Origin of the sequence: Vibrio ouci (genome assembly GCF_004551525.1) — a bacterium.
GTDB classification, from domain to species: domain Bacteria; phylum Pseudomonadota; class Gammaproteobacteria; order Enterobacterales; family Vibrionaceae; genus Vibrio; species Vibrio ouci.
Window position 1 is genome coordinate 56,133 of sequence record NZ_SATR01000002.1, and the last position, 57,671, is coordinate 113,803.

Genomic DNA, 57,671 nt, shown 5'->3' on the forward strand with positions numbered 1-57,671 from the left:
AGAGAACATTAAATCGCGTCTGAATATTCGTGATTTTATGGAAACCATGCGTAGCAGCGGTATTCAAACTGGCGGCCCTGCGCCATTGAGCCAAGCTGACCGTCAGCAATTTGCTAACCATCTTGATAAGTGGTTAGTGCAATGGCAGCGTGCGCAAAAGTAGGTCCTATCGATGGCATTAGTGAATCAACTGTCTCTGTTTATCGATGTGGTGCAGCAAGGCTCATTCACTAAAGCGGCTGCATTACATGATATGGATAACTCCTCTCTCTCCAAGCAGATCAAAAAACTGGAGTCGGAGTTAGGTGTCCAGCTGCTCAATCGTTCCACGCGATCATTTTCTTTAACTCCTGCCGGGGAGGAGATCTTAGAGCAAGCGCATAATATTGTTGGTACGCTCAATCATGTCCAATCTATTGCCGACTCATACCATGCTCAGCCAAAAGGGCGGATTCGAATTACTGCGCCTTATCATGTTGGACGAAATCACCTGCGGCCTGTCATTACCCAGTTTATGGCAACGTATCCAGACGTTGAAATTGAGCTGCTGCTTGATGATAAACGCTCTGACATTATTTCTGATCATTTCGATGTCGCATTCCGTCTTGGTCGTTTAGATGATTCGAATTTGATTGCGAAAAAAATTGCCGATATTCGACCTGTCTTGCTCGCTTCGCATAGTTTTATTGAGCGCTATCGAGAGCCTAAAACGCCGGAAGAGTTGGCTAAGTTACCCGCAGTGATTTACAGCAACCGCTCAATCACAGTAGACACCATGAGACTGGGTGAAACACCGCAAGCGACCGTCGTGACCAACTACAAAATGACAGGTAACTGCCGCGTTAATGATACGGCAGTGTTATTAGAGTCGGTCTCTGATGGTTTAGGGTATGCGTGGGTGGCGACATCGAACATCAATACTAACATTGAAACCATGCAGCTGAAGCCGTTACTGACTGATCATTTATTGTGTAACCATGAGTTGGCTCTATACGCCTTATACCCCCACAGAAAACAAACGGCATTGGTGCGCGAGTTTATTGCCGCTGTACAGGCCTATATTGGTACACCACCGATTTGGGAGCAGCATATTCCAAACTTTGATAACCTATACAAAGCCAAATAATGCTGAGATTAGAACGAAAAAAACCGCTACTTGATAGCGGTTTTTTATGAGTATTACACTCTATTTTGAAATTTGAACGGCTTCGCTTTCATGCTTAGCGGCTTCTTCCTGTTGGTGTGCTTTTTCCATATTTAGCCACCAAACGAACAACTCATACCAAATCGCTAGAATAACTGCACCTAAGAATAGGCCAACGATACCGTAGAAAAGCATACCGCCGATAGCACCTAGTAGGATAACAGGCATAGGAATATCGACGCCGCGACCCATTAACATTGGCTTAAAGATATTCTCAGACAAGGCAGCAACCACCACCCAAACAGTAAATAGAGTCGCAGTTGTCGTGTCTTGAGTCATGTACATGTAGCCAACGATTGGCAGCACAACGAGTAGCGCTGGTAGTTGAGCAATACATAGAATCATTAAGATTAGAGTCAAGATACCTGCACCAGGAACGCCAAAGACGAAGAAACCTGCACCAATCATTAACGATTGAATAGCAGCAACGCCAATAACGCCGAGCAACACACTCTTGATCGTTGCCGCAATCATTGATGCCCAGCTTTGCGCATTGTCACCTGCGATACGTACAGCAATTGTGGTTAAGCCTGATGAGAGTGATTTAGAGTAAGTCATAAAGCCAGCTGCAATCGCTAAAGACAAAATCGATAGAAGCAGGCTGCTTAATACGTTACCGACCATACCGAGTAGTGAAGTGAGTGCTGTCTTAATTTGTGGCATAAAGGTTTGAATCGCTTTCTCTAAGTTAGTCGCAAACAGCGACCATACTTCATGCAACTTTTCACCTACCAATGGCCACTCTGCAACAGATGGCTTTGGCCCAGGGATTTGAATATTGCCTTCTTGCAATACGTGTAGGGCGTGAGTTGAACCCTCGACAATAGACCCTGACACCATAACTAGAGGCGTTACAAGTAGCGCGATACCTAATAAAGCAATTGTGGTCGCAGCTAAGCCACGTTTACCACCGTACAAGCTTTCAAGCTTTTGACAAATAGGCATCAGAGCAACTGCAATGATAGCGCCCCAAATGACAGGCAGAATGAAAGGTTTGATGATGTCATAAGTAAACATCAGCAAGATGACTATCAAGCCGATACGTATTGCGGATTCCACCATATTACTGATGAAAACCTTGTTTGTGACTGATTCCGATTGTTTATCCATTTTTGTTTACCTGATGTTCAATGTTGGAACTGACGAGACTTGAAACAACAATCGCCATATAAAACACACCTACGATGGCCTCTAAATAGACGATGACTTGTGCCAACGGCGTTAGAGGACTAATGTCGCCATAACCTAGAGTCGTTAAGGTGACAAAACTGAAATACGCTGCATTAGAGAAGTTCTGACCCCAAGAGATCACTTCCATGCCAGTGAAAGCATTGGGCGAAAACTCCAAAAGGATCAAATAAGCAATAGCCCACATAAGACCGAGCAGCAAGAAAAGTGCGACGGAGCCGATGACCTTGTTGGTATTCACATGGCCTGTAAAAAGGATTTGTCGCGCGATTGATTTAAACGTACCGAAGAAGAACGCGAAGGTGAGGGCAAGCATCACCACGTCCATCTCTTTAATTCCTAGTAAGGATTTGATTACCAGTACACAGACCCACGTACCAAGTAGCGAGTATAGAAAGCGTGACCAGTTTTTATCAAAGCGAAGACTGGCTAAGCAGACGATAAAAGTCACGATAGTAAATCCTTGTAAAACGTACTCTACAGCGCCTTCACTGACGACCTGAACGAAGGCACTGCCAACTAGCAGCCCAATAAGCGCTAAGGTGAGATAGAAGAAGTTATTTTCTTCATTGATGTTTTTGAGCTTTTTTCCAATGGCCATACTTAATCTGATCCTTTATTTATTCGCCGTCTGATGAAGAGTCCTTCATCACCATGATCGAAGCAGAAAGTCCGAAGCGCAGAACAACGCCTTCAGGCAGCTCATTCAATGACACTCGAACTGGAATGCGCTGTGCTAAACGAATCCACTGAAATACAGGGTTCACATTGGGTAGAAGGTTATAGCCAACCGTGCCATCTTTCGGTGCAATACCCCAACCAATGGAGTCGACGGTTGCTTCAATTGGTGTATCTGGATGAGACATTAAGGTCACACGAGCCGCATTCCCCGGCGCGATTTGTGCCAACTGGTTTTCGCGGAAGAAGCCAAATACCCAGAAGCTATGCTTATCGATAAGCGCAACTAAAGGCTGGTTCGCCACCGCTTGGGTACCATTACGGATATCTAGGTTGGAAACAAAACCATCAACAGAGGCGTAAACCTTGGTGTAGCTTAGGTTTAGGCGCGCCGATTTCAGCTGTTCTTCAGCTGATTTGATTTGTAGAAGTGACTCTTCATAAGTGATTTCACGTCGAATTAAGTCTTTGTGCGATACCGCTCCTTTATCTCGCGCGCGAATATCTTTGAGGCGGTCATACTCAATCTTTTTACCACGTGAGCTTACGGTTGCTTTCTCTAGTGCCACTTCGGCTTGCGAGAGGGCAACTTGATAGGTTGTTGGATCAATCTCAAATAACAGATCACCTTTTTTAACCTCTTGATTGTCGAGAACCGCGACATTAACGATTGGGCCTGATACTCGTGGAGCTACTTTGATCACATTGGCACGAACTTGCCCATCGCGAGTCCAAGGGTTATTAAAATATTCATCAAACTTCTGGTAGCCGAACCAAGCCGCACCACCAAGAATGACAAGATTAAGACCAATAACGAGGAGTTTTTTCATCTTGTTGGGCACCTAAAACTGTATATAAAAACTGTCGATTGCCACGACATAAAACACCATGATGGCGATGAACGTGAGCGACGGAAAAGTGATAAAACGTGACAAGCGGGTCTTGTTTAAAACGATGACGGTTATCCAAGTGGCGATGACCGCGAGGATTAGCACCAATAGAAAAGGAGAGAAGTAAACATCACCCCAAGAGAGTTCGTGTGGCATTACTGCTGCTCCTCTTGTTGTGCATCTTCTTGCTGCTCTTTTTCCGCTGGCGTCGGAATGTAAATGTCTGGCAATTGGCGGCCTTGTTCATCCAAATAGCCCCCCCAGTCGTTACGGTCGATCATTTGCTGCGCCACCGATTCCGATAAGAAGGCTTTTCCGGTTTGGGCTTCCCAGCCTCCACCTAACGCCTTGTATAGCGCAACGACTTGATTGGCTACGTTACCTTTAATACTGGCGTAGCTATCTTCAGCGCGAGTCATTTTCTCGACTGAGCTGAGTAGGCGTTGAAACGATATTTGGCCATTTTCATACTGGGTCATCGAGATGTTGTAGGCACGAATCGAAGAGTTTACAGACTGAAGGCGTAGAGATTGCTGCTTAAGATAAAGATCATAAGCATCAAGGGCATTAGTCACTTCGTTAACCGCTTGCAACACTTTCTTGTTGTAGTTGGTGAGTGTTTCTTGGAAACGCGCATCTTCAAAGCGAATGTTGTCTTTGACACGTCCGTACTGGAAGATATTCCATTTAAACGTTGGGCCGATTGCCATCGTCAGTGAATCGCTAAAACTGAAGCTGTGGCCATCTGGAACGGTGCTGTCGATGCCAATTGAACCGAACAACGAAAAGCTTGGGTAAAGGGCGGTTTCTGCGACACCAATCTTGGCGCTTTGAGCCCGTGCTTGCATTTCAGATACTAGCAAGTCAGGTCTACGCATCACCAAGTTTGCATCAACTTGCTTCTCAAGCTGTGGTGGGTGAGGGACTATCGAGCGATCATCGTTACCTGACAAAGCAGGCTTGCGGTTTGATGACTTAAATTGAGTTTCGTAATCGGCAATTTGTTGATTGAACGTTTCTGAAGAGAGTAACGCATCAACTTCATTGGGTAGAATCCCAAGTAACATAGATAACGCCATGCGCGATTGCTTCATGGCAACTTCGAGTGAAGGTAGAGCAGCCTTGGTATTAAATAATTGGTTCTTTGCTTGCTGGACATCAAGCTCCGTGACGTTACCCGAATCAAACTGAACTTGGGTAATGTTGACGACACGCTCTTGGATTTCAATGTTGCGACGAGAGAGTAACAGACGCTCTTGGAACGTGCGGTAATTAATATAATTACGCGCCACTTCCGAGGTAATGGTAACCATAATGTCGTGGTACGAGGCGACAGAGGCGTAATAGCCCGCTTCTGCAGACTCAATGCCACGTGCGTATTTGCCCCACACATCCATCTCCCAGCCTGCATCAAACGACAGTCCGGCGTTGTTAACCCCTTGGTCATTGACATAAGCACGCGTTAAGTTGCCAGACACAGCTTGGACTTGCGGGTATTGCAAACCAGTGGAGATACCTAGCAAGGAGCGAGCTTGGACAATTCTTAAGCCTGCCGCTTCAAGGTCTAGGTTTTGCTGGCTTGCCATGTCGACCAACTGATTAAGGGTCGGATCGTTAAATTGTTGCCACCATAGGTGTAGTTTTTGCTGTGACTTTTGTGCGTCACTGTTAGTGCCTTCTACTGACCAATCATTTGGCAGTGGTCTTTGCTCAGGGTGCACATAATCGGGGCCAACAACAGTACATGCACTAAGGCCGAGTATTGATAATATGGCAAAGCTTGGTTTTGAGATTTTTAGAAGCATCGTATCCCTACCTTTAAAATCGCTTCTGACGTAAGTTTACCCAATCGATATCCTCGTAGGTTTGCTTGCATTGTTGCATCGCTTCGAACACGTTCCTTTTTAGATTCAGCAAGATATAAAAGCTGGCGATCTCTGAGTAAGCGTAGTCAGATAACTCCAATTCACTAAAGAAATCTTCTAATCTGTTTTCAAAGGATTGATAATCTTGGCCATATTGCTCGAACACTGAGCTGAGTTGTTCGCTGCTTTGATGAGCGGCTAACGCGCCGGCCATTTGCGGCAATATGGAATCGGTATGCTTGCTGCGTAATTGTTTGATTAACGGGTTACTTAGCAGTTTTTTCTCTGCTGCAACCAGTATGTTGATGTGATTACTTAGCACTTCACATGATTTATTAAACGCACCAATAGATTCGGCAGTGGTGTTACTAAATAGCTTGTGATTGATTTTAGAGCCCCAAACTTTCAGTTTTTGGGTTGTCACGTTTAGCGTCACGATATGCAGTGAGCGTTTGAGCGAGTTGAAGCTAGATTCAGACTGTTTTTGATAGGTCGTGAACAGATCGCCAACATGCCTGAAATAGCGCTCTTTCATCGTCAGGAACAGGTGTTCTGGTCGTGAGCTAAATGGAAAGTAGTGGGCGAAGATGATCATAAATACCACCAAGTAGAACATCGTCATGATGCCCATCAAGATACCGAAGTGGTAATTCATGGTGTTATTGAGCCCGAGAACAAACAAGCCGACCATATAGAAAATTGTCACTGGCCCCTTGAACAGGTAAAAGCCAATAAAGGTATAGATGAAGATAAACAGACCAAGTTCTGCGCCCAGTTCCAGCCCTGGTAATATAAATACGTAGGAAGGCATGGCGAACAAGAAGCCCATGGTAAACAAGATTAACAGCATGAACGGGTGGATGGGCATAAACGACAGCAGTGACATGAAGATGGTCGAAAATGCGACGAACGAGTAGCCGCCCGGCGGATTGAAATAAATCCAAATCAGTCCTGCGACCCAGTATGTCGTAAAGGTTTTAACGGCAGTTTTAAAGTTTTCCGCATCCCACCACAGGAATTTCCCTTGCTGCTTAGGTAATTGTTGAGAAAACGAGATGTTATTGGTGACTGAATCGATGCAACTGATGCTCTCTGCTAAACGCGATAGGCTTTGATGCATGGTTTTTAGCAAATGACCAAGGGTCAGCGCTGAACCTTTGACTAGGTGGGTTGCTTCGTTAAGCGCATCTTTGTCGTAATCAATAGTCAGTTCTTGCGCGCGGTAGGCGGGACCTTGGTTATCCCACATTTGTTGGCAAGTCTCGAATAGCGATTGGATCTGCTCGATTGCGTGGTCGAAGTTATTTACACAGTTACGGTCTTGCTGGTGGCTGAAATGGCTGTGCGCCGCCACGCTCAGAGCTTGAGTCACCTCTTTATTAAGATGAACCGCAAGTTGCCACTCTTTGATATAAGCAGATACGTCACTGCACTCGGCGCTTACGGTAGAAAATCGTTGCTCAAGTGCATTTTGGGCAGTGAACACCTGATCTAATAACGCATCGATGGAGGGTTTCTCACTTTCTTCATCGTCATTACTTTGATCAAACTTGTGTATAGGTGAGGTCTTTTCTTCAAACCGTTCGACAATCGCTTTAAACAGCTCTTGTTGAGCGTGGTTTAGTTGCTCGAATAGTTGACGTAAATTTTGTTCAGTTTTGGTAGGCCATAAAAAGGTGCCGACTAAGGTAAAGACAACCACGCCAAATACGGTCATGAATGCTCGGTCAACGCCATACATAAACGCGCCTTCTGCATCACCACCATTCGACATCATTAACGTCATCACCCCTGTCAAAGCTAACAGAGTTGGGTCTTTTTTGTAGGCGTTGCGGAAATAGAAAATAAATGAAACAACGATGGACACGCTCAGCATATAAAGGATGCGGTCTTGGGCGAACATGCCTACCAGCAGCAGTCCAATCACTGCGCCGACTAAGGTACCCACGACACGTAATGTGCCTTTGGCAAGGGATTCTCTTCGACCACCGATGGAAGCAATTAGCATGACGGTAGTGGCGGCCGTTGATGCTTGCGGCCAGCCCATAGCAAAAGGAATGAGATAAGCGAGCGTCAGACTGAGAGCAACTTTGGTGGCGAATTTAAATTTCTCGTTCATTGTGGCCTATATGCTCAGGGTCGTTATTCGATAAAGAATCTCTAGTACAATCAAAACTATACATACAAGAGGTGCATCAACGATAAGAATAGCGACTAAAATGTGTGTATTTGTAAATGGTTTGTCAAAAAATGAGACGCAAAGCGCATATAGTCAGGTAAACAGTCATATTGCGGTAAATTCTTACATCGGCTGTGAAGTGAGATAGTAAGTTCTGTAGCTGTTTTCTGAAAAATATCGTTCAGAGTGAGTCATATGACTCAAATCAAATACGCTCGCTTCATCTCCAAAAGCTCTGGTTCAGAATCTGCTTGCAGTCTTACTTCCCGAATCCCTCCGTCTTACTAAGTGAGACTCAAAAAATGAATGTTAATAAAATGTTTCAAGATCAATATCTTCACGTCTAGATTGAGGTCAACGCATGGTTGCGTTGGTTAACAAGACAATCCTTGTTTGAACTATCAAAGATAAGAAGAGTTAAGATGGAACTTAAGAAGTTAGCAGTCGCCGTGGCTGGCGCGATAATCAGCCTAAGTGCTCATGCGGTTAGTGAGCCAGTCCCTCAAATCATCGACCGTTCGTCGAATCATGAACATGATCTTCACCATGGTGTTGAGGATTCCAAACCAGAGTACTCTCCAACCAAACAATTGGCGCAAAAGCCACAGCCAACCATGCGGACATTTTCAACAATGTCGGCGGAAGAAGCCATTGTGTGTGATGTTGACGCCTTTGCGACGTCAAGCAGTAGCAGCTTAATAGCGGCGATTACCAGTCAGGGGAGTGATTGTGTCAATGAATTGTTCTCTGCAGAAAGTCGAATCCAAGAGAGTGCTTTTGCATCGGGTAATATGCACGACGTTGCTAAACACACGGCATCGTTAGCTAAAACCTACCAAGGTGGTGGTAGTGATGAACTTGAAGCGCTGTTTCTCTATCTAAGGGCTGGCTATTACGCTGAGTTCTACAATGACAACATCAGTTTCGTCTCTTGGGTTCAACCCGCGGTTAAAGAGGCGATTGACGCGTTTGTTGCTAACAGTGCGTTCTATGAAAACAGTGATGCGCACGGCAAGGTACTCAGTGAAGTGATTATTTCAATGGATAGTGCGGGATTACAGCATGAGTATCTCGATGTCGTCACTCAGTGGTTAACGCGTTGGAACGGTGACTACGCTCAGCAGTGGTATATGCGAAACGCAGTCAACGGCGTGTTTACGATTCTCTTTGGTGGCCAGTGGAATGACGACTACTTCCAGCGCATTGGTTCTCAAACCGCTTTGGTTGATGCTTTAGGCAGCTTCGCGGCGAACAAAGATGCTCTTGGCCGAGGTGATGAATTTATGGCAGCCAATGCTGGCCGAGAGCTTGGCCGCCTGCTGCAATATAAAAACACCACAATCGAAGCGAACGTCAAAGCAAAGGTACAGAACGTATTCAATCAGTATGAAATGTACGGTACTGGCGACAGCGTTTGGTTGGCGACTGCCGATACGGCCTCTTATTACGGGCAGTGTTCTGAGTTTGGCATTTGTAACTTTGATCAAGAGTTGAAATCACTGGTATTGGCGCAAAGCTACACCTGTAGCCCTACCATTCGCATTCTATCGCAGAATATGACGCAGGCTCAGCATCAAGCTGCGTGTGACAAAATGGGCTACGAAGAAGGCTATTTTCATACTCGCCTAGAAACAGGTAATCAACCCGTCGCTGATGACCACAACATTCAGCTGCAAGTGAACATTTTTGATAGTAGTGATGACTATGGAAAATACGGTGGGCCTATCTTTGATATCAATACCAATAATGGTGGTATGTATCTAGAGGGGGACCCTGCTACTCCGGGCAATATTCCTAACTTTATCGCTTATGAAGCTTCCTACGCCAATGCCGACCATTTTGTATGGAACTTAGAGCATGAGTACGTTCACTATCTTGACGGTCGATTTGATATGTATGGCGGCTTTGGTCATCCAACTGAAAAAGTCGTGTGGTGGAGTGAAGGTGTCGCAGAGTATGTGGCCAATGAAGATAACAACCAGCGCGCACTTGATACCATACTCGATGGTTCCACTTATACGCTGCAAGAGATCTTTGAAACCACCTATGACGGTTTTGACGTCGACCGTATCTATCGCTGGGGCTACCTAGCGGTTCGTTTCATGTTTGAGCGACATATGGATGATGTTAACCACATGCTGGTGGAAACACGTGCAGGCAATTGGGGCGAGTATAAGCTGATCATCAGTCAGTGGGCGACTCAGTACCAAAGCGAGTTCGAACAGTGGCAGCAACAATTAGTTGGTGATCAGCCATCAGTACCGACGGCAGTAATCAACACAGTCAATCAAGGTAAAGTCAATGAATCCATTTCATTCAGCAGTGCAGGTAGCCAAGACCAAGACGGCGAAATTACCCAATACCTATGGGACTTCGGTGACGGTTCGACCAACACATCGGCCAATCCGACGCACCAATTCACAAGCGCAGGGAGCTACACGGTCCGCTTAACCGTAACGGATAATGATGGCCATACAGGGACCACCACCACATCGATTACCATCAGTGACTCTGACGCAATTATTGGTCTACCAAGTGACTGTGTTGTGCAAGGAAAAATCAGTGATGGTCGCTTGATTGCTACTGAACCAGCTTGTTTAGCTTCTCAATCGGTAATCTGGCTAAGTATTGAAGGGGTTGATCAATACTCTTCAATGGCGATCACCGCAGGTAATGGTTCTGGTGAGCTTAAGCTTCAATACAGTAACTTTGGTTGGCCGAATGACGAAGGTTCAAATCTACATGGCTGGTCTGATAATCCTGGCACAAGCGAGTGTATTACCATCGGACGTCAAGCAAATTACTGGGGTTACCTAAAAGTGTCGGGTGATTTTGAAAATGCCGCGGTTGTGGTCGACTTTGACACCCAGACTTGTCGTCAATAATTTCTAACTTTAACGGTCTCTAACACCAAAGCCAGTAACAGGTTTACATTGTAAATCGTTACTGGCTTTTCTCTCTTCTCTTCATTCTCTTTTCTTCCCCGGCAACTACCGCCCCCTTGCTTACATGAGCTTACGTCAGCTTACACACAAACAAGGAAACGGTTGATATGATCTGCGGCAACAACACGGCAAACCATGGTGGAAAGGTAGTTGTCTGCTTTTTCTGTTTTGCATAGGGCAAGGACGCCCGACCTTTATAACCGACTTACCTGATCAAGTTGTTGAGTGCATATTGACTTGAAAGTACAAAGCCAGTGCAGAAAAGGCATCAGCTTTGTCGACTAAGCTGGAAGTAACAAGTGGTCTTTAGGTGAATAAAGAGGGGCGATTGCTCCCTTTTTGTTAGCGACCAGTAGTTAACGATGAGCTTTCTCAAGGTGTAAAAAAGCCGACCCGAAGGCCGGCAAAACTTAAGTTGTAAACACAACAAAAGGAGATTTAAATCGGTTGAGTTGCTTTAGTCAGCCACTCACACTCCTGAACTGAAAGATAAGGAGAAAGTTCGCTTAGACACTGCTGATGGTAGTTGTTGAGCCATGTGGCTTCGCTTGCGTCTAGCATTGACTTATCAATCATGGCTGTAGCAATCGGCGCAAGGGTGATGGTGTCAAAACCGTAGAAAGTGCCAAATTCATTCTCTTCAATTTCAATCACTTTCATGATGTTTTCGATGCGCACACCGTGAATGCCTTCGCGATACACACCTGGCTCGTTAGTGATCACCATACCCGGTAGTAAAGCGACCTCGCGTGGGTTTTGTGAGAAGTTCTGTGGCCCTTCATGAACATTCAAGCAAATACCAACGCCATGCCCAGTGCCACATTTGTAATCAATACCATGCTGCCAAAGTACGCCACGCGCCATAATATCGAGATTGGCGCCAGTTGAGCCTTTCATAAATCGAGCTTGAGTCAGGCGAATGACCGCTTTAAGCACTAAGGTATAGTCACGTTTTTCCTGTTGGCTTGGCGTGCCAAAGTGGAAGGTGCGAGTAATGTCTGTCGTGCCCCCTGGGTATTGACCACCAGAATCGACTAAGAAGAAATGAGACTCACCGACAGGGTAGCTGCTTTCTTCGTTGGCGGCGTAGTGCATCTTGGCGCCATGTTCGGCGTAACCTGCGATAGTTCTAAAGCTATCACCAATGTAGCCATCAATCTGATTGCGATAGCCCATCAGCGTTTGTTCGGCGTTAAGCTCAGTCACATCTCCGCTTGGAACTTGTTCATCGAGCCACTTCATGAACTTAACCACAGCGGCGCCATCTTGACGAAGCGTCTCTTCCAGACTGCTAAGTTCTGCTGAGTTTTTCTGTGCTTTGATCAAAGTGACTGGGCACTGTTTATCGATAAGGGTTAACTCTGATTTCACCTGATTGATGAGAAGACTGTCGCTATTCTTTGCTGTGTAGATCAGCGAAGAGCCTTTATTTATCAGGTTTAATGCCGTGCTAAGGTGCTCGTAATCGTGAACATGAATTTGGTGTTTATCGAGTTCCTGACTCACTGAGTGAGTTAATTTCCTCTGATCAATGAACAGGCGACTGCTGGTATGATCTATCAATAAATAGCCTTCGGAAATAGGGCAGTAAGCGGTATCGCCACCTCGAATGTTGAGTGTCCACATCACATCGTCAAGAGTGCTAATAAGCAGAGCGTCTGCTGACTGCTCAGTAAGGTACTCACGGATCTGAGCTAGTTTTTCTGATGCACTTAATCCGGCAACGCTGAGCGGGTGATTGAACAAAGGCGCAGATGGTCTTGCTGGACGGTCATGCCATATTGGTGAAATTAAGTCTTGGTCGAGAACGATGTTGATAGACTTACTAGCGAACGCACTTTTGAGCTCAAGATAAAACTGCTGACTGATGCTGCGGCCATCCACACCTACTGTAGAGTTCTCTGGTAGTGTTTGCGCTAGCCACTCTGCAATGGTTGGGGTTTCTGGCAGCCTTGCTTTAAATAGCTCTAGCCCCGATCCTGCAAGCTGCTCCGCGCCTTGAATATAATAACGGCCATCGGTCCATAGACCGCCGCCATTTTTGGTCACGACGACATCGCCGGCCGAACCTGTAAACCCAGAAATCCATTGGCGCGCTAGCCAGTAATCAGCAGAATATTCGCTCGCATGAGGGTCGTTGTTAGTAACGATATACGCATCCAATTGGTGCTGGCTCATGCCTTCGCGTAAAGCGGCAAGACGTTGTGGAACCGTGGTGATTATCATAATGGTTGGCTTCCTAGCAAAGTATGGGTACAGAAAATATGGTGATCATTGTGACCACTCTTAGTTGGTTTTTGTTCGCCGCATAAATCAGTCGCGCTTGGGCAGCGAGTACGGAATACGCAGCCACTAGGTGGATTCAGTGGTGAAGGTAAATCTCCCGGTAATAGTTGAATATCTCGATTACGCGCGAGTGTTGGGTGAGCAATTGGCACCGCAGATAACAGCGCTTTGGTATACGGGTGCTGCGCATCATCGAATACTCTGTCGTAGCGGCCCACTTCCATTGGCTTGCCTAAATACATCACCATGACTCGATCACTGATATGACGAACCACGCTAAGATCGTGAGCGATCATTACCAGTGTTAATCCCATCTCTTGTTTAAGGTCATCAAGTAGGTTGATCACCTGAGCTTGAATCGAGACATCCAGCGCACTGACAGGCTCATCACACACCACTAAATCTGGCTTGAGAATCAGTGCACGGGCGATACCGACACGCTGGCACTGTCCGCCGGAAAATTCATGTGGGTAGCGGTTACGTTGACTGGCGAGTAGGCCGACTTTATCCATCATGGCGATGACTCGGCTTTCTACTTCTTTACGCGTTAATTGTGGCTCATGAGTTAAAAGTGGCTCGGCGATACACTCAGCGATCGTCAGGCGCGGGTTTAGACATGCGGATGGGTCCTGAAACACCATTTGGAATTCACGTCGGCGTTTGGCGAGTTCATGCTTACCAAAACCACGCATATCGTCGCCTTTCCAATGCAGTTGCCCGCCAGTTGGTTCAATTAAGCGCAGCAGGCCTCTCGCAAGTGTTGATTTTCCGCAGCCAGATTCGCCAACAATACCAAGGGTTTCACCGCGATAAACGTCTAGGTCAATGCCATCGACCGCTTTGACTACCTTACGCTTACTCGGCAGGATATGTTTATTGATCGCAAAGTGGACTTTAAGATCGCGCGCTGAAAGTAAAATTTCTGGTTTGGTCATACGTCCTCCTAAGCTGAGCGAGCAATATTGGCGATGGTCGTGGGTGCATTGACATGACACGCAAGACCTTGGCGATGAGAAAGTGATCGAAACGGAGGTACGGTTGCACTGCATTCCGCTCGATAGTTCCCGCAGCGCTCTTTAAATGGACAGCCCTTATTGTGGATCAGTGCACTTGGTGGATTGCCCGGAATGGTCGGCAATCGATCCATATCTTCAGTAATCGATGGAATCGCTTTGAGTAGACCTTGAGTATAAGGGTGGGCAGGAGAATCAAAGATCGAGTCGGTATCGGCTTCTTCCATTTTTCTACCGCCATACATCACTAATACTCGGTCACACATTTCTGCGACTACGCCCATGTCGTGAGTGATCAGCAAAATTGCAGTGTTGAACTCAGCCTGAAGCTCACGCAGCAAGGTTAAGATCTGTGCTTGCACCGTCACATCAAGAGCAGTGGTGGGCTCGTCAGCAATAAGCAGTTCTGGTTTACATAACAATGCCATAGCAATCATAACGCGTTGGCGCATGCCGCCCGACATTTCATGGGGATACTGAGCCATACGCGTTGCAGCAGAAGGAATGCGCACCGCATCAAGCATCGCAATCGCTTCGGTTTGTGCCTCTCGCTTCGACATACCTTTGTGAATCATCAGCACTTCCGCTAACTGCTTACCGACTTTCATAAATGGGTTAAGCGAGGTCATTGGGTCTTGGAAGATCATGCCAATCTTCTCGGTGCGAATGTGATTGAGCTGCTTTTTCGACATTGTGAGGAGGTTTTCGCCGTGGAAATTGGCTTCACCAGTCACCACGCCATTATCGGCGGTTAACCCCATCAATGCGAACACCGATTGGCTTTTTCCTGAGCCAGATTCGCCGACAATACCGAGCGTTTCACCTTGCTTGATTGAGTAAGAAAGATCGCTAACCGCCTGAACTAAACCGTCAGGCGTTTGAAAGCGTACGTTCATATTATTTATTGAAAGAATACTCATCACTACTCCTTAGCGATCTTTTGGATCAAGTGCGTCACGTAAGCCGTCACCAATAAAGTTGAAGCAAAACAGTGTGGCAACAAGAAAGATGGATGGGAATACTAACTGCCATAAAGCAACATCAATGGTTTTAGCTCCTTCAGCAATAAGAATGCCCCAACTGGTATCCGGTGGCTGAACGCCAAGACCTAAAAAGCTTAAGAAAGACTCAAACATGATGAAGCCAGGCACCATGAGTGACGAGTAAACCATCACAATACCCAGCACGTTCGGCAATACATGACGGCGAACGATGGTCAGGCGAGAGACCCCAATCGAATGGGCCGCTTCAATGAATTCACGTTTCTTGATACTGAAGGTTACGCCGCGTACTACTCGGGCGATGCCAAGCCAAGAGACCATGCCAATCACTACGAATATCAAATAGATGTTGTTGCCAAAGAGGGTGACAAACAAAATCACCAAGAACATAAAAGGGACAGAATCAAGCACTTCAATTATGCGCATCATAGTGCTATCAACCATGCCGCCAAGATAGCCAGATAATGCGCCCCAAGCGGTACCAATTACCACGGCAACTAGCGCGCCCATGAAACCAACCATGATAGACAGCCTGCCACCTTGCATGGTGCGGGCGAAGATATCTTGGCCAAGATCATCAGTGCCAAAGTAGTGACCGGAGCTGATTGATGGTTTGCCTAATTCATAAGGATCTACGACTACGTTCCAGTCAATCTCATCATGACCGAACGCGGCCAAATGAGGGCCAAAAACAATGCACAAAACAATAAAACCTAACACGTAGACAGAGGTCATTGCCGCGCGATTCTTGCGAAATCGTGCCCATGCATCTTGCCACAGGCTTCGACCTTCAACTGCTTCAATGTTGGAGCTCATTTGGTCTGCCAGCTCCTTGGCATCAATTTGTTTGGTTAACATTCGCTACCTCCTAAACACGAATGCGCGGGTCGATGACGGTGTAAAGAATGTCGACCACCAAGTTGAAGAAGATCGTCAGTGCCGCGACGATTAAGGTAATGCCCATGACCAAACCGTAGTCACGGTTGAGCGCGCCAGAGACAAAGTGTTGTCCCATTCCTCCTGTGCTAAAGAAAATGTCGATAATGACAGAGCCAGTCACGACAGCGACAAAGCTTGGCCCCAACATGGCAATGATAGGGATAAGGGATGGGCGCAGCGCGTGATGAAAGAGGATGTAGCTGGTGGAAAGGCCTTTGGCTTTAGCTGTACGAATATAAGGTTGATTGAGTGTCTCAATCATTGCGCCACGCATGACACGGGCGATACTCGCCACTGAACCGATCGCAAGGCTGAGTACGGGTAGAACTAGAAATGCCAATTCTCCGCCTTCCCAGCCACCCGCAGGAAGCCAGCCTAAATGGATAGAGAAGATGGTCACTAGCACTGGTGCCAAGACAAACGCAGGGATCACCACACCAGTCATTGAAAGTGACATCAGTAAGTAGTCGAGCTTGCCATTGCGATTAAGCGCAGCAATGGTGCCCAAAACCATACCGAGCGGGACGGAAAAACAAAATGAAATCACGCCAAGTACCGCCGAAACAGGCCATGACTGAGCGACTAGTTCGGTAACACTAAAGTCTTGATAGACAAAACTTGGCCCTAAATCACCTTGAATGAAGTTACCAATGTAGATAAAAAACTGAATGATAAAAGGTTCGTTAAGATGGAACTTAGCTTCAATATTGGCACGTACCACTTCAGGCATCGGGCGTTCCATATCGAAGGGACCACCGGGTGCGATGTGCATCAGCCAAAATGAGACTAGCGCGATAAACAACAGCGTAGGCACTGCAATCAGCAAGCGGCGAAGAATATACAGCAACATGACCTATCCTTTCCTTAGAAAAAAGCCCGCAACCTACGAGGACATCGAGGTGCGGGCAAACCGTCCCAATTAACGGGCCATTACGTAAACATTTTTGCGGTAGTACGAAGACTCAGGGTTGGTGCGCTCATAACCACCTACGTGCGCTTTAATCAGGTATTGGTCGTTACCATTGCGATACATAGGGATGATCGCCATATCTTCGATAAGCAACTTCTCTGCGGCAATGTACTCTGCTGATGGGTCACTGAGGCTTTTTGATTCTGCCATTAAGCGATCGTACTCAGGGTTATCGTATTTAGAGTCGTTGTATTCGCCTGTTGAAACGAAGATGTCTAACCAAGTTGATGCTTCATTATAATCAGCTGTCCAACCGCCACGGCTGATGTTGCCTGGATCTTTTAATGCGTAAAACACCTTAGGCTCAAGCTGCTTGATTTCGATCTGAGCACCTAGCACGCTTTTCCACATGCCAGCCATCGCCGTTGCCATTTTTACGTCTTTTGAAAACGTAGGAACCGTAAACGTCAGCTTAAGCGGATTTGAAGCGCCGTAACCCGCCTCTTTGATTAACGCTTGTGCTTGTTGGTTACGTTTCGCTTGATCCCAAGTCGCGAACTCTGGCGTATGAGTCTTAAAGCCATCGGTTTGTGGCGGTACTAGAGTGAACATTGGAATGCCGCCATTTTTGGCAATCGCTTTAGTGATGATATTACGGTCTATTGAGTAAGACAGTGCCTGACGTACACGAAGATCTTGTGTTGGCCCTTTGTCCGTATTTAGGTAGTAGAACGTTGAGCCAAGTGAGGCGCTGGTGTCAGCCACTTGTGCTGGAAACTTCTTAAGTAACTTGTTTTTTTGTGCAGAAGGAATAGAAAGCGCTTGGTCGATTTCACCAGCGAGATAGCGGTTAAGTGCCACATTTGCGTCACCAATCGGTAGCCAAGTAATTTTCTCTAAGACAACGTTATCAGCATCCCAATACTTGTCGTTTTTCACCATTACCATTTTCTCGTTCACTTTCCAGTTGGATACAGTGAAGGCACCATTGGTCACGATGTTTTCTGGTTGAGTCCAAGCGCTGCCATGTTTTTCGATGGTCGCTTGATGAACAGGCGCTAGCACAGGGTGGCTAAGCAGTTTGATGAAGAAAGGGACTGGTTTTTCAAGCGTCACTTCAAAGGTGTGGTCATCAATAGCGCGCACGCCTAATGAATCGGCGGAAGCCTCACCTTTCATGATTTTGTTAGAGTTTTTGATGCCAGGAATAGCGGCAAACCAAGCATAAGGGGAAGCGGTTTCTGGATCGATTAAGCGTTTCCAACTGTAGACGAAATCCTGCGCGGTTAGAGGGTCGCCATTCGACCATTGTGACTCGCGTAGTTTGAAGGTGTAGACAGTGTTGTTGTCATTCGCCTGCCAGCTTTCAGCAATACCAGGAATGGTTTTACCTTGTTTATCTTGAATCGTCAGTCCTTCAAATAGGTCACGGCCTAAGTTGAAGGCTGGCTCTGCAGCTTGTTTCGCTGGGTCAATTGAAGTGACCTCTGCACCGTTGTTGAGCACGATTTCTTGTTTGTCTGCCAGTTGTGTTCCAACTGGGTAAGGTTTTGCGATGGTATTGCCTGTCATAAATGCCGCAGCAATAGCACTTAATGCGATCAGTTTTTTTGCTTTCATAGCTTCCTCGTTATTTCCTTATAGGAGTGACCCTATGGTGAAATGGGAGGGGAGGCTAACGCCATGAACGGGGTGGGGTTAACCGACATTTCACCGCTAGGGATGAAATGAATGTATATTGTATAAAATGCTCAAACAAACACTATTTAACATGTTTGTAACAAGGTGGCAAAAGCAGAGACTGGCGGTCTTAGTTTTTGAGACTGGATAAAATTTAGCCGAGTGAATGTACTGAAACCGCTATGTGATCACAGCGGCTGTTAAACCATCGATTACGAGTTGCGAAAACGTGCGGAGACTTGCTTGAGCAGCTCACCATTGATTTCTGGTAAGCCATCAGAAAAGAAGATTTGTTGGCCCGGGATGTTACGAAATAGCACATTGGTTAATTCGCCGATGTTGTTTGCACAGTTAGCGGCGTGCATCTCGCCAATCTTTTGATCCACTTCTTGTTCAAGTTTCAATCTTTGCTCTGGCGTTAATCGAACGCGTGCGTGGCAGACCTGAGAAAGGGTTGGATCGGCCATGGATACTTGCTCAAATCGACGCTTAAACAGGGTATCGAGCGCAGTGCCTTCTTCCATAATGAAGCGACGCCCTGAGCGGTAGAAGACTTTATCGCCAAGGTTTTCGATGTAACCGAGCACCTCGGCAATGCTGAGGTAAAAGCGCAAACTTGTGTCTGATAGCTGATACTTTTCTGCCACTTCTTCGGGCGCGAGGTTACATGAGGTGACTAAGTAGATAAAGTCGAGCAAATAAGGATGCTCGACAAACAGGGCATTTTGCTCACCAGATAAGAATTGCTCATTATCTCTTTGAATTTGAATGGCAATTTCTGACAGTTCTTTTAAGTCCGTATTGAGATGATTGGTGTAGATGAGGATCTTATCTAGCCCAAGCGAGGGGTTATGTAGGTGGCGCTTGATGGTCGACAGCGGGATGCCAGTCTTCTCCGACAGGGCGCTGTAGCATAACCCTTCTTCTTTGATCTTAAGGCGAATCGCGGCTAATAAAAACTCAGGACCAATATGCATACGGACTACTCCATTAGGATGGATCGTTCTGGCGTTCTAACAACAAATCACGAATGGCGGCACCCGCTTCAAGAATATGTTTTTTAAGCATATATTTAGCACCGTCGATATCGCGGTTTTGACACATCTCAAGCAGCGCTTGGTGCTCTTTGTCTGCTTTGACTGTTCCTTCGGTGAACAACAACTGCATACGGATGTAACGATCACACTTGGTGTTGAGATTGTAGATAACGTCCATGGTTTCTGGCATCTCAGCAGGAGCATAGAGCGCTTTATGCAGCTCATAGTTGTAGTTACTCCACTCTTCAACTTCATCACCGCGGCTCACCACATCATCAAAGCGTTCACGAATTGCGTTGGCTTTGGCGAGGTCTTCATCGGTCATCTTTTGAATCGCGCGCTCCAAAATGTGGCACTCAACCACAGCTCTTAGCTCGAACAGTTCATCGATTTTGTCCGGAGATAGCTCGGTAACGGTCGCGCCTTTATGAGCTTCAAAGCTTACTAGTCCTTGCGCTTCTAACTGCATTAAGGCTTCGCGAACGGGGATACGGCTAACGTTAAACTCCTTAGCCAGTGCGTCTTGGCGCAAAGGCTGACCAGTTTTTAACTCCCCTTTGAGAATTTTAGTGCGAATCGCTTCTTCGACTAATTGGGTTCGAGTTTTAAAAACAGGTTGTGACATCCAAGTCTCCATTAGTACTTCTTCAATATTGTATTCAATATACTATTTTGTCGGAGAATGTGAATGACCAACGTGCTAGTGGCTTAGTTTTTGGGGGATAGGTCAATAGTTGGCAACAGTGAGAGTGAGCTTGTGTCAGGTTTTATGAAACGAAGAGAGCCTTTAGCAGAAGGCTCTCATCTTGATGGTGTGCTTTACTGCTTGATGAACTGGCGATCAAAAAGATGGCCTAGCTTGGCGGCTTTGGTTTCAAGGTAGAATTGGTTATTGGTATTGATGCCTTCTTGCAGTGGCACTCGGTCCTTGATAACAATATTCGCCTGCTCTAGCGCTTTCACCTTGCGCGGGTTATTCGTCATCAAGCGTACAGTGTCTATGCCGAGATAGCTTAGGATGCCTCGACAGAATCGGTAGTCTCGCATATCAGCGGCAAATCCTAATTGCTCATTGGCCTCGACGGTATCGGCGCCTTTATCTTGTAAGTGATAAGCTCGGATCTTGTTGAGTAGCCCAATACCGCGACCTTCCTGACGCAAGTAGAGTAAAACGCCAGCGCCTTCATCGGTGATATTTTGCAGAGCTCGATCAAGTTGGAATCCACAATCACAGCGAGTACTAAACAGTGCATCACCCGTTAAGCATTCGGAATGGAGGCGAATCAATGGCGCATCAACAGAGGAAATATCACCATAGACTAAAGCGAGATGTTCTTTACCTGTCTCTCGTTCAATAAAACCATGCATCTCAAAGGTGCCCCATTTGGTGGGTAACTTGGCTTTATCGACAAATTGGATCAAATTATACGGCTCTGTTGATTGTATCTGTTCACGTACGGCCATCAAAATTTTGCCTAGGTGATTGTCGCCTTGTCCATCTTCACCATCGCCCCAAAATGCATCTTTATGAGAATGTTCAGTCAAGGTGGCATTGCCAGTTTCGATTAATTTGAATGCCAATAATGGGTTTTGTTTGAACTTTTCAGCGACGATAAAGCGCATGATATCCAACCGTATCTCCATCCAATCGCGCCTTGCTTCACTCTCGTACTGGCGGCTTAACGCAAAAGCTGAGTCCGGCGTTCCACAGTGTTGAATTTTGGCGTAAATGTTTGGGTCAACGAACTTTTGTGCTTGGTAGTAATGCTCGCTTGTCGGCCAAATCTGACCATCGATGTTAATTGGAGATTGGTAAAAGTTGGATAGAAATCCGTAGGCGTCTTCGGGTTCGTAAAACTGAATATTGCTGTCCATAGCGCTCTCCTGACATTGCTGCAATTCATTATAAGAACTTTGTTGCTTATTAAGGATTAGCTGCTGCTGAGTATAATGTCAATTAAGGGGTGCTAATGATTTTTGACTGAGTGTCGTTCGGCGTTAATACAGGATGGAATGTACCAACCTCTTAAGTTTAGAGATCGGTACATTTGCTATGTTTTAGACCCCGTCTACGGTTCGGCGTACATTGAGCGGATTCTGCGATTTAAGCGCATTAGGCAATAAGGATTCTGGCACAGATTGATAGGCGACAGGTCTTAACCAGCGTTTAATTGCCTCTGCACCAACAGAGGTACTGGCTGGCATGGTGGAGGCTGGGTATGGGCCACCGTGAACCATGGCATAGCTCACCTCAACACCTGTTGGCCAGCCATTAAAGACGATACGACCTGCGACCTCTTCAAGTTCACCAAGCAGTCGAGAAGCAATAGGGTAGTCCGGTTCTTCGGCATGAATGGTCGCAGTTAAGCTTCCTGCCAAGTTTGTGCTTAGTTGCAACATATCTTGGTCATCTTCACATACTACGATGATCGACTGTGGGCCAAAGATCTCTTCTTGCCATTGCGGGTTATTACGCCACTCGTCGCTGGTGGTTTCAAACAGCATCGATGGCACGCCATTATCTGGTTGAGACTGAGTTCGAGTTAAGCCGTTTTGGTTGGCTCTTTCTTCACTCTGGACCAAGTAGTTACGCTTAATCCCACAGGTCAACATGGTTTGTCCCGGTTGTTGCTTAATGCCTTGACGAACCGTCGCTATAAACGCATCACTTGCTTCGCTTTTCGCGACAAATACGACCGCTGGCTTAGTGCAAAACTGCCCGCAGCCCATATTCATCGAAAGGATGTACTCTTCTGCCAGAGATTGCGCGTTTTCCGCCATGCGATGGGAAAGAATAAATACCGGGTTTGAAGCGCCTAACTCACCATAAAATGGAATAGGTTCTGAGCGACTTTGGGCTAGGTCGAACAGGGCTCGGCCGCCATGAATTGAACCTGTGAACCCAACCGCTTTGATGGCTGGATGGCTGACAACCGCTTGGCCGAGTTCGTGGCTCGTGCCTTGCAGCAGGGTAAATATTGCTTGGGGCAATTGCTGCTCTTCTAATGCTTTGGCAATGCATTTTGCGACGATTTCACTGGTGCCAGGGTGAGCTGGGTGGCCTTTGACGACGACAGGGCAACCCGCCGCGAGAGCCGAAGCGGTATCACCGCCAGCAGTAGAAAAGGCGAGAGGGAAGTTAGAAGCGCCAAATACCGCGACCGGGCCTAATCCAATGTTTTGACGGCGAAGGTCTGGCTTAGCAAGTGGCTCTCGATTGGGATTCGCGGTATCGAAAATCGCTTCTTGCCATAACCCGCCTTCAACAACGCCAGCAAACAATCTCAGCTGGGCTGTTGTACGGCTTAGCTCTCCATTAAGCCTTGCGAGAGGTAAGGCCGACTCTAGGTTAGCGCGCTCAACGATCGAGTCACGCTGCTCTTCTAGGCAATCTGCGATGGCTTGTAATAGGTCACTTTTGACTTTTGGTGATGTTTGGCGAAATAACTTCGCGACTTCATGAGCGGCAGTCGCAGCAAGATTGACATCGGCTTGATTGTGTTCAGCAAATTGGCCAGGCAGCGTTTGCTCTGTCGCTGGGTTTTGTGCATAAAAGGTGTGGCGAGTACTCATAACGTTTCCTAAATATGGGGGTAATTGGGTTTATTTCAGTTCGAATCCGTAGGCATACGGGTCTTGGTCATCGACCCAAATGGTGTTGTGGCCAGTAACTTGCGCCCAACCTTCGATACTTGGCAGGATTGCCGCGCGTCCATTGACTTCAGTAATGCCTTCAATGCGTCCAGTGAACAAACTGCCGATGATGCTTTCATGGATAAAGTCTTCACCTTGTTTGAGTTTGCCTTTGGCATACCACTGGGCCATGCGCGCGCTGGTGCCTGTACCACAAGGTGAGCGATCAAGGGCTTTCTCACCGTAAAACACGGCATTTTTGGCGCTCGATTCCGGCAGAGTCGGTGTCCCAGTCCAAAGCACGTGAGAGACGCCACAAACAGTCGGATCATTAGGGTGGATACATTCAACGGCTTGAGAGACCGCTTCGCGCACTTTAGGGCTGAGCATGAGGATTTCGTCAGATGTGTAGTGTTCTAGCCCTTGGTAATTTTCTTGTGGATCGACGATAACGTAGTAGTTACCGCCATAAGAAACATCAACGGTGATCTCGCCTAATCCTTCAACTTCAACCGTGACATCTTGGTGGGCAAGATAAGCCGGGACATTAAAGATCTTTACTGAGGTGACCTTTTCCCCATCGCGCTGATAATGCACTTCAATCTGTCCTGCTGGTACATCGAGGATCAATCGACCTTCTTTTTTCGGCGTAATCAATTTGTGCTCTAACGCAGAGGTAACGGTACCGATCGTGCCGTGACCGCACATAGGTAAACAGCCACTGGTTTCAATAAACAGAATTGAAGCGTCCGCATTGTCACTGCAAGGTGGTAGCACCACGGATCCTGACATCATGGCATGGCCGCGAGGCTCAAACATGAGCGATTGACGGATCCAATCATAGTGTTCGAGGAAAAACTGGCGCTTGTCGCTCATCGTCTTTCCTTCTAGCGGAGGCACGCCGCCTGCAACTAATCGAACTGGATTACCGCAGGTATGTGCGTCAATACAGAAGAAGGTTCCTTGTCTCATTTCTCGCTCCTTGAATAAGAAATTAGTTGAAGTAGTGAAATGGGATGTTATCGTGATGTTAAGTATATTTTATACAATTTTGTTTTTGAAACGTGATAAGGAGCAAAATAAATGGTGAACAATAAATCATCAATCTCACAAAATATCGCCGTGGTTGGCGGTGGTGTTATTGGATTGTGTATTGCACTAAAGCTGCAGTTAGCGGGTGAAAACGTCACCATTTTCGATAAGCGCGGTGCGGGAGAAGGGTGCTCTAAAGGTAACGCAGGCCACTTTGCAACGGAGCAAGTTTTTCCACTAGCAACGCCTGCTCTTTTACCTCAAATACCTAAAATGTTGCTGTCGCCAACCAGTCCGGTATCGGTTCGATTTCAAGATATCCACTGTACACTTCCTTGGATGGTTCGGTTCTTATTAAAAGCGAGAAAAAACACTTCAGAGCATGCCACTCAAGCACTGACTACGTTAAACAGTGTTGCTATGGAAAGTTGGTTTGATTTGCTTGGCGAAGTTGGTTTATCAGAGCTTATTACCATGCAAGGCTCATTGTTGACCTTTGAAAGTGAGTCACTGTTTGATAGCTATCGCTCAACGTTAAACAGGCTACGTGAGCAAGGCGTAACTTGCCAAGTTTGGGAGCAAGATAGGCTACGTGAAGAGCTTCCTTCGTTATCTGATACTGTTAAGAAAGGGGTGTTCTTTCCTGACACGGGACATACATCAAACCCTTATAGAATGTGTATTGAGATGGCTGAAGTATTTAATTCGATGCGAGGTCGGTGGATTAAAGAACAAGTCGATGATGTGTTTTTTGATGGCGACATGGGCGTCGTCGTGACGCCGTCGCTCAGCCATGAGTTCGATAAAGTCGTGATAGCGACAGGTGCAGAATCGGCTCCACTGATAAAGAAAATAACGGGGGTTAAGATCCCTCTTCAGGCCGAGCGCGGTTACCATTTAATGGTAGCAAATTTGAAAGATTGTTTACCATTTCCCGTTAGCTCAGCGGATAGAAAATTCATTATGACCCCGATGGAAGAGGGGCTAAGGTTGGCAGGAACCGTCGAGTATGCGGACATAGATTCTCCACCAAATATGCAGCGTGCCAAGATGCTCAAAGGGCTTGCAACAGGGCTATTGAAACCAGAATGTGAACTCGATTCAGCCGGTGAGAGATGGATGGGAAATCGTCCCTCTTTACCTGACTCTCTACCGGTTATCGATAAAGTTCTAGGTGGAAAAGTACTACTGGCGTTCGGTCACCAACATCTCGGTTTAACACAAGCCGCAATCACTGCATCGCTGATTTCACAGCTTCATAATGAGACCAATCCATCGGTTAATCTTTCGCCGTTTGCGCTAGATCGCTTTTGCTAAAAAATTTTAAAATTAAATATTGTATAAAATATACGGGCGCATTATGTTAATTAAAAGTTAATGAGAAATTGATTGGATAAAGAATTTGATTTGATGCCTAACAGCGGTATCTGGGCGTCCAATAATTTCGGGAACACTCCCGATGTGACAACAACAAGGAGCAAAAATCATGTCAAGAAAGACGATGACACCACTCGCACTGATGATTTCAGGCATGCTGTTAGGAACGATCAATATCGCCAACGCGAACGAAAAATTAACGGTCGTATCATGGGGAGGCGCATTTACTAAAAGCCAAGTAGAGGCGTACCACAAACCTTACATTGAGAAGACAGGTGTTGAGCTGGTGTCTGAAGACTTTAGTGGTGGCCTTGCCGAAATTAAAGCTCAAGTAGAAGCGAATAATGTTACGTGGGATTTGGTGTCGCTTGATAAGCCAGATATTGTCCGCGGCTGTGCAGAAGGACTATTGGAAACGGTTGACCCTAGCATTTTACCGGCAGGAGATGATGGCACCCCTGCGAAAGAAGATTTCATCCCTGGCGCGATCCATGAATGTGCAGTCAATACCATCGTGGTATCCACGGTGCTGACCGTTAACGAAGAAGCATTTAAAGGTAAAGCACTCCCATCCAAGCTCACGGATCTATTCGATCTTGAACAATACCCTGGACGCCGAGCACTACAGAAAATGCCACAAGGAAATCTAGAATGGGCATTGATCGCTGATGGCGTTAAACCAGAAGCGGTTTATGAAACCCTTGAAAGCCCAGAAGGTAGAGCTCGTGCGTTTGCTAAGTTAGACAGCATCAAGCCACAAGTTGTGTGGTGGACAACGGGGGCTCAGCCGCCACAAATGCTGGCTGACAAAGAAGTTGTGATGGCGTCTGCATTTAATGGTCGTATCCACAGTGCCACTCAAGAAGAGGGGCAGCCGTTCAAAATCATTTGGGATCACCAACTGGGCTACATGAATGGCTGGGCAATTCCAAAAGGCAGCCCGAACTTAGAGCAAGCGCTAGACTTCATTAAGTTCTCTTCAGGAACCAAACCACTGGCTGACCAAGCGAAATACGTGGCTTATGGCCCTACGCGTAAATCGTCTTCAGCGCAAATTAGCCCTGAGATTTTAGCCAGCTTGCCGACCGCTCCGAACAACTTTCAGACTGCATTTTTGATTGATGATGAGTGGTGGTCAGATTACGCCGATGAACTGAATGAAGAGTTCAACACATGGCTTCTTAACTAACCCTTAGTTCTAAAGTGGAGGCGAGATTGGTCGCCTCCTTAAAAGGAATATTCAATGATCAATCTAGATGCGCAGCAAATTGTCAAAAGCCTATCGATGAAAGGTTTGATTGAATCAATGCGCCAAACTTATCAGGAACAGTCAACCATTCCTCAGCGCAGAGTGATGCCGTTAGAAGAGGGCAGCTACGATGCGTTTGCATTGCTACCTGCTTGGAGTGAATCACTGATTACTGTTAAGGCGTTTACTTACTTTCCGCAGAATTATCAGGAAGGAAAAGACAGTCTTGCATCAAAAATCTTAGCGTTTGATCGCGCTAATGGTGAGCCACTTGCGTTATTGGATGGCAAAGTGCTGACGTTTTGGCGCACTGCTGCGGCATCTGCGTTGGCGGCGGACTATTTAGCGCGTAAGGATGCGAGTCGCTTACTTATTTGTGGTACAGGCAATCTTGCCCCTTATATGGCTTATGCCTATGCCGCGATTCGCCCAATTCAAAAGGTGTTGATCTGGGGGCGCGATAAGCAAAAAGCCCGCAAGACAATCGATACCATTTTATCGAGCAATGAATATCAATCACTCCCTCTAGAAAATCAGTTTGATGTTGAGGTGGTGGATGATGTGACCAGTGCATTAGCAAACATCGACATCATTACGTGCGTCACGGGTTCAAATAAGGCGCTATTTGATGGTACTCAGTTGGTACCTGGAACACACGTTGACTTGATTGGAAATCACGACAAAGACAAGCGCGAATGCGATACGTCGACCGTTGTACGCTCTAGCGTGTTCGTTGATAGCAAAATTAACGTATTAGCAGAGGCGGGTGATTTACTTATCCCGATCGAACAAGGCGTGTTTGCTGAGCAACAGATTCAAGCCGAATTGCCAGAGTTATGTTCTCAAACCCACTCTGGACGACATTCACCACAGGAAATCACGTTATATAAATCAGTCGGCAGTGCACTCGCCGATCTCGCTGCAGTTAAGTTTGTTCTAACCCAAAAAGAGATTCTTAAATTTTGAGGGAAATCCTCATTTATCGCGGTTTCGGCCGTAATTTTAAATTGCATACAATATACAAATGGAAGGTAAAAGATGAACGTAGATTGGAAAGGTGTCTACCCAGCAGTCAGCACACAGTTTCGCAAGGACCAGAGCATTGACTTAGATGCCACTCAAACGGTGATTGATAACCAGATTAACGATGGTGTTAACGGCATTATTTGTTTGGGCACGGTAGGTGAAAACTGCGCGCTCTACCCAGAAGAGAAGCGTCAAGTGCTAGCGGCGGCGCAAGAAGTGGTAGCAGGCCGAGTTCCTCTTATTGCAGGGACGGCAGAATCTATCACGACGGCTGCTGTTGATTACATGCAAGACGCGCATAAGATTGGTATTGACGGTTGTATGGTGATGCCTGCAATGGTCTACCGCACCTCAGACAGTGAAACCGTTGATTACTACCGCACGTTGGCAGAAGCGACGCCAGAGGTGCCAATCATGATTTACAACAACCCTGTTTCTTATGGCGTTGATGTTTCTCTCGACATGATGGCTCAGTTGGCTGAGTGCGAAAGCATTGTCGCGGTTAAAGAGTCAACAACTGACACCCGCCGCATTACAGAGCTATACAACCGTTTTGATGATCGCTTCACCGTATTTAGTGGCGTTGACGATATTGCCCTCGAATCATTGATGCTCGGAGCAACAGGTTGGATCTCGGGTCTAACCAATGCGTTCCCTGCTGAATCAGTAGCGATCTATAAGTTAGCAAGTCAAGGCCGTTACGCTGAAGCATTAGAGATCTACCGTTGGTTCTTACCACTACTGCGTTTAGATACGATTCCGACATTGGTGCAGTGCATCAAGCTTGCGGAGCAGGTGTGTGGGCGAGGTAGCGAGCAGGTTCGTGCACCACGTCAAAACCTTAAAGGTGAAGAGCGTGCACAAGTGATTGCTTTAGTTGAGCAGGCGATTGCGACTCGCCCTGACTTATCGAAATACAAGCTGTAACTCACAAAGAGTTGCTTAGTGAAGGGTAAGGTTCGCCTTGCCCTTAATCCATCTATGTAAACGGCTTATTAGGTCGTTAAGCCTTTTACCTATTTGGGTTGCCAGACATATTGCTATTAAAAAGGATGCGCAATGGCACTGCAGAAGGAATACGTGAGCTTTCAACACGTACAGAAAACCTATGATGGTGAAAACCTAGTGGTTAAGGACTTCAATTTGGTGATTGAACCGGGGGAGTTTGTCACTATGCTTGGTCCATCAGGCTCAGGTAAGACAACCTGTTTGATGATGTTAGCCGGGTTTGAAACCGCGACTAAGGGCGAAATATATATAAATGGCACCCCGGTGAATAACCTTGCCCCACATAAGCGTGATATTGGCATGGTGTTTCAAAACTACGCGCTCTTTCCGCATATGACGATTGCTGAGAATCTCGCGTTTCCATTGAAGGTGCGTAAGTTATCGGCAGATGATGTTGAGCGCAAAGTGACGTCAGTACTAGAGATGGTTGAGCTTTCTCATGTTGCTAACCGCTACCCTAAGCAGTTGTCTGGAGGTCAGCAGCAGCGCGTCGCATTAGCCCGTGCTTTGGTGTTTGAACCTAAGTTGGTGTTAATGGATGAGCCATTAGGGGCACTGGACAAACAGCTCCGTGAACAGATGCAGTTAGAGATCAAGCGGCTGCATGAAAAGCTTGGCATTACAGTGTTGTACGTAACCCATGATCAAGATGAAGCTCTAACCATGTCTGATCGTATCGCGGTGTTTAATAATGGAGCCGTGCAACAACTCGCTTCTCCAACGGATCTTTATGAGTCACCAAGCAATGCGTTCGTTGCGCAGTTCATTGGCGAGAATAACCAGATTAAAGGCGTCGTCTCTCAGCTTGATTCACATCGCTGCACAGTGAGTGTTAACGATCTGGCTATTATTGCCAAACCGGTAAAAGTGGCCGGCGTTGGCGAGCCTACCTTGTTATCTGTACGTCCGGAGAAGATCGTTGTTGAGCCTGAAGCGGGTAGTTGTGATAACGAACTCACCGGATTGCTAAGAGAGCTAATTTATCATGGTGATCACCACCGTTTAGTCGTCGAGATTGCTGGTGTGGGTGACATTGTGGTTAAGGTGCCTAACGACAGTCATGGTGAACGTAGCTTCGTAGCAGGTCGCCAGTATACCATCGGCTGGCTGAGCCAAGACTGCCATGCGCTTGATTGTCAGAAAGTGCAAGCTGAGCATGAGGTAGCCGCATGAGTCGTGAACTAACAGGGCTAAATTCGGTTTTGTCATTGCAGCGCAAGCTAGTGCGAACGGACAATAGCCTCAAAGCTCAACTCAAACGTGCCGAGCGAAAAAAACAGATTCGATCCATTTTGCTTATTCTTCCTTTGGTCTGTTTTATCTGTGTCACGTTTGCCTTTCCTATTGCAGAAATGCTCTATCGAAGTGTCGACAACAATGCGCTGCCGAAAGCATTCCCTCAATCATCGAGTGCGATAAAAGAGTGGGATTACCAAGGCTTACCAAGCTTATCGATTCAGCAAACCTTTATGGGGGAGCTTAAACAACGTTATCAAGATAAGACGCTGCCTAAGCTCGCGAACCGAATGAATATCGAAGTTTCTGGTATGCGCAGCTTACTCATGAAAACAGGGCGAAAGCTCGCTAAGCTAGAATCACTGCCGCAAAGCCTTGAAGAGATTAAAAAGCTCGATAAACGCTGGGCTAAGCCGCAATATTGGGCCGCGCTGAAAAACCTCAGCTCCCCCTACACTTTGAGCTATTACCTAGCTGCGCTTGATTTACGTTACGACGCCAATGGCGAAATAAGTGCACAGCCAGAAACAAGACAGGTATATGTGGACTTGTTTACTAAAACCTTAGGTATGTCGCTGGTGATCACAGTGATCTGCTTGGTGATGGCTTATCCAGTGGCGTATCTATTAGCAAACCTTCCAGATAAGCAGGCCAACTTGTTACTGATTGTGGTGCTACTGCCGTTCTGGACCTCGCTCTTGGTACGTACCACATCTTGGATTGTACTGTTACAAAATCAGGGCGTGGTGAATGACTTGTTGCTTTGGCTTGGGATCACCAGTGAACGCTTAGCCATGATGCACAACACCTTTGGCACGATAGTGGCTATGGTTCATATCTTACTGCCGTTTATGATCTTGCCGCTTTATAGTGTGATGAAAGGGATTAGTCCGAGTTACTTCCGCGCAGCTCGATCATTAGGTGCAACGCCTTCAGTGGCGTTTGTGGAAGTCTATATGCCACTGACTATGCCCGGTGTAGGAGCAGGGGCCTTACTGACATTTATTTTATCGATTGGTTTCTATATCACTCCCGCGTTGGTGGGTGGGCGTAGCGGGCAGATGATCTCCAATATGATCGCCTATCACATGCAAACCTCTTTGAACTGGGGCATGGCAGCGGCGCTTGGCGGGTTATTGCTCGCGGTGGTGACAGTGCTGTTTTATCTGTTTAACCGCATTGTCGGTATCAATAACATCAAGGTAGGAGGTTAACCATGGCACTGCCAGCTTATTGTAATATGCGCGAGCGAGTGGGTTACGCGAGCTACCTAGTTTTTTGCACTTTGGTGTTTCTGTTTCTTATTGCGCCAATCCTGATCATTGTGCCGCTTTCGTTTAATGCCACGCCGTACTTTACCTTTACAGAAGGGATGTTAAGCCTTGACCCTGAAGCCTATTCGGTGCGTTGGTATGTCGATATGTTTACCAACAGCCAATGGTTGATGGCACTTAAAAACAGTACCTTAATCGCCGTGAGTGCAACGATTGTCGCGACGATACTCGGAACCTTGGCAGCGATGGGATTAGCGGCCAATAACGTCCCGTTTCGTAATGCGATTATGGCGTTTCTTATCTCACCAATGATTGTTCCGGTGATCATCTCTGCTGCAGCGATGTACTTTTTCTACACTCGTTTAGATTTATCACAAACCTTCACAGGCATAGTGCTCGCACATGCTGCATTAGGAACTCCTTTTGTAGTGATCACTGTGACTGCAACTCTAAGCGGATTCGATCATAGCTTGGTGAGAGCCGCTTATAGTCTTGGTGCAAATCCTGTCTATGCCTTCAGACATGTGACCTTTCCATTGATTCGCCCGGGGATGATCTCCGGCGGTCTATTCGCTTTCGGTACCTCGTTTGATGAGGTGGTAGTAGCGCTGTTTATCACTGGTGTTGAGCAAAGAACCGTACCTAGACAGATGTGGTCGGGTATTCGCGAGCAAATTAGCCCAACCATTCTCGCCGTGGCGACATTGCTGATCTGTATGTCGGTCATGTTGTTGCTCACGCTGGAAATCTTGCGCCGACGTAATGTGAAGATTCGCGGAATCAAGGAATAGAGTTGTCGATTTTTGGAGTAGTGCAAGTCAACTGTTTAGGTTCTGTCCAAATGTCCTAGTAGGCAATAATCCCCGACTTGCAATTCCCATAACGCCTCAATAATTGAGGCGTTTTTTCTTTACGACAGTTTTTAACTTACTGAAATCGATTACGAAACTGGGTAGGGGTCATCTCTTTTACGGTTTTGAACTGCCTGTTGAAATTAGACAGATTCTGAAAGCCAGTTTTCTCGGCAATGAGAGCGATAGGTTGCGAGGTGCTAGCGAGCAATTCGCAGGCTTTACCAATGCGAAATTGTTTCAAGTGATCGGAAAAGCTCACGCCGTAGTGCTTTTCAAATAAACGATAGGCGGAGCTTTCACTCATATGTAAATGACGGCCAAGATCAGAAATTCGAATCGTCTCGGCGTAGTTGTTTTCGATATAACGCGTTGCCAGTTGGACCTTCTGCTGCGCTTCTCGATTGCCCGATACTTGGCTGATACGGTATGGAGAGGCTGATAAACGTAAAGACTCCTCATCATTGGCGATCAACAGCAGTACTTCAATGACACGAATGGCTTGAAATTGTCGCTCGACTTGCTCAATACCATTGAGTCGTTCAGCGACCTGCTGCGATATAGCAGAGCTAAATTTGATGCCATAGGCTGAGTTTTCAAGTAAACGTTTAATATTGCGAGCCTCAGGAATGGTGGCTTGCAGTTTCTCTATCCAATGATGTTTCAGCCATACAATCACTGAGTGGTGCGGCTTTTCTTCTGATCCGTTGATTTGACCGGTGATCATATGCGGCAGCCCCGGTCCATAAAGCAGCAGAGTATTATGGTGGACTGAACCTACTGCGTCTCCGGCAAAGTAATTGCCACTAAACACACATTCAGGATCCTGGTAAAGAACCAGTTCATACTCAGTGTGATAGTGCCAAGAACAAGCAAACTCTTCCTTTTTTACTCGGCAATGATATTCACGAACAATCCAATCATTGCTCGGCGTATCCATCACATTTTCTATGAACGGTTTCATTGAGGCTCTCCCTTAACTTCGCCGTCAAGATTAGTGCAATTGTTGCTTTTCTGTCAAAGGTGAAAGATAAGTTGATGGATTAGTATCAGAGGTGGCTCGAATACTATCAATCTAACCGCATATCTTTGCGTAGACTGTAGCCTCACACACTTACTCAAAGGAGCCCTACTATGTTTAAAGATAAAACAGCGATGTTGTTTATTATTACTGCTTTTGTCACTGGATTATGTGGGGCCTTTTTTTACCCTTTGTCGAGTCTTTTTATTGTTGAAGAGCTCGGTGCATCGCCAATGATGTTAAGCCTGTATATGGTGATGGCGGTGGTGAGTGCGGTTGTGGTATCTCAGTTGTTAGCAAGACAATCTGACCGCAACTGGAAACGAAAAACGATTCTCCTTGTGGCGATGACTTGCTACTTAATTACCATCTCTAGTTTTATCGTGGTAAGAGACTATTGGTTAGCCATCACCATTGCGACGGTTTTCGGCAGTGTCAGTGGTGCCTCTTTCGGTCAACTATTTGCATTAGGTCGTGAGTATGGTGATCGCCATATGAAAGACAGTACGACCTTTCTATCAACCATGCGTGCGGGAATAGCGATTGCTTGGGTATTTGGTCCACCAATGGCATTTATGCTCAAAGCGGCTTTTGGTTACAACGCTTCATTTTCTGTCTCTGCTGTGATTGTCAGTCTATCTATTTTGGTGATTGCTAAGTACCTGCCAAATGGCGTGGTCAAAGAGGATTCAACAGCAGAAGAAACGGTGACCACAAGCCAAACATCGAATGGATTGATTGCGCTGTATTGTTTGGTTGTTGTCTTTGCTTTTGCGGCGAACAATTTATACATCACCAGTATGCCGCTCTATCTATCGCAAGAGTTGAAAGTTGACCCAAGTTGGTTGGGCTTTCTGTTCGGCGCCGGGGCTCTGTTTGAGATTCCAGTGATGCTTGGTGCGGGTAAACTGGCAGCGCGCTTTGGCACGATTAAGTTGCTAATGCTGGGCCTTGTCAGTGGCGTTGCCTTCTATTCTGTCATGCTCAGCCATACTACGTTTGTCGCTATGTTGATGGCTCAAGTGCTCAATGGCTTTTTCATTGGTGTCTGCGCCACTCTTGGCATGGTCGTATTGCAAGATATGATGAAAGACCGCTTAGGTACGGCTTCAACGCTTTTCTCCAACATGCTTAATGTCAGTATGTTAGTGGCGAGCCTTTCTGTTGGTGTGGTTGGTGAGCTATTTAACTACTACAGCACATTGTATGTCTCTCTTGCGGGCTCATTAACCGCCATCGTATTGCTGGCGATATTTGCCTTGTCGGAATCTAAGCACCCTCAACAGCGAAACCAACCAATGAGCGCTTAAACCGAGTTCCTTACTACAGTTATCTTTGGCTAAAGGGTTAACCAGCGCTGGCTGATAGCCCTTTAGTCAAAGAGACTGAATACTTGCTACATTCCGCTACCAAATCTATGAATTATCGGTTTCATTTTCTACTTCGTGAGGAGCCTCTAATGGGAGCGTTAACGTGAAACAAGTGCCAACGTTTAGTTCACTCGTGACATTGATAGCTCCGCCTAGTAAGCCCGTCACCAAGTTATAAACGATATTCAGACCTAACCCAGAGCCGCCTTGGCCCAAACGGGTAGTAAAGAACGGGTCGAAGATCTTTTGTAGGTGTTCTTGTTCTATACCTTGACCGTTATCTGTGATGGTTAGTACCGCTTGAGCATCGATCAATTGACCGCGAATCGTAACGGTTTTGTCAGTTTGCTCCGAGAACGCATGAACGATCGCATTCGAGAGCAAGTTCATCAGGACTTGGGTGAGGGGGCCAGGATAGCTGTCCATTTGAATGTTGGCTTCACACTCTTCGTTTAAAGAAATTTGATTCTTGCTTAGGTTTGGAGACATGGTGACTGTTATCTCGTGTAAGATCTCGTCGAGAACGAACGGGCGACGTTGATAACTTGATTGATCAACGGCAACTTGTTTAAAGCTAGAAATCAATTCAGCGGCACGGCGCAGGTTACGTTCAATACTGTCTACAGAATCGGAGCTTTGCTCAATATAACTGTCGAGCACTGAACGTCTCAGTCCTTCTTGTATCGATTCGACAAAATGTTGATTGGTGTCTTTGAGGCTACTTGCGACCACCATAGCGTTACCAATCGGGGTATTGAGTTCGTGAGCGACCCCTGCGACGAGTGAGCCCAGTCCGGCGAGTTTCTCGGCCTGTACCAGTTCCTCTTGTGTCGCTTCCAGAACTTCGAGTGTATGTCTAAGTTCGATTGTTCGTTCATCGACTCTCTGTTCGAGTTCGCGAGTTTGTTGCTCAATGGTTTTTAAGTGTTCGCGACGATCGTATTCAGTTTTCGCCGCTCGTTTAAACCAATATGACCTATTTGGAAGGAATGGTTGGAATGATGAGGTTGGAATTACTTGGCAGCTCTTCGACGAATTGAGCCAACCTTAATGCGGGCTTGCTGAAGTTCCAATGCTGATAGAGCACGACCAGCAATAGTAGTAAGGTGAATGCCGTTGCCATGATCAGGTTGGGTAATAGAGTTTGGAAGGTATGCGAGCGAATATCACTGTTGGAGATTTCTAATACCAACCGCCAGGGTGTATTGGGCAGCTGGTAAGATGCCCAATATCCGAGCGGGGTTGTGTTGAGAAGCGCATGTTCTGCCTGATGCGCTTCACCAACCATGACAAATGACAATACCTCTTGTTGAGTGACTGCTTCAGTCTTACCTTTCAGGCTACCACCACTATCACCAATCACCCGACCTTGCTCATCAACAATGGCAAGTCTTGCCAATTCAAGTGGTTTGTCGGTAATGATTTTATCCAGCACTTTTAGAGTAATATCGGTGCCAACTGCGCCAACAAACTTGTCGTCCATATAGGTTGGGGCAAGTAGCGATATCATCATACCTTTGCCACCGGCGTCCATATAAGGTGTCGTCCAGACTTTCTCTTTGCTAGGGTTGGCGCTCGGATTTATGAGTTCAAGAGGAAAGGTGCCGCCTGCTTCGAAGATAACATCCAGAGCTGCGTCCATATTATCGGTTCCGGTGGCGGCTAGAATGTCTTCTGCCCCAAGCCATGGGTAGATATAGGTAAGTATTTGTTCCGCATCATAGTAGTAGCTCCATTGAAAACCGTCGTGTTGTTGGTGTGTAGAGACGACCTCGGAGGCTATTAAAAGCAGAGTCCGCGCATCGAAAGAGTAGTCTCTAACGTTGGAGCGAAGGTAGAGTTGACCAACAGTATTGCGTAACTGTTCGGGTAAGTTGTTCCAAGGTGCATTGATTGGAGCGTTAGGCGATAGTTGGTTGAGATACTCAAATGATTGTTTGCTCGGGATAATCTCTGGGTAAAGGTAAGCCGTTTCAATCGCGTTACGCATAGTGTCGATATGATTTAACGATACAGAAATGGTCTTATTCAATGACAACATACTTTCAAGCGCTTCATGGCTCTGCTCTGCAACGACTTGAGAACGAATTTGATTACTAAGATACAGTGTGTTGCCCAAAGTCAGTAGAACGATTAACGCCAAAGCACCATAGAGCATTAAACGGTGGCGAAATATAAGGGCTTTTGAGCTGATATGTTCTTGGGAGTGTTCACTATTTTGATTGCTTTCTTGGGTCGGTCTCGGATCTTTCATGAAAGTCCCCTTCCGTTTAGTCGTTTTGCATAGGCTTGGCTAAGAATGCGATGAGCTCATCAAGCTCCATTGCTTTTGCAAATAACCAGCCTTGTCCTTCTTCGCATTTAAAGGCTTTTAATTGTTCGTACTGAGCTTGGGTTTCGATCCCTTCTGCTGTGATCTCCATTCCTAGTGTCTGGCCCAAGTTGACGATCATTTTGGCGATACTGTCATCTTGTTCCATAGCGTCAACGAAAGTGCGATCAATTTTTAGTCGTGTCGCAGGTAAGGTATGAAGAATGCTGAGTGAAGAAAACCCAGTGCCGAAATCATCAATGGCCACTTTGCAGCCCAGCGCTCTAACACGGTTTAAGGCTTGCTGGATGTCATCGAGATTATTGGCGGCGATGGTCTCGGTGACCTCGACCTCAACTTGCTCAGGAGGGATGTTATTTTCTTGCATCGCGTTTTTCAGATTGGCGCAGAAGTCAGGCTCGTCTAATTGAGTCGGGGAGACATTAATCGCGATCGTGATACCAGGATAACCATTATGGAGAAGCTGGTGGAATTGCTGACAAGCCTGCTTGAGTACGAATTTACCAATGCTAATCATCATGCCGGATTGTTCGGCCAGCGGTATAAATTGATCAGGAGGGACTAAGTCTCCTTTCTTGTTACGCCAGCGAAGCAGTGCTTCAACCCCTGTTAGCCTTAATGATTCGAGGTGATATTTAGGTTGGTACATCAGGAAAAGGGCATTATTGTCCAAGGCTTCTTTGAGCTCGGTTAGCAACAGCATACGATCTCTCGCACATTGCCCCATGTCTTTAGAAAAGTGAATCACTGAGCCACGGTGGTGGAGTTTGGCTTGTTTTAAAGCGACTTGAGCATCTTTATAGCGCTCTGAAAGACATGAATTATCCTCGGTACTTAACTCGACCTCACCGACGCTCGCCATGATTTTGAACGGTTGGTCGTCGATGAAAAAACTCTCATCAAAGACATTGAGAATGCTATGCGTATCCATTTCATCGGCACTGCCAATCAAAGCGAATACGTCGCTGCCTCCGCGTGCAATAAAGCAGTTTGGAAAAGCCAAAGTGAGTCGGCGAGCAACGGCTTTGAGTAGTAAGTCTCCCACTTTATGGCCAAAGCTGTCATTGAATGCTGAGAAATCATCAATATCGACTAAAACCAGTAGTGAAGAACGGTTCAGCGTAGGGTTGGATAGTTGGTAGCGAAGCAAGCTATTGAGGTTTGGGATGCGAAGTAATGAATCGGTGAACGCTTGCTCTTCCAATTTGTTATATAGCAATACGTTATCAAACCCAACAGAGAGGTTGGCACAGAAAACCTCAAGTAAGTGGCGGTCAATATCTTCAAGGGGCCGATGAATGTCAACGTAAGCGGCTAACCCTCGGCCTTGTTCGGTGGAGAAATAGAGAGTCAGCCCTGTTTCAAGCAGGCTAGTCCGACTGTCTAGACAGCGCATGATCGACTCTCTGATCTTATGTGAATCAAGGGTGTCGAGTGGCGAGTGAACAAATTTACTATAGCGCCCGGCAGCGGCGATAATTTTCGCACGATCTTCTTCATTACCAGAAGGTTCTTGAACGCAGATTAGACCGTCAGGTTCGATTTGGATAATGGCGCTGATCTGTTTAACCGCTCCTTCAGCAAACATTTTTAGACCGTGCAAGTGAGCGAGTTCAGTACTGGCCTGGACGACTTTTTCGAGTCCTTGACGCATGATCTGTTGATTACGTATTTGCTTGTAGGCTCGAATCGCACTGGTCAGTATGGTAAAGAGACGAATACGAGTCAGCTCTGGTTTGGTTCGGTAATCATTGATGTCGTAGCGCCGAATGGTTTCCATTTCAGGGGCATAACCCGGTTGACCTGTGCGCAAGACGATTCGAATCGCTTTAAGTTCTAGCTCTTCACGGATGATTTCGACCAGATCTAAGCCTGCATGCTCTGTTTCCATAACGACATCCAGTAGTACCACGCCAATATCCTGTTCACTTGTCAGGCATTGCTGAGCTTCTTGGGCTGAATAAGCATGGAGCAGTTCAAGGGGCCGATCCTCAACAATCAAGCCTTTGAGCGCAAGCTTTGTCGCTTCATGGACACCAACATCGTCATCGACAACAAGAATACGCCAAGTATGAGAGGGTAGCGCAGGTAAATCCGTCTGGTCATCATCTTCAATGATGAGCATTAAGTCGTCAGGTGATTCGGCCTTGTTCTCCATGAGCCCTCAAATATTGGCGTAGGTCTAAGCTAAAAGTTTAGTCCGATATTGTTGGGTATGCGAAGTGAGAAGAGTAACGGGGATAATGAAAAGAATAACAATGACTAGGCGAGATGGGCTCGCCTAGTTTAAGCGCGGTTTTAAGCCAGTTTTAGATCAAAATGCTGGCGATATATCACCATATCTTCGATGGTCAATACTGGCATATTGTGCAGCTTACCAAAGGTAACGATCTCTGGCGCTTTTGCCATGCTGCCATCAGGGTTTGTCACTTCACACAGCACGCCTGCTGGCTGTAGACCTGCCATCTGCATTAAGTCAATAGTGCCTTCAGTGTGACCACGACGAGTTAAAACGCCGCCTTTACGCGCACGTAGTGGGAATACGTGACCAGGACGTGCTAGGTCTGACGCTTGCGCTGTTGGGTTCGCGGCTGTTTTAATGGTGGTAACACGGTCTTGTGCCGATACGCCTGTAGTGACACCAACTTTGGCTTCAATAGAGACCGTAAATGCGGTTTGATTGGCACTGTTGTTGTCTTGGACCATAGGCGTGAGCTCAAGACGGTCTGCTTGCTCTTCTGGCAAACAGAGACAAACGATGCCGCTACATTCACGGATCATTAGGGCCATTTGAGCGGTAGTTAAAGACTCGACCGAGTAAATGATATCGCCTTCGTTTTCACGGTCTTCATCATCAAGAAGAAGAACACCACGGCCTTCTTTTAAGGCTACGAGTGCGGTTTCAACGCGTGTAATTGGGTCGCCAAATTTGGCAAGAAGTGATGACTGATTCATGGTTAACTCCTAAATATCACCAGAATCAGGGCATGCATGAGCACCGGAGCCTCAATAAATGAACTCCAGCTAAAACGAAATGCACCACGGCATACAGAGTATGGTGATGTCTTTTCATTCTCTCTCATCCGGACTATAACCGTCGGCTCTGGGTTTTCACCAGATCTGCTGACCTCGACGAATCGAGCGCTCGCGGGCTCACCTTAAACTGAACATAGCTAAGGAATACCGCCGGTGGGGAATTTCGCCCCGCCCTGAGAATAAATTAAACGTTTGCAATTAAGCGAATGGAATTCTATCGCTTCTGAGAGGAAAATCAACAAAGGTGCTCAATATCATGAGTTTGAACAAAAACTGAGGGGCTAAATGGCAAAAAAGACAGCACTAGGCTGTCTTTTAAACGATTAATCATTATCACTAAGAGGATTATTTGTAGAACGCTTCTACTTCGCCTTTTAGTTTGATCAGCATTGGGTTACCCCAGCGATCTTTTGCTTTTGGTGAAGGGATTTTTACCCAACCTTCACTCACGCAGTACTCTTCAACATCTGTACGCTCTGTACCGTTTAGGCGGATACCGATGTGGTGCTCAAAACACTCTTTTACAAAGTGTGGGCTACGTGGGTTACCTGAAAGGTGATCTGGCAACTCTGGCTTAGCGTTGTTATCGCTCATGATTATGACCTGCAATATATTTAAGGTGACGCATTGTAGACAATACCAAGCGCGGCGACAAGATAGAGTAAGTGGTTACTAATCGTCTTCTCCGCATTCAGCGCAAGCTTGGTAGGTTCTTTCCCCTTCGCTAATGACAAAATGCTTGCCGACACATGTTTCGCATAGCGCAAGTGTCGGGTAGCTTTGCTTCGTTTTTTTCGATTGAGTGGTGACGATTTCAACCACGTAGAATTTTCTCATGTATATCAACTTCGTTTGGCAAGAGAACAGCTTGAGATGTTACCAAACACGGCGAGTTATCGCACTCGCAGTAAGCAGGTAAGTGCGAATAGAATAGAACTTACCTGCTATACAGTTACCGTTTAGCTTAATGTTATTTCGCGGATTACCCCGGATTCAGATGCAAAATCATGATCATGGCTGATCAAAATGAATCCTCCTTGATAGTGTATTAATGCGCTGGCTAAATTGATCTTCGACTCAAGATCGAGGTGGTTGTCTGGTTCATCGAGCAGCAAAAAGGGTTGGCTAGGCTGATGGCTGACGATCAACATCGCCAATTTCATTTTTTCTCCGCCACTAAGTGCCGATCCTAATCGAAATACGCTGTCACGGCGAAATCCGATCCCAGCCAGTAATGTACGCGCATGACTTTCCTTCATCCCATTACAGTGGGACATTAGATTGTCGAGCATCGAGAGCTGTGGCTGTATGACGTTAAAATGCTGGTCAAGGTAGTAGAGTGGGGTGTTGACTTGGCACTCTCCGGATTCGATTGGCCATCGACCTTGGAGCGTTTTAAGTAAGGTCGATTTACCACTGCCGTTTCCACCTTTTAGATGCAGTTTATCGTTAGCAAAAACTTGCAAGGTGAGTGATTCGGCACAGCCGTATTTTAGCTTTACGTCTAGTAGCGATAGCACTTTTTTGCTACTGGCTTGTCCATCCACTAAATAGATTTTCTGCGTTTTGAGCTGTTCTTGTCTTTCGCGGAGCGCGCTGCCTTTTTGCTGTAAATGGTTCATTCGCAATTGTTCATTTTTATTGCGACTGGCCAGGCGTCGTTCAGCGCTGTTTTTCATCCCATCCAGTAAGATTTTAGGCTGACTACCATCTTTGCGTGCCTTATTGCTTTGAGAAGCTCTTTGTTCGGCTTTCTCTTTGTTTTTCTGCGCTTGCTCAATGAGTTGTTTCTGTATCTTTTCTACATTGTTCAGTTGCCTTTCAACGGCCTGAAGTTCAACACGCTTAAGCTTTTCGTAAGTGTCGTAATTGCCACCGAAGGTTTGCAGGCCGAGTTGGGACATTTCCCATATTTCATCCACTTCTCTGAGTAGTTCTCGATCATGACTAACGAGCAGTATCGAACCGGGGAAGTTTTTCATTGCGTGAATCAGCCATTGCTTGGCTTGTCTATCAAGATGATTGGATGGTTCATCGAGGATCAGCAGCTCAACCTCGCTGTCAAATAGTTGCCAAAGCTGTAATCGCGCCAGTTGGCCGCCGCTTAGCTTTGAGCAGCAAAAATAGGGATTGGCAGGTAGCCCCAATTCGCTAAGTTGTTGTGAGAGTTTGTTCTCTAAGTCCCATTGTTCACCCACAAGATTGAACCACTTTTCATCGCAGCTCCCTGCTTCAATCTGTTTGATCGCATCAAGAATGCTCTCTTTTCCTAAGTAGCGGGCAATTGAACTCGTTTGAGCTAATAGTTCGTCATCTTGTTGTCGGTAAAGAGCATAGGAACGCGGCTTGGTAACCGTGCCATCAGACGGGGCTATTTCCCCTGATAATATCGAGGTGAAAACAGATTTTCCGATGCCATTTCGTCCGACTAATCCGACGCGACGTTTGGTCATTGAACAAGATAGCTGTGTGAAAAGTGCTTCACCGTTGTCGAAGTGAAAGCTGATGTTCTGAGCACTAAATGTTGGCATATGTTGCCTCCTGTAGTACAGGGGGCAGCCGTAGCTATGAATAGTGTTGTGAAGTTAGATCTGTGCTGTCAAAAATCATATCAAAAGCTGAGTTTGAAACTTAACGCAAAGAAATAGCTGAGAGTGAGCTACGCCTACTAACCCTGTAAATCCAAAGATAATGTGAAGTTGGATGACAGGTTTAGTTCTTCATATTGGCGTAATCTCCTACAGAAATGATGGCCCGAGTATACTTAGGGTATTGAGCAAAAAGCAAGCGACTTAGAACAGATGTTTGTCGAGCATCACACAGCAACTTGGTAGCGATTTCTGCCTGCGCTTTTGGCTTGGTATAGCGCAGCATCAGCTTGAGCGAAGTTCTCATCCCAATGACTAGAAAGTGATTGGCCACTGCAGACTTTAGCCCCCATAGAGATGGTGACGCTAAACTGCTGTGAGCCGTAAGCGTATTGATGAGACTCAATACAGCGAAGCAATCTCTCTAATATCCCTGTGACATTTTCACCGCCATCAAGCGGGATCAGCAAAATAAACTCTTCACCACCCCAACGAATCAATTGATCTTGCTTACGCAGTTGACCTTGGAGTACTTGGACCGTTTCCTTAAGCACCATGTCACCGATGTCATGGCCATGTTGATCGTTAAAAGATTTAAAATGGTCGATGTCTAATACTGAGACAAGTACGTTGGAGGTAACGATTTTCTCTTGTTTGACCCATTGCTCTAGGTAGCGTCGATTGTAGGCTCCGGTGAGCAAATCGGTGTGGTTTTGCTCTTTCAATTCGGAATTTGACTGCTTTAAACGTAACAAGACTCGCGCAGCAAAGTAGCTGACGAAAATGAATAATGCGGTATAGAGAATGTTCTTCGAGCGTTGCTCCTCCAACTTTGCTGCTTGAAGGGCATTGGTTGCTTCCAGTAGCTCGACTTCGCGCTTGTTAAGCGTGCGCTCTAACGCGCCTTTCTCACTGATGATTTCTTCATTGTAAGTTTGTCGATTGAAGTCCTGTTTCAGTAGTGCGGACTGCTTCATATAGTTGAGCGCTTGCTGATAGTCACCTAGCTTTTCATATGCGGTGACAAGATGCGCCAGAAGTTGGAGTTCCCAAGCTGTTTCTTTGCTTTCGGAAATAGCAAGAATATCCAGAGACTTGTGCGCATAGGCTATGGTTTGGTCATAGTTCTCTTGCGCTAAATAGGCGGTTGCAAACGAATCATAGCAAGTGGCTAACATCACCGGGGAGTCGGGAGATTGCTTGGACAGATCGAGGCAGCGCTGCGCCATATCCAAGGCTTCAGTCGGGCGGCCAACACTAGAGTAGAGTTGAGACATATTAGACAAGGTCGAAAACTTAATGCGATTTGAGCCCGTTTTATCGGCTTCTTGAAGTGCTAATCGCATGTAATCCGCTGCTTGTTGATGGTCGCCTGTCGCGAAATAGATAGCACTTGAGTTGGCGTAAAGAATCGCCTCAAACAGACTGTTGTCATAGTTATTCTCAACGTAGAGTGACAGCGCATTCTTAATGTATGAATTGGCTTGTTTCCACTCCTCAGATTGCATGTACACGGTGGCGATATTATTGAGTGTCATGGTCGCTTGGAAGTTGTCACCGATCTCATTGACCAAAGCATAGGCCATCTTGTAATAGTTGAGGCTGCCCTTGATGTCAGAGTGCTGCATTTTGATATTGCCTAGCCAGCGATAAATTCTTGCCAGTAAGCGCTTATAGCCAATCTCTCTTGCGATAGGAATCGTCTCGTGCAGCAAGCGTTCTCCTTCACGCAGTTGATCCGATTCGATCAGCTTAATTGCGTTATTGAGCTTGGCTTCCGCTGTTATCCAACTGATGCCATTTTGCTGTCCGATTTGGACTAAATCTGGCGGAGTGTTGATGGCTATCCCTTCATACTTTTTCAGGTTCAGCAGGCCAAAATAGTATAACGCTTTGCCTTGTACTGATGCGTTGCTCGGCAATGAAATATTACTGAGCTGGACCTGACCAGGGCGACATAGGGATTGGTAGTAGAAGTTAAGCATTGAGCGTTCATCACTTTCAACCTGTTGATAGAGAAAGTCATGCTGTGGTTCTACATTGCACGCAGCGTGCGCAGAAAAAGACGCACTCAGAGCAAAGTAGGTGATCACAAAAGAAAGGTAACGCTTCATCAATACCGCAACATTTAAAATAGAGTAATACTCTAGTTTACCATCTTATAAATAACCTGCACTTCATTGGGGGTAAAATTCCCTCTGTTTAATAAATAATTAAATTACAACTTTAGTTCATGGTGACCTTATTGAAGTCAATCCATCCGTTTGCCAGTAAATCTGGAGTGGATACGCTCTCTGAAATGCTGAGGTCTTGCTGCACGTGATAAAGTGGTTGGTATAAGCCTTTCGCTTTTAAGTCGCGTTCGATGCGTTGAAAGGCATTGAGCTTAGCTTTCTCTGTCGAAAGAGCGATCGCTTTGACGCATTGATTGTGTAACCATTGCGTTGACTTGGCATCTAAGCAGGCGAGGTTAGAGAAAGTACACAGCAACCAGCCTAGCCACGACATTGGCAAGTCCTCACCAAAGACTTCTCCGGTTACTATGATGTCGAAATCGCGCAACGTATCGAGCTGATTAAATACGGGATATTCCAATATCGTCAATTTATTGGTGACGCCAACTTTACTCAGCGCCGCGCTGATAAGCTTGGCCGTTTCAATGTGAGTACCTAGCTGATAGGTCACAATCTGTAATGGTTCACTTGGTTTATTGAGCTCACTTAATGTTGTTTCCGCTTGCGTGAGATTAGCTTTGGCAATCGGCTGTGGGGTTGAGAGCATTCCGCTAGATTGTGCGACGACTTCACACTGCGCTCCACTCGGTTCGCCCATCACCTGCATAAGAGTCTGTAGCCAAAATCGATGTTGGCGTTTTTTCATCCATGAGTGGCGCAGAGGGTTGAGCATGGCATGTACACAACCGAGCTCCCATTGTTGCTTGGAGTGAAATAGTGGCGCAGTATGTGCTCTTAGATGGCTTGCATGTACCACGTCGCAGTTGAGTTCCAAACTCTTGGCATTATTACCCACGTTCCAGATTTCGATACCATCTATCCATGGTCGGTAACCATGATAGTAAGGGTTGACGGTGAGTAGTGTGCGCCACTCGCTTTGCTCCGCTAGCTTAAATGAACCGCTGCCAATGATGTGTCCTTGCTCCATTTTAGTGATCCCTGTTGCGCCATGTGCAAGTAGCTTAGGCACCAGTTTCGGCGCTGACCGACTAACAAAGACGAGTGAAAGTAGATCTTCGATGATGATGTCGTCGATGAAATTAAACAGAGCCTTACTGGCGGTTGGTGATTGACTCAAACGCTGAAAATGCTCTTTGACATCCTTTGCCTGCAGTGGACTGCCATCGTGAAATTTTAGCCCCTTACGCAGCTTAATATGAATCCTATCGTGCTCTATTACCCACGAGTGGGCGAGGTCACCTTGTAGTGAGCCATCAACGGGATCGACGTGGAGAAGTCTTGCGTAAAGGTAAGAGGCGATATGTTGTTCAGTGCGGCGATTGATGCCAATCGGGTCTAGGTCGTGCGTTGCCCGATAAAAGGGTATTTGCAATATGTCTTGCTGCGAGTCAGTAGCTTGGTATTGGGATAAGTAATGGCTGAGGAAACTGTCCCGTTGGTTCGGTTTTACTAAGTCTAGCGCCTGTTCAATTTTACCGTTTTTGAGCAAGTTTTGAGCTTTCTCAATCAGAATCGGGTCGATACAAGTGACTAATTTGGCCTTGGGCAAGTTTCCTCTACCGACACCGGGCTGCCATAAAATGTGATGATCGCTAATCAAACGTTTAATCAGAAACTGGGTATTGCGGCGGGTACAGCCAATAAACTCACTGAATTGGTTGAGAGAAATCGACGTCCAATCGTTTGTGTTTAACGTGTCTCGACAAAATGCGAGGGATTTCCAATAGCTCATAAAGGTGAAATTCCGTTTTTTAATTTCTATTTTTCTTCATCTTTTAATCTCGATAATAGGAGATTCTCTTCAGGATGAAAGGATAAATAAATGAATACGTTAGCTCAGCCTCATTCTTCTGTTTGGCGTAATCGCTCGTTTCAGGTGCTGTTTTCTAGTGCGTTGCTGGTGGCATTTTCGGCACAAATCTACAATTTGGCGCTGCCTCTGTTGGTGTATGAGCTTACCGAGTCAGCGCAAATGATGGGCTGGATGAGGGCGGTTGAGTTTCTGCCTAACCTACTGCTGGCACTGTTTATTGGTGTGTGGGTTGATAGGGTAAACAAAAAACGTTGGTCTCAAGCGATGCTACTGGGGCAACTTTTGGTCGTGCTTTGCTCATACTTTGCGGTCGAATGGCTATCGCAGCCTCTGTGGGTATTGTTTCCTGCGGCTTTTGTCATGATGGCGATGAACTACGGCTATCACAACGCTCGAATGACGATGCTAAAGAGCGCGTTGCCAGAGCAAGTGCAAAATACCGCAGTCGCAAGGATGAGTTCGCTAAATAGCCTTATGGAAACAGTAGGGCCAGTGCTTTCCGGTACGCTACTGTTGGTTTCAGCCATCCACAACGTCTTTCTGTTGGTTGCTTTCCTATTGCTGCTCGCGTTCTGGCAACTGGAAAAACTCGAATTTACTCACCAACCTATGAATGATCAGCGCAATGTGCTCGATTCTCTAAAGGAAGGCTGGCAGGTTCTAAGAGCGGAGCGCAACATGTGGCAAATCACCCTTGCTGTGATGGTGATTAATACCACGGGCGCGGTGTTCTGGATTCAAGCCATTTATTACGGTAAGGCCGAACTGGCTTTAAGCTCAATAGAGGTCAGTTATTTAATCGCCGCATCAGGCTTTGGCGGACTGATAGGCGCATTTAGTGCCGACAAGGTACGGGCAAAAATGGGACTTGGTCGACTGCTCATCGTCTCTTTATCTTTAGAAGCAATTGGCTTTGTTCTACCCTTGCTGCTACCCAACGTTTGGGGACTTATTGTGGCGTTTCTGTGGGTCTCTGCAGTCGGTTTGTACGGCAGTATTTGCATCTGGACCTATCGACAAGAAGCGTTTGAATCGCAATATCTTGGCCGCGTGGCAGGCATTACTGGCTCACTATTTAAATTGCTTATGCCGATTGGACTCGCGGCATCGGGGTACTTGATTGCTTGGTTTGGTGTTAGTGCGGTGTTTATTTGTTGCTGTGCAGCTCAAATTGCGACGGCGTTGATATTGTGGCAAACCTCAGTACGGGAAATCGCCTAATCTCAGAGTGTCTGATGACTTTACCTGTCTATAGCTCTATAGTTTAGGCTATATACCACTAAACCGTTATTTAGGTAGCTTTTCATGTATAAAATCTCTCAGCTCGCTGAACTATTGGGCCTTTCTCGTACCACCTTGCTTTACTATGAAAAGCTTGGGCTGATTAAAGGTCAGCGTATGAGCAATGGCTATCGTTCATACGGAGATAAAGACCTCCAACGCTTAAAGTTGCTGCAAAACTTGCAAGCGGGTGGTCTAACTCTAAAAGAGTGCCAATCGTGTTTGGATGAGAAGATTGATCGAGCGCTTTTGAAACAAAGGCTGAGCGAGCTTGATCAAGAAATTGAGAAGAAGCAGAAATCGCGTGATTTGTTGGCAGCACTGCTTGGTGAGAGTCGTTTAGATGAGTGGCATAGCAACCTAAATAACATTGCTCCTGATGCGCACCTTGAATGGTTGATAAAGCAGGGCTTCGATGAAAAACAAGCGATGCATTTAAAGTGGTTGTCGAAAGATATGAATGAACATGAGCGTTACATGCAAGATTTTATGCGGGTCTTTGAAGCGTTAGAACGCTGGGGGCCGGGGAGCGAATTTGATACTGACAAAGCACTTGGTCTGCTGCCTGATAAAAGTGGAGAGTGGCTAGAGATTGGTTGTGGCCAAGGTATCGCGACCAAGCTACTGGCGAGTCATACGGATGCGCATATCACTGCGATTGATAATGACCAGCCTGCGCTTAACTTCCTTGATAACACTCTTCAGACGCTCGGCCTCAGTGATCGAGTGACTACCGTCTGCGCCGATATGGGGAAATTACCATTTCAGCATGGGACTTTTGATGTCATTTGGGCTGAGTGCAGCGCGTACATTATTGGGGTTGAGAACGCGCTAAAAAGCTGGCGTAAATTACTCAAACCTAATGGGATACTTGTTGTGAGTGATCTTGTATGGCGAGTGGATGAGCCTAGCCAAGACACTAAGGCATTTTGGCAAGGGGAATACCCAGATATGACGACAGCGACGTCACGAGTCAAACTGGCTCAGCGACTAGGGTATGAAGTGGTGAACTCCTTCCCGATTAGTGATGAGTCATGGGATAACTACTATCAACCACTTAGCCAACGCATTGATGAAGTTGAAAAAGTGCTAGAAGGCTCAAGTGCAATTGAAAGCCTGAAACGTGAAGTCGAAGCTTATCAGCAGCGAGAGCACCAGTTCGATTATCAGATGTTTATTTTAAGGGTGGCGGAGTAAAAAATCTTAAACAGTGTTTGACCTGTCTATAACTTTACAGTTTATGCTGCAGGCACAAATTTGAGAGGAATGAATAATGAATTACGGTATTTACAACACCACTGAAACAGCATCGATTATCGAGTTATTTAGCAGAACATTTTCCGATTCAGAAGGGCCAGCAGAAGGTCAAATGATCGGTGAATTGGTCAATAATCTTATCTCGCAAACCCCTGAGCAAGACATCTCAGTTGCAGTGGCGAGAGATGGTAGTGACGTTGTTGGTTGTATCTTGTTTACTCGCTTAGCGTTTGAAAATGAAAATGAAAGTGAGTGCTTTTTGATGGCGCCTGTGGCCGTACGCACAGATTACCAGGGTAAAGGCGTGGGTCAGACATTGATCGAATTCGGCTTAACTTCAATGCGAGACCAAGGGGTGAAATTGGCCTTTACCTATGGTGACCCGAAGTTTTATAGCAAAACTGGATTTGATCAGGTGACTGAGCAAGCCTTTAAAGCGCCACTGCCATTGAGCTTTCCTCACGGATGGATGGCTCAGTCATTGGGCGAAGAGAAGATTGAAGCGCTTGCTGGTCTTAGCGTTTGTGTGCCTGAATTTAACAAACCTGAATTGTGGTAATTCAGTGTGATTTAACACTCCCTGATGGGCATCTTGCTCATCGGGGAGTTTTTATATTCGCCTCAAGGTCGAGATCGACTCGATAGTTTTGTCGTCATTGATACTCTATTATCGAATAGCATGAATAAATGGATGAAATAAACAGCTATGGAACCGAGAGTCAGCATCATCACCCTAGGGGTAAAGGATCTTCAACGCTCATTTGAGTTTTACACTGGACTTGGCTTTCCAAGTTCAAGATCGCCGGAAGATGGAATTATTTTCTTTAAGACGGGCGGGGTGTGTTTAGCGCTCTATCCACTCGAAGCACTTGCTGATGATGTCTCACCGGATATGGCAGTCAAGTCGTCAGGCTTTGGTGGTATCACTTTGGCTCACAATACTCGTTCCAAGCCTGAAGTCGACGATATTCTTAACAAAGCCGTTAGTCTTGGTGCAAAGTTGGAAAAGCCCGCCCAAGATGTTTTCTGGGGAGGCTATAGCGGTTACTTTTCTGATCCTGATGGTTATTTGTGGGAGATTGCTTTTGGCGACTGCTGGGAGTTTAATCAGGATGGATCATTGGTTATCGATTAAGGGATAAAAGTGCAGTTACAACGCATTCATCATGTGGCAATTATTTGTTCAGACTACTCAGCGTCGAAGCGCTTCTACACGCAAGTGCTAGGACTTAAGGTATTGGCTGAAAACTACCGTCAAGAAAGAGACTCATACAAGTTAGATCTTGCCTTACCAGACGGCGGGCAATTGGAGTTGTTTTCTTTTCCCAACCCTCCGGCAAGACCATCTAGACCAGAAGCGCAAGGTTTACGGCATTTGGCTTTTACCGTTGAATCTGTAGAAGGTTACGCCAACTACTTGGCTGAAAAGGGGATAGAGGTAGAGCCGATTCGCATCGATGAATTTACCGGTAAGCCGTACACGTTTTTCAGCGATCCGGACGGCTTACCTTTAGAGCTTTATCAGGCCTAGCTTAGGACTTCACGCTTAATAACAGAGAATACTCCAGCTTCGCGGTTACTAGGGGCTGCGAAGCGTGCAACTTCTTTGACCTTAGGGTGAGCATTTTCCATCGCGTATGAATGGTAGCTCGCCTTAAGCATCTCCAAATCGTTTAGGTAGTCACCAAAGCTCATGGTTTGTTCATGAGAGAAGTTCAATGACTGCTGAAGAAATTCAATTGCAGCGCCTTTAGATGCCTCTGCATTCATCACATCAAGCCAGATTTTGGCACTGACAACGACTTGGTGGCTAGCCCCAAATGCTTGATTGAATGATGGGTACACAAGTTCTTCTGTACCGCCAAAGTGGCATATTGCGATTTTAATAAACTCGTCTTCGACGGTCAGTAGGTCTTCTACGTATTGGCAGTTCTTGTAATATTTAGAGAACTCAGCGATTGCCTGAGGGTCTTGCGTTTCAATATAGGCTGACTTTTTCCCGCACAACACGATTTGCGCGCCATCGATTGATCTTGCTTGGTTGATGATAGCTTGGATAGAGTCATCGTCCATTCCGCAGCTATACAGCTCTTTGCCTTGGTGCATTACCATGGTGCCGTTTTCGGCAATAAACATCATGCGATCTTTTAAAGGTGCGAATGTTTCAATCAAGCTGTAATACTGACGGCCAGAAGCTGCGGCAAAGATAATGCCTTTCTCTTCAAGTTGTGGGTATAACTCAAAGAATTCAGGGCTAAGTTGGCTGTTTTCATCAAGAAGGGTTCCGTCCATATCGGCGGCAATGAACTTTATTTGCTGGTGGCTCATTTGATAAGGGTACATAGGTTAGAAAGAAGATTTGTGCACCTTAACTTACACGACTCTTAGGGCGAGACAAGTTAAATTTTTAGCAAATAGACAAAACCCTCCAACTTGGAGGGTTTTTGTAGTTAATAAGATGGTAAGCTAGATTAGTCGCCGAAAATCCACCATTTATTGCTGTTCTCTTCGCGTTTTTCTTGACCTTGCTCAGAGCCTTTATCTAGCTCTTTGCGCTCCTTGTCAGACTTTTTACCTTCGTGTTTGTCTTTTCCTTTAGACTTATCTTTTTTCTTATCTTTGTCTTTCTTGTCATCATCTTCGTCCTCGTCGTCTTCATCACGATCTTTAGACTTGTTATTCTTGAGCTTTTCTTTCTTATCTTTCAGTTTATCTTTCGCTTCTTCTAGTTCGTCCGCTTCATCTTCAAGTTCTTCGAGCTCTTTTTTTAACTTGTCTTTGTTCTTGCCTTTGGCTTTTTTAGCTTCGTCACGTTTCTCTTTAATGAGCTTGTCGAGGTTTTCTTCATGCTCTTCGAGTTCAGCGTCGAGCTTTTTCGCGTCGGCAAAAGTTTTTACTTCGTCAAGATCCGGTTTGCCTTTACCAGCCCATTCAGGTTTTTCGGCCAGCGCTGCGCCTGATGCAATAGCAAGAGATACAAAAATGGCTAATGATGAACGTTGCATTTTATCTTCCTTAATTTATGCGGGATATCATTCGATATTAGGCGTTTTGATTTTATTATCAACCGTAATAGTCTGATTAACAGAAAGTTTACATTCCTAGAACTTAGTACGGACTTAACTTAATCATTTACTCGATGATTCCGGTTTTGGGGTATTCGAATTAACCAATGGAAATGAAGGTCGAAAGCCTTAAACGAAAAAGCCTAGCGCGAGGCTAGGCTTTTAGAGTAGAACGTCAGAGGTTAGGAAACTTTATCGAGCTTTGGGCTATCAGCTGGCTCTTCATCTGATGGCTCTGAGAAAATTTCGGCGACCGCACTACGCTCTAATTCGCCTTGCAAGTTGCCATCTTCATCAACGACAGGCAAAGAGTAGTCGTACGACATGGTATCGACCAACACCTCTTCGATAGCAGCATCAGGTGATACCGAAGGTACCTCTTCATAGATTTCTTCACTGATGGCTTCTTCAGTTGTCGCTTTCGCCGCGTCGTTTAAGCCTTCTTTGGTTAATACTCCTTGGTAACCTTCTTCAGTCACATGGTAGGCGTAATCTTGCTTGATGCCTTTCATTTGCGAGATGGCTTCTTGGATAGTATTGGCGCTGATTCGGTAAGCTTGTGGGTTCATCACGGTTTCAACCGTCAGTGCACGCGCTCGGTTTACATCTTTGACGAAGGCTTCCACATAATCATCAGCAGGGTGAAGTAAGATTTCATCCGGGGTACCTTGCTGAACCAACTCACCATCTTTCAAAATCGCAATTCGGTCACCTAAGCGTAGTGCTTCGTCTAGATCGTGAGTAATGAAAACGATGGTCTTGTGTAGCTTTTCCTGTAGCTCAATCAACTGATCTTGCATCTCACTGCGGATCAATGGGTCAAGCGCAGAGAAAGCTTCATCCATCAGCAAGATTTCTGCGTCAGTACACAGCGCACGGGCTAGACCAACACGTTGTTGCTGACCACCAGATAGTTGAGATGGGTACTGCTTTTCATAACCTTTTAAGCCAACCGTTTCTAACCACTCATAGGCTTTAGCAAGGCGCTGAGTTTTTTCGATCCCTTGAACCTCTAAGCCGTAAGCAACATTGTCGACCACGGTGCGGTGCGGTAGTAGCCCAAAACGCTGAAATACCATCGACATTTTGTGACGGCGGAACTCTTCCAGCTCTTTTTGGTCGAGCTTCATTATGTCTGTCCCTTCAACCAGAATCTGTCCTTCGGTTGGGTCGATCAGTCGATTGAAGTGACGAATTAAGGTCGATTTTCCAGAGCCAGATAGCCCCATAATAACGAAGATTTCACCTTGCTTGATGCTGAGGTTAATCTCTTTCAAACCGACGGTGTGACCTGTTTCCGCTAGAACTTTATCTTTGCTTTCACCTTGTTTAACACGCGGCATTACCTTGTGAGGCTTTTCGCCGAAGACCTTATACAGTCCACTGATTTCGATAAGTGGTTTAGTCATGTTTTAGATCTCCAAGGTGGGCTTGCGTTCTTTTTGCGTAAGCTTGTGAAGCACGATCGAACAAGATCGCAAGGACAACAATTGCAAAACCATTCAGTAGCCCAAGAGTGAAATATTGGTTTGTGATGGCCTTGAGTACAGGTTGTCCCAGTCCTTTAACGCCGATCATTGAGGCGATAACTACCATCGATAGCGACATCATAATCGTTTGGTTGATGCCCGCCATGATGGTTGGCATTGCAAGGGGTAACTGTACGCCGAACAGACGCTGCTTAGCGCTGGCACCAAAGGCCGTTGATGCTTCTAACACCTCTTTGTCGACCAAGCGAATCCCAAGGTTCGTTAAACGGATTACTGGTGGAATAGCGTAAATGACTACGGCAATTAAGCCTGGGATCTTACCGATACCGAGTAGCATTACTACAGGGATCAGATAGACGAAAGCTGGCATGGTTTGCATGATATCAAGCATTGGAGTGACAATGGATTGGACTCGATTCGAGCGGGCCATCGCAATGCCGATAGGAATACCTAGCACAATGGAAAGTAAGGTACAGACAGTAATGATACTTAACGTGCGCATCGTATCTTCCCACATCCCAAAATAACCAATCAGAATAAGGGAAACAAAACAGCCAAGAGAAAGTTTCCACGAACGGCTGGCGGCATAGACAAGACCAGTACAAATCGCTAAGACGAGCATCCAAGGCGTTGAGAGAAGAAGCTTTTCAAACCAGATAAGAAAAGAGAGAAGAGGGTCGAAGAATGATTCGATCATATCTCCGTATTCACGAGAAAAATCTCGGTATGCGCCATCAAGCGTCTTGCGAATCGCTCTAAGATCAGAACGCTCCATTTCAGGAAAGCTGTTGAACCAGCTATCATTTGACATCAATAAGTTCCTTTTATTCTCATTCACCGCGTGTTGCTATGCGGTGAATGAGTACATCTATAGGATAGCGCCAAAGCGCTAAGAGAGTTCTAGTGTTGTTTCTATAGAGCTTGTTTTACTTTATCAGCCACATCTTGTGGTACCCATGCAGTCCAGATTTGCGGGTACTCTTCTAAGAAGTGGAACATTGCTTCTTCACCGTCTGCTTGGTTATCTTCCATCCAAGCTAGCAGTTGGTTCATATCCGCATTGGTGAAGCCACGTTTAGCAAAGTAGTCGTAAGCTTGTGGTGCACGAGAAGCAAACTCTTCTGTAGTAATCGTATGCACTGGTGAAGGTGGGTACATAGTTGGTTTAGGTTCTGCACACTCAGGCTGTGTCGTACAGCCAACAAACTCGGCTTCATCTACGCCACTACCAAAGTCAACTTTGACCATTTCGTATTTACCCAAAACGGCCGTCGGTGCCCAGTAGTAACCAAACCATGCTTCTTCACGTTCGTAAGCTTTCGCAATTGCGCCAGAAAGACCTGCACTTGAACCTGGGTCAACAATGGTAAAGCCTGATTCACCCAGTGCTAACGCATTGAATAGGTGACCAGCACTGATTTGGCAGTTCCAGCCAGCTGGACAGCTATAGAATGCTGATTGATCAGGATCTTCAGGGTGCTCGAATAGTTTCGCGTGTTTCTTAACACCTTCGATAGTGGCCAGCTCAGGGTATTGTTTTACCAAGTATTTAGGTACCCAGAAGCCTTCTTCGCCGCCATCAACTAAAGACTTACCTGCGTAACGTAAGCGTTTTTCCGCCACACCTTTGTCTAGTGCATCTTTTAGGCTGTTACTCCAAAGCTCTGGAGCGACATCAGGTTGACCTTTTTCAATCATCGATGTGCCGGTTGGCATGGTATCGCCCGGAATTAATTCGGCCTCACAGCCATATCCGTGCTCAAGGATGAAGCGGTCAACGTTGGCCATCACAGTGGCAGAGTTCCAGTTCATATCTGCGATGGTGACTTTGCCACATTCATCAGCTTGGGCCTGAAAAGCGGTCGCGGTTAGCGTGAGTAATGCAGCTGTTTTTAGTTTCATTCTAATTTCCTTTTTAATGAATACGTTATAAAAATAGCGAATTGATATTTAGAGTTCAAATTATTATGAAAGAGTTATGAGCTGGATTTACTATGAATTGACTTAATATCGAGCGTAAATGGCATGAAAAATAGACATTATTTATGTTGATATCTAAGGTTTTTCATAAAAAATGTAACGATTTGTTTTGAGTTCAAATTAATTTTTAGGGTTTGTATCGTTAGTTAATCAGTTGACCAGACGTTTTTAATATCTGGCCATCCCCAGTTGGTCAGTGCCACATCGTTAAGAACCCCTTGGAAACGCAGAGTTTGCCTATGGTGAAAGAGTGGTGAAAGCCAGAACTGGTTAATCAATGCTGATGCAATAGGTTCTAACGCATCCAAATAGTTATTTAATGGCGTTTGTGAACGAAGTTCATCTAAACGTTGCACGAGCCACTGCTTAGACTCGTCGCCGATACAACGCTGAATAATTGGGTTGTGATAAAGGCTGTTGAAAGCGGACGCATGGCGATTATCATCAAGGTTGATGTTGGTGATTATCAGTGATTCGGACAGTTCTCCTTGGCTAGAACGAGTGGTTAATTCGCGATAGGAGTAAGTATTGATAGTGACGTCGACCCCTTGTCGTTCAAGTAGGTACTTCAATGCTGCGGCACAGTTCCACAAAGAGCTATAGTCGTAGACAGCAATACTGAGTTGTTTAGGCAGTGTCACCGACGGCATTTCTGGGCGAGTGATCTTATGCCACATAGGCAGAAGGTTCTCAGCGATTTCGCAGCCAAATAGACGATTGGTTTCATCAAGGTAGCGATAGACTTTATCTGCGGTTAGGTAAGTTGAGAGAAATCGTCTCTGAGCATCATCAAGAGCTTGGTCGGCGCTTTGATTAAATAGGATGAACATGCAGCCATCTTCAATTCGGCTTTTTTGGACATCCTTTTCTTTGTGCAGGCTCACCGCATGAGATACATAGTAATTACACTGCTTGTCTGATTGTGCTCCAGGTTGATTAGTGTGAATCTGCTGTTTTTCCAGTCCCAGTTCGTCGAGGTGCCAAATGGTCACTTGATCGGTGAGTGCTCGGCAGGCGTAGTAGCGTTCAAATGCCTGTAAACAGAGTTTTGTTTGCGTATGCTCTGTCACCTCAAATGGCCCAGAACCGACCACTTGGCGAGCGGTTGATTGGCTGATCTGGCTTGGTGGCTGGATAGAGTACTTAACCCCCGAAATAAGTCCGCCGAACCCTTGGTCAGGCTTCGACAGTTTAAAGACCACCTTGTTACGTGTTGGCGAATGAACTGCTGTTAAGTGGTGGAGTTCACTTTGGTAATCTTCGAGTTGCATCAGTTTACTGAAAAGTTCGCTAATGCATGGGCCATCGATAGCGGTGCCATTATGAAAACTCAAACTTGGGCGCAGATAGAAAGTCCACTCAAGGCTCTCTTCATCATAGTACCAGTGGTGGGCGAGTTGCGGCTGCAATTCTCCACTATGAGAGCTACCGACTAAGCAGCAATATACTTGGCGAAGCAAATAACGCTCACTCGATCTTTGTAGCTGATGGGGGACGAGACGTTCAAAGGGGCGTTTGTAGGTCAGCTGAATATGCAGCATACCCTCTCGGAGGGAAGCGCCTGAAGTACTTTGTAGCAGCCTGCCAAAAGCAATTTCGTCGTCATCGAGTATAGATAGCGCCTTTTCGTACTTACCTTGCAAAATTCGTTTGGCGGCCAGCCTATTTTTAAGCTCATCCAACTCTAGGTTCAGTACCAAGCTGGAACGTTGGTTACGTCCCGGTTTTGGTGCCCAAGTTAA

At 46.1% G+C, this 57,671-nt stretch carries 49 protein-coding genes and 1 riboswitch (2 of these 50 cut by a window edge); of the genes, 16 read left to right on the forward strand and 33 right to left on the reverse strand.

The window, feature by feature from the left end; translation table 11 throughout:
* Positions 1 to 163 carry the end of a YaiI/YqxD family protein gene (locus ELS82_RS01935; protein WP_053439592.1) on the forward strand. 296 nt of this gene lie to the left of the window's left edge, so only the last 163 of its 459 coding nucleotides appear in the window; its start codon lies beyond the left edge, outside the window; it ends in the stop codon at positions 161 to 163.
* A gap of 9 nt (positions 164 to 172) precedes the next feature.
* Positions 173 to 1,126: a LysR family transcriptional regulator gene (locus ELS82_RS01940; protein WP_134833977.1), complete on the forward strand. Its 954-nt coding sequence runs from the start codon at positions 173 to 175 to the stop codon at positions 1,124 to 1,126.
* Between the two features lie 60 nt (positions 1,127 to 1,186).
* Here the strand turns inward: ELS82_RS01940 and ELS82_RS01945 are convergent, their stop codons facing one another.
* The 6 genes from ELS82_RS01945 to ELS82_RS01970 are packed head-to-tail and all read right to left on the reverse strand — an operon-like array spanning position 1,187 to position 7,944.
* Positions 1,187 to 2,314 (reverse strand): AI-2E family transporter, encoded by a 1,128-nt coding sequence (locus ELS82_RS01945; RefSeq protein WP_134833978.1) that lies wholly within the window; start codon positions 2,312 to 2,314, stop codon positions 1,187 to 1,189.
* A complete protein-coding gene (locus tag ELS82_RS01950; RefSeq protein ID WP_167489199.1) occupies positions 2,307 to 2,993 on the reverse strand; it encodes a potassium channel family protein in 687 nt (228 codons plus the stop codon). The genes ELS82_RS01945 and ELS82_RS01950 overlap by 8 nt, the downstream gene beginning before the upstream one ends.
* Positions 2,994 to 3,012: 19 nt before the next feature.
* Positions 3,013 to 3,900, reverse strand: a complete 888-nt coding sequence (locus ELS82_RS01955; RefSeq protein ID WP_134833980.1) for an HlyD family secretion protein — start codon at positions 3,898 to 3,900, stop codon at positions 3,013 to 3,015.
* 12 nt (positions 3,901 to 3,912) lie between these two features.
* Positions 3,913 to 4,116, reverse strand: a complete 204-nt coding sequence (locus ELS82_RS01960; RefSeq protein WP_134833981.1) for a DUF1656 domain-containing protein — start codon at positions 4,114 to 4,116, stop codon at positions 3,913 to 3,915.
* A complete protein-coding gene (locus ELS82_RS01965) occupies positions 4,116 to 5,765 on the reverse strand; it encodes a TolC family protein (protein WP_134833982.1) in 1,650 nt (549 codons plus the stop codon). The genes ELS82_RS01960 and ELS82_RS01965 overlap by 1 nt, the downstream gene beginning before the upstream one ends.
* A gap of 13 nt (positions 5,766 to 5,778) precedes the next feature.
* On the reverse strand, positions 5,779 to 7,944 hold the full coding sequence (locus tag ELS82_RS01970; protein WP_134833983.1) for an FUSC family protein: 2,166 nt from the start codon (positions 7,942 to 7,944) through the stop codon (positions 5,779 to 5,781).
* A gap of 482 nt (positions 7,945 to 8,426) precedes the next feature.
* Here ELS82_RS01970 and ELS82_RS01975 point away from each other — a divergent pair, with 482 nt between their 5' ends.
* Positions 8,427 to 10,889: a collagenase gene (locus tag ELS82_RS01975; RefSeq protein ID WP_134833984.1), complete on the forward strand. Its 2,463-nt coding sequence runs from the start codon at positions 8,427 to 8,429 to the stop codon at positions 10,887 to 10,889.
* Positions 10,890 to 11,387: 498 nt separating this feature from the next.
* Here ELS82_RS01975 and ELS82_RS01980 read toward each other — a convergent pair whose 3' ends face one another.
* The 11 genes from ELS82_RS01980 to ELS82_RS02030 form a co-directional block, all read right to left on the reverse strand.
* Entirely contained in the window at positions 11,388 to 13,175 is a 1,788-nt protein-coding gene (locus ELS82_RS01980; RefSeq protein ID WP_134833985.1) for an aminopeptidase P family protein, read from the reverse strand.
* The gene (locus ELS82_RS01985; RefSeq protein WP_134833986.1) at positions 13,172 to 14,170 is read right to left on the reverse strand and encodes an ABC transporter ATP-binding protein; all 999 of its coding nucleotides are present in this window, start codon (positions 14,168 to 14,170) and stop codon (positions 13,172 to 13,174) included. The genes ELS82_RS01980 and ELS82_RS01985 overlap by 4 nt, the downstream gene beginning before the upstream one ends.
* 8 nt (positions 14,171 to 14,178) lie before the next feature.
* On the reverse strand, positions 14,179 to 15,168 hold the full coding sequence (locus tag ELS82_RS01990) for an ABC transporter ATP-binding protein (protein ID WP_134833987.1): 990 nt from the start codon (positions 15,166 to 15,168) through the stop codon (positions 14,179 to 14,181).
* Positions 15,169 to 15,177: 9 nt separating this feature from the next.
* Positions 15,178 to 16,107, reverse strand: a complete 930-nt coding sequence (locus ELS82_RS01995; RefSeq protein ID WP_134833988.1) for an ABC transporter permease subunit — start codon at positions 16,105 to 16,107, stop codon at positions 15,178 to 15,180.
* A gap of 10 nt (positions 16,108 to 16,117) precedes the next feature.
* A complete protein-coding gene (gene oppB, locus ELS82_RS02000; RefSeq protein ID WP_134833989.1) occupies positions 16,118 to 17,038 on the reverse strand; it encodes an oligopeptide ABC transporter permease OppB in 921 nt (306 codons plus the stop codon).
* Positions 17,039 to 17,107: 69 nt separating this feature from the next.
* On the reverse strand, positions 17,108 to 18,718 hold the full coding sequence (locus tag ELS82_RS02005; RefSeq protein ID WP_134833990.1) for a peptide ABC transporter substrate-binding protein: 1,611 nt from the start codon (positions 18,716 to 18,718) through the stop codon (positions 17,108 to 17,110).
* 272 nt (positions 18,719 to 18,990) lie between these two features.
* Positions 18,991 to 19,755, reverse strand: a complete 765-nt coding sequence (locus tag ELS82_RS02010; RefSeq protein WP_134833991.1) for a transcriptional regulator — start codon at positions 19,753 to 19,755, stop codon at positions 18,991 to 18,993.
* Between the two features lie 13 nt (positions 19,756 to 19,768).
* Positions 19,769 to 20,440 carry a GntR family transcriptional regulator gene (locus ELS82_RS02015; RefSeq protein WP_053439608.1) on the reverse strand — a complete coding sequence of 224 codons (672 nt, stop codon included), beginning with the start codon at positions 20,438 to 20,440 and terminating at the stop codon, positions 19,769 to 19,771.
* A gap of 194 nt (positions 20,441 to 20,634) precedes the next feature.
* The gene (gene ribA / locus ELS82_RS02020; RefSeq protein WP_134833992.1) at positions 20,635 to 21,690 is read right to left on the reverse strand and encodes a GTP cyclohydrolase II; all 1,056 of its coding nucleotides are present in this window, start codon (positions 21,688 to 21,690) and stop codon (positions 20,635 to 20,637) included.
* A gap of 183 nt (positions 21,691 to 21,873) precedes the next feature.
* Complete coding sequence (locus tag ELS82_RS02025) at positions 21,874 to 23,388, reverse strand: aldehyde dehydrogenase (NADP(+)) (protein WP_134833993.1); 1,515 nt, start codon at positions 23,386 to 23,388, stop codon at positions 21,874 to 21,876.
* A 30-nt stretch (positions 23,389 to 23,418) separates the two neighbouring features.
* The gene (locus ELS82_RS02030) at positions 23,419 to 24,420 is read right to left on the reverse strand and encodes a 4-hydroxyproline epimerase (RefSeq protein WP_134833994.1); all 1,002 of its coding nucleotides are present in this window, start codon (positions 24,418 to 24,420) and stop codon (positions 23,419 to 23,421) included.
* A 111-nt stretch (positions 24,421 to 24,531) separates the two neighbouring features.
* Between ELS82_RS02030 and ELS82_RS02035 the strand changes: the two genes are divergently transcribed.
* The 7 genes from ELS82_RS02035 to ELS82_RS02065 all read left to right on the forward strand — a co-directional run bounded on the left by ELS82_RS02035 (position 24,532) and on the right by ELS82_RS02065 (position 32,441).
* A complete protein-coding gene (locus tag ELS82_RS02035; RefSeq protein ID WP_134833995.1) occupies positions 24,532 to 25,797 on the forward strand; it encodes an NAD(P)/FAD-dependent oxidoreductase in 1,266 nt (421 codons plus the stop codon).
* Positions 25,798 to 25,966: 169 nt separating this feature from the next.
* Positions 25,967 to 27,046: a polyamine ABC transporter substrate-binding protein gene (locus ELS82_RS02040; protein ID WP_134833996.1), complete on the forward strand. Its 1,080-nt coding sequence runs from the start codon at positions 25,967 to 25,969 to the stop codon at positions 27,044 to 27,046.
* 54 nt (positions 27,047 to 27,100) lie between these two features.
* Positions 27,101 to 28,072 carry a bifunctional Delta(1)-pyrroline-2-carboxylate/Delta(1)-piperideine-2-carboxylate reductase gene (gene lhpI, locus ELS82_RS02045; RefSeq protein ID WP_134833997.1) on the forward strand — a complete coding sequence of 324 codons (972 nt, stop codon included), beginning with the start codon at positions 27,101 to 27,103 and terminating at the stop codon, positions 28,070 to 28,072.
* A 72-nt stretch (positions 28,073 to 28,144) separates the two neighbouring features.
* Positions 28,145 to 29,059 carry a dihydrodipicolinate synthase family protein gene (locus ELS82_RS02050; protein ID WP_134833998.1) on the forward strand — a complete coding sequence of 305 codons (915 nt, stop codon included), beginning with the start codon at positions 28,145 to 28,147 and terminating at the stop codon, positions 29,057 to 29,059.
* A 132-nt stretch (positions 29,060 to 29,191) separates the two neighbouring features.
* Positions 29,192 to 30,313 (forward strand): ABC transporter ATP-binding protein, encoded by a 1,122-nt coding sequence (locus ELS82_RS02055; protein ID WP_134833999.1) that lies wholly within the window; start codon positions 29,192 to 29,194, stop codon positions 30,311 to 30,313.
* The gene (locus ELS82_RS02060; protein WP_134834000.1) at positions 30,310 to 31,590 is read left to right on the forward strand and encodes an ABC transporter permease; all 1,281 of its coding nucleotides are present in this window, start codon (positions 30,310 to 30,312) and stop codon (positions 31,588 to 31,590) included. The genes ELS82_RS02055 and ELS82_RS02060 overlap by 4 nt, the downstream gene beginning before the upstream one ends.
* 2 nt (positions 31,591 to 31,592) lie before the next feature.
* The gene (locus ELS82_RS02065; RefSeq protein WP_134834001.1) at positions 31,593 to 32,441 is read left to right on the forward strand and encodes an ABC transporter permease; all 849 of its coding nucleotides are present in this window, start codon (positions 31,593 to 31,595) and stop codon (positions 32,439 to 32,441) included.
* 136 nt (positions 32,442 to 32,577) lie between these two features.
* Here the strand turns inward: ELS82_RS02065 and ELS82_RS02070 are convergent, their stop codons facing one another.
* A complete protein-coding gene (locus ELS82_RS02070; protein WP_134834002.1) occupies positions 32,578 to 33,465 on the reverse strand; it encodes a helix-turn-helix domain-containing protein in 888 nt (295 codons plus the stop codon).
* A gap of 170 nt (positions 33,466 to 33,635) precedes the next feature.
* Between ELS82_RS02070 and ELS82_RS02075 the strand changes: the two genes are divergently transcribed.
* On the forward strand, positions 33,636 to 34,832 hold the full coding sequence (locus ELS82_RS02075) for a sugar efflux transporter (protein WP_134834003.1): 1,197 nt from the start codon (positions 33,636 to 33,638) through the stop codon (positions 34,830 to 34,832).
* 105 nt (positions 34,833 to 34,937) lie between these two features.
* Here ELS82_RS02075 and ELS82_RS26865 read toward each other — a convergent pair whose 3' ends face one another.
* The 9 genes from ELS82_RS26865 to ELS82_RS02110 all read right to left on the reverse strand — a co-directional run bounded on the left by ELS82_RS26865 (position 34,938) and on the right by ELS82_RS02110 (position 46,775).
* Positions 34,938 to 35,627, reverse strand: a complete 690-nt coding sequence (locus tag ELS82_RS26865) for a sensor histidine kinase (protein WP_244230740.1) — start codon at positions 35,625 to 35,627, stop codon at positions 34,938 to 34,940.
* A gap of 241 nt (positions 35,628 to 35,868) precedes the next feature.
* Positions 35,869 to 37,146 carry a PDC sensor domain-containing protein gene (locus tag ELS82_RS26870; RefSeq protein WP_244230741.1) on the reverse strand — a complete coding sequence of 426 codons (1,278 nt, stop codon included), beginning with the start codon at positions 37,144 to 37,146 and terminating at the stop codon, positions 35,869 to 35,871.
* 16 nt (positions 37,147 to 37,162) lie between these two features.
* Positions 37,163 to 39,382: a putative bifunctional diguanylate cyclase/phosphodiesterase gene (locus ELS82_RS02085; protein ID WP_134834004.1), complete on the reverse strand. Its 2,220-nt coding sequence runs from the start codon at positions 39,380 to 39,382 to the stop codon at positions 37,163 to 37,165.
* A 140-nt stretch (positions 39,383 to 39,522) separates the two neighbouring features.
* The gene (ribB, locus tag ELS82_RS02090; protein ID WP_134834005.1) at positions 39,523 to 40,179 is read right to left on the reverse strand and encodes a 3,4-dihydroxy-2-butanone-4-phosphate synthase; all 657 of its coding nucleotides are present in this window, start codon (positions 40,177 to 40,179) and stop codon (positions 39,523 to 39,525) included.
* Positions 40,180 to 40,291: 112 nt separating this feature from the next.
* Positions 40,292 to 40,445, reverse strand: a riboswitch (FMN riboswitch).
* A 160-nt stretch (positions 40,446 to 40,605) separates the two neighbouring features.
* The gene (locus tag ELS82_RS02095) at positions 40,606 to 40,854 is read right to left on the reverse strand and encodes a DUF3297 family protein (protein WP_134834006.1); all 249 of its coding nucleotides are present in this window, start codon (positions 40,852 to 40,854) and stop codon (positions 40,606 to 40,608) included.
* 78 nt (positions 40,855 to 40,932) lie between these two features.
* A complete protein-coding gene (locus ELS82_RS26245) occupies positions 40,933 to 41,097 on the reverse strand; it encodes a hypothetical protein (protein WP_167489201.1) in 165 nt (54 codons plus the stop codon).
* Positions 41,098 to 41,219: 122 nt separating this feature from the next.
* Positions 41,220 to 42,791: an ABC-F family ATP-binding cassette domain-containing protein gene (locus tag ELS82_RS02100; protein WP_134834007.1), complete on the reverse strand. Its 1,572-nt coding sequence runs from the start codon at positions 42,789 to 42,791 to the stop codon at positions 41,220 to 41,222.
* Positions 42,792 to 43,075: 284 nt separating this feature from the next.
* Complete coding sequence (locus tag ELS82_RS02105; protein ID WP_134834008.1) at positions 43,076 to 44,962, reverse strand: tetratricopeptide repeat-containing diguanylate cyclase; 1,887 nt, start codon at positions 44,960 to 44,962, stop codon at positions 43,076 to 43,078.
* Positions 44,963 to 45,074: 112 nt separating this feature from the next.
* Positions 45,075 to 46,775 (reverse strand): ABC transporter substrate-binding protein, encoded by a 1,701-nt coding sequence (locus ELS82_RS02110; protein ID WP_134834009.1) that lies wholly within the window; start codon positions 46,773 to 46,775, stop codon positions 45,075 to 45,077.
* A 90-nt stretch (positions 46,776 to 46,865) separates the two neighbouring features.
* Between ELS82_RS02110 and ELS82_RS02115 the strand changes: the two genes are divergently transcribed.
* The 5 genes from ELS82_RS02115 to gloA2 all read left to right on the forward strand — a co-directional run bounded on the left by ELS82_RS02115 (position 46,866) and on the right by gloA2 (position 50,925).
* On the forward strand, positions 46,866 to 48,077 hold the full coding sequence (locus tag ELS82_RS02115) for an MFS transporter (protein WP_134834010.1): 1,212 nt from the start codon (positions 46,866 to 46,868) through the stop codon (positions 48,075 to 48,077).
* A gap of 84 nt (positions 48,078 to 48,161) precedes the next feature.
* Complete coding sequence (locus ELS82_RS02120) at positions 48,162 to 49,334, forward strand: MerR family transcriptional regulator (RefSeq protein WP_134834011.1); 1,173 nt, start codon at positions 48,162 to 48,164, stop codon at positions 49,332 to 49,334.
* A gap of 76 nt (positions 49,335 to 49,410) precedes the next feature.
* Positions 49,411 to 49,953 carry a GNAT family N-acetyltransferase gene (locus ELS82_RS02125; protein ID WP_134834012.1) on the forward strand — a complete coding sequence of 181 codons (543 nt, stop codon included), beginning with the start codon at positions 49,411 to 49,413 and terminating at the stop codon, positions 49,951 to 49,953.
* Between the two features lie 147 nt (positions 49,954 to 50,100).
* Positions 50,101 to 50,529 carry a VOC family protein gene (locus ELS82_RS02130; protein ID WP_134834013.1) on the forward strand — a complete coding sequence of 143 codons (429 nt, stop codon included), beginning with the start codon at positions 50,101 to 50,103 and terminating at the stop codon, positions 50,527 to 50,529.
* A 9-nt stretch (positions 50,530 to 50,538) separates the two neighbouring features.
* Positions 50,539 to 50,925 (forward strand): SMU1112c/YaeR family gloxylase I-like metalloprotein, encoded by a 387-nt coding sequence (gene gloA2, locus ELS82_RS02135; RefSeq protein WP_134834014.1) that lies wholly within the window; start codon positions 50,539 to 50,541, stop codon positions 50,923 to 50,925.
* Here the strand turns inward: gloA2 and ELS82_RS02140 are convergent.
* The 6 genes from ELS82_RS02140 to ELS82_RS02165 form a co-directional block, all read right to left on the reverse strand.
* Positions 50,922 to 51,722, reverse strand: coding sequence for a Cof-type HAD-IIB family hydrolase (locus ELS82_RS02140; RefSeq protein WP_134834015.1), 801 nt, complete (start codon positions 51,720 to 51,722; stop codon positions 50,922 to 50,924). The two genes, gloA2 and ELS82_RS02140, sit on opposite strands and share 4 nt — an antisense overlap.
* 143 nt (positions 51,723 to 51,865) lie before the next feature.
* Positions 51,866 to 52,399, reverse strand: a complete 534-nt coding sequence (locus ELS82_RS02145) for a hypothetical protein (protein WP_134834016.1) — start codon at positions 52,397 to 52,399, stop codon at positions 51,866 to 51,868.
* Between the two features lie 242 nt (positions 52,400 to 52,641).
* Entirely contained in the window at positions 52,642 to 53,868 is a 1,227-nt protein-coding gene (locus ELS82_RS02150) for a quaternary amine ABC transporter ATP-binding protein (protein ID WP_134834017.1), read from the reverse strand.
* Positions 53,861 to 54,760: an ABC transporter permease gene (locus ELS82_RS02155; protein ID WP_134834018.1), complete on the reverse strand. Its 900-nt coding sequence runs from the start codon at positions 54,758 to 54,760 to the stop codon at positions 53,861 to 53,863. The genes ELS82_RS02150 and ELS82_RS02155 overlap by 8 nt, the downstream gene beginning before the upstream one ends.
* A 101-nt stretch (positions 54,761 to 54,861) precedes the next feature.
* Positions 54,862 to 55,851, reverse strand: a complete 990-nt coding sequence (locus tag ELS82_RS02160; protein WP_134834019.1) for an ABC transporter substrate-binding protein — start codon at positions 55,849 to 55,851, stop codon at positions 54,862 to 54,864.
* A 224-nt stretch (positions 55,852 to 56,075) separates the two neighbouring features.
* Positions 56,076 to 57,671 carry the 3' portion of an SgrR family transcriptional regulator gene (locus tag ELS82_RS02165; protein WP_134834020.1) on the reverse strand. Its footprint extends 156 nt past the window's final position, so only the last 1,596 of its 1,752 coding nucleotides appear in the window; its start codon lies beyond the right edge, outside the window; its stop codon occupies positions 56,076 to 56,078.

What these genes read in the sequence shown, in the direction of transcription:
- ELS82_RS01955 (WP_134833980.1), bottom strand. Translation starts at nt 3,900, where the DNA reads ATGAAAAAACTCCTCGTTATTGGTCTTAATCTTGTCATTCTTGGTGGT.
- oppB (WP_134833989.1), bottom strand. Translation starts at nt 17,038, where the DNA reads ATGTTGCTGTATATTCTTCGCCGCTTGCTGATTGCAGTGCCTACGCTG.
- ELS82_RS02065 (WP_134834001.1), top strand. Translation starts at nt 31,593, where the DNA reads ATGGCACTGCCAGCTTATTGTAATATGCGCGAGCGAGTGGGTTACGCG.
- ELS82_RS01980 (WP_134833985.1), bottom strand. Translation starts at nt 13,175, where the DNA reads ATGATAATCACCACGGTTCCACAACGTCTTGCCGCTTTACGCGAAGGC.
- ELS82_RS26865 (WP_244230740.1), bottom strand. Translation starts at nt 35,627, where the DNA reads ATGGTGGTCGCAAGTAGCCTCAAAGACACCAATCAACATTTTGTCGAA.
- ELS82_RS02055 (WP_134833999.1), top strand. Translation starts at nt 29,192, where the DNA reads ATGGCACTGCAGAAGGAATACGTGAGCTTTCAACACGTACAGAAAACC.
- ELS82_RS01945 (WP_134833978.1), bottom strand. Translation starts at nt 2,314, where the DNA reads ATGGATAAACAATCGGAATCAGTCACAAACAAGGTTTTCATCAGTAAT.
- ELS82_RS02015 (WP_053439608.1), bottom strand. Translation starts at nt 20,440, where the DNA reads ATGTCACAACCTGTTTTTAAAACTCGAACCCAATTAGTCGAAGAAGCG.
- ELS82_RS01975 (WP_134833984.1), top strand. Translation starts at nt 8,427, where the DNA reads ATGGAACTTAAGAAGTTAGCAGTCGCCGTGGCTGGCGCGATAATCAGC.
- ELS82_RS02160 (WP_134834019.1), bottom strand. Translation starts at nt 55,851, where the DNA reads ATGAAACTAAAAACAGCTGCATTACTCACGCTAACCGCGACCGCTTTT.
- ELS82_RS02040 (WP_134833996.1), top strand. Translation starts at nt 25,967, where the DNA reads ATGTCAAGAAAGACGATGACACCACTCGCACTGATGATTTCAGGCATG.
- ELS82_RS02060 (WP_134834000.1), top strand. Translation starts at nt 30,310, where the DNA reads ATGAGTCGTGAACTAACAGGGCTAAATTCGGTTTTGTCATTGCAGCGC.
- ELS82_RS01965 (WP_134833982.1), bottom strand. Translation starts at nt 5,765, where the DNA reads ATGCTTCTAAAAATCTCAAAACCAAGCTTTGCCATATTATCAATACTC.
- ELS82_RS26870 (WP_244230741.1), bottom strand. Translation starts at nt 37,146, where the DNA reads ATGAAAGATCCGAGACCGACCCAAGAAAGCAATCAAAATAGTGAACAC.
- ELS82_RS02130 (WP_134834013.1), top strand. Translation starts at nt 50,101, where the DNA reads ATGGAACCGAGAGTCAGCATCATCACCCTAGGGGTAAAGGATCTTCAA.
- ELS82_RS01940 (WP_134833977.1), top strand. Translation starts at nt 173, where the DNA reads ATGGCATTAGTGAATCAACTGTCTCTGTTTATCGATGTGGTGCAGCAA.
- lhpI (WP_134833997.1), top strand. Translation starts at nt 27,101, where the DNA reads ATGATCAATCTAGATGCGCAGCAAATTGTCAAAAGCCTATCGATGAAA.
- ELS82_RS26245 (WP_167489201.1), bottom strand. Translation starts at nt 41,097, where the DNA reads ATGAGAAAATTCTACGTGGTTGAAATCGTCACCACTCAATCGAAAAAA.
- ELS82_RS02010 (WP_134833991.1), bottom strand. Translation starts at nt 19,755, where the DNA reads ATGCATATTGGTCCTGAGTTTTTATTAGCCGCGATTCGCCTTAAGATC.
- ELS82_RS02030 (WP_134833994.1), bottom strand. Translation starts at nt 24,420, where the DNA reads ATGAGACAAGGAACCTTCTTCTGTATTGACGCACATACCTGCGGTAAT.
- ELS82_RS02115 (WP_134834010.1), top strand. Translation starts at nt 46,866, where the DNA reads ATGAATACGTTAGCTCAGCCTCATTCTTCTGTTTGGCGTAATCGCTCG.
- ELS82_RS01990 (WP_134833987.1), bottom strand. Translation starts at nt 15,168, where the DNA reads ATGAGTATTCTTTCAATAAATAATATGAACGTACGCTTTCAAACGCCT.
- ELS82_RS02075 (WP_134834003.1), top strand. Translation starts at nt 33,636, where the DNA reads ATGTTTAAAGATAAAACAGCGATGTTGTTTATTATTACTGCTTTTGTC.
- ELS82_RS02140 (WP_134834015.1), bottom strand. Translation starts at nt 51,722, where the DNA reads ATGAGCCACCAGCAAATAAAGTTCATTGCCGCCGATATGGACGGAACC.
- ELS82_RS02025 (WP_134833993.1), bottom strand. Translation starts at nt 23,388, where the DNA reads ATGAGTACTCGCCACACCTTTTATGCACAAAACCCAGCGACAGAGCAA.
- ELS82_RS01970 (WP_134833983.1), bottom strand. Translation starts at nt 7,944, where the DNA reads ATGAACGAGAAATTTAAATTCGCCACCAAAGTTGCTCTCAGTCTGACG.
- ELS82_RS02005 (WP_134833990.1), bottom strand. Translation starts at nt 18,718, where the DNA reads ATGAAAGCAAAAAAACTGATCGCATTAAGTGCTATTGCTGCGGCATTT.
- ELS82_RS02150 (WP_134834017.1), bottom strand. Translation starts at nt 53,868, where the DNA reads ATGACTAAACCACTTATCGAAATCAGTGGACTGTATAAGGTCTTCGGC.
- ELS82_RS02120 (WP_134834011.1), top strand. Translation starts at nt 48,162, where the DNA reads ATGTATAAAATCTCTCAGCTCGCTGAACTATTGGGCCTTTCTCGTACC.
- ribB (WP_134834005.1), bottom strand. Translation starts at nt 40,179, where the DNA reads ATGAATCAGTCATCACTTCTTGCCAAATTTGGCGACCCAATTACACGC.
- ELS82_RS01950 (WP_167489199.1), bottom strand. Translation starts at nt 2,993, where the DNA reads ATGGCCATTGGAAAAAAGCTCAAAAACATCAATGAAGAAAATAACTTC.
- ELS82_RS02145 (WP_134834016.1), bottom strand. Translation starts at nt 52,399, where the DNA reads ATGCAACGTTCATCATTAGCCATTTTTGTATCTCTTGCTATTGCATCA.
- ELS82_RS02125 (WP_134834012.1), top strand. Translation starts at nt 49,411, where the DNA reads ATGAATTACGGTATTTACAACACCACTGAAACAGCATCGATTATCGAG.
- ELS82_RS02105 (WP_134834008.1), bottom strand. Translation starts at nt 44,962, where the DNA reads ATGAAGCGTTACCTTTCTTTTGTGATCACCTACTTTGCTCTGAGTGCG.
- ELS82_RS02100 (WP_134834007.1), bottom strand. Translation starts at nt 42,791, where the DNA reads ATGCCAACATTTAGTGCTCAGAACATCAGCTTTCACTTCGACAACGGT.
- ELS82_RS02070 (WP_134834002.1), bottom strand. Translation starts at nt 33,465, where the DNA reads ATGAAACCGTTCATAGAAAATGTGATGGATACGCCGAGCAATGATTGG.
- ELS82_RS01985 (WP_134833986.1), bottom strand. Translation starts at nt 14,170, where the DNA reads ATGACCAAACCAGAAATTTTACTTTCAGCGCGCGATCTTAAAGTCCAC.
- ribA (WP_134833992.1), bottom strand. Translation starts at nt 21,690, where the DNA reads ATGGACAGCAATATTCAGTTTTACGAACCCGAAGACGCCTACGGATTT.
- ELS82_RS01960 (WP_134833981.1), bottom strand. Translation starts at nt 4,116, where the DNA reads ATGCCACACGAACTCTCTTGGGGTGATGTTTACTTCTCTCCTTTTCTA.
- ELS82_RS01995 (WP_134833988.1), bottom strand. Translation starts at nt 16,107, where the DNA reads ATGTTAACCAAACAAATTGATGCCAAGGAGCTGGCAGACCAAATGAGC.
- ELS82_RS02110 (WP_134834009.1), bottom strand. Translation starts at nt 46,775, where the DNA reads ATGAGCTATTGGAAATCCCTCGCATTTTGTCGAGACACGTTAAACACA.
- ELS82_RS02155 (WP_134834018.1), bottom strand. Translation starts at nt 54,760, where the DNA reads ATGTCAAATGATAGCTGGTTCAACAGCTTTCCTGAAATGGAGCGTTCT.
- ELS82_RS02095 (WP_134834006.1), bottom strand. Translation starts at nt 40,854, where the DNA reads ATGAGCGATAACAACGCTAAGCCAGAGTTGCCAGATCACCTTTCAGGT.
- ELS82_RS02035 (WP_134833995.1), top strand. Translation starts at nt 24,532, where the DNA reads ATGGTGAACAATAAATCATCAATCTCACAAAATATCGCCGTGGTTGGC.
- ELS82_RS02050 (WP_134833998.1), top strand. Translation starts at nt 28,145, where the DNA reads ATGAACGTAGATTGGAAAGGTGTCTACCCAGCAGTCAGCACACAGTTT.
- ELS82_RS02085 (WP_134834004.1), bottom strand. Translation starts at nt 39,382, where the DNA reads ATGGAGAACAAGGCCGAATCACCTGACGACTTAATGCTCATCATTGAA.